The sequence below is a fragment of the Flavobacterium sp. genome (assembly GCF_965277525.1).
Lineage (GTDB): Bacteria > Bacteroidota > Bacteroidia > Flavobacteriales > Flavobacteriaceae > Flavobacterium.
In genome coordinates this window covers 57,672-115,342 of the sequence record NZ_CBDIDC010000005.1, presented here as the reverse complement: position 1 = coordinate 115,342, position 57,671 = coordinate 57,672, and the positions used below count along the sequence as shown (strand labels likewise).

The window sequence follows — 57,671 nt, the reverse complement described above, 5'->3', positions numbered from 1 at the left end:
GGCATTTTTTATGGCATCCCCTGCATTTTCAAATTCGTGAATTCCTTTTACCTTAATATTTATGGCAAAAAATGCTTGTGCTACTTTTTGGGTATAATCGTCATGCGAAATGCCGCTCGGCCGGGCATAAGGGATAAATAAAATGCTTTTGCAGTTCTTAAAATGGGATTGTAAAGTAGGTAATAAGTACTCTAGATAACTGCCTTCGTGCAGTGTAGAGGTGCTGGCAATGATAATGCTTTTCATATAATTTAAACTCATAATTATTTAATATAAAGGTATTAAAAACTCTCTTTTTTCAATTGAAAGACAGTTTTTAATTAACATATTTTTACCAAGTCCTTAATACTAAATTTGGAGTGCATTAAGATATTTTTACATTTTTAAGAACAATCCTAATTTTTTGCTATTTTGATTAATAAAGTGATATGTATTCTGGCAGTTATTTTGAGTCAGACCGGTTGGTCTCAGTCTCAGGATACTGTTATAAATGGGAGGATAACTTCAAATGCTTTTGATTTAGAAGGGGTGTATGTGGTCAATGCTCAAACTGAGGTCATGACGACAACAAATGCTTCCGGTGCTTTTTCTATTGCGGCAAAGCCTGGGGATGTTCTTGTTTTTTCATCAATACAATTCAAAGAAAGCAGAGTTTTGTTGACTCCTGAGAATTTTTCCGATATCAATTTTACAGTAAAATTAAACATGATAATGCATCAATTGCAGGAAGTTGTTGTGAGAAATTATAGTGGGATAAATGCAGTTTCTTTAGGAATTATTCCAAGTGGGCAAAAAACATATACTGAGGCTGAGAGAAAGTTGCGTACAGCCACCGACTTAAATGCTTCGGCAAATGCCGGAACTATGGCAGGTGGTTCAATTTCTGCGGATCCTTTATTAAATATTTTCTCGGGACGTACTGCAATGCTTAAAAAAGAGGTTGCCGTAGAGAAAAAAGAGTTTTTTATGAAGCTTTTAGAGCGCATGTTTACTCTGGAACATTTTATTGACCGACTAAAAATTCCTTCAGAATATGTAAAAGGATTTGAGTATTACGCAGTCGAAAATGATAAATTTACCGCAATTTTAAATTCCAAAAATAAAACTTCAACAGAGTTCTTGTTAGGAGAGTTGGCGGTGAAATATAAAGAAATAATTGCACGTGAAAATAAATAGCGCTTTACAAATAATCCTCTTTTTACTAGTTGCTCAAATTAGTTTTGGACAAAAAACAACCTCGAAAGAAATTACGGGGCAAATATTTGAGCAATCGAGTAATGTTGAAGGAGTAAATATCATCAACAATACTACTCAGATTACTACTGTTTCTGATGTTAATGGAATGTTTTCTATCGTTGCAAAAGAAGGTGATGTTCTGGTTTTTTCCGCAGTTAATCTGGATCCTGTAAAACGTCGAATCACAGTTGAAGATTTAAATGCAAGTTCAATGGTAATCAAAATGACTGCCAAAGAAGTAGAATTGAAAGAGGTCATCGTAAATGAAAATGCAAATATTAATGCTGAAAATTTAGGTATTATTCCTCCCGGACAAAAAAAATACACACCAGCTGAAAGAAAAGTATATACAGCAACTTCTACATCTATAGATAAGATACTTAATAAAATTTCCGGACGAACTGCAATGCTTAAAAAAGAGGTAAATGTCGAAAAAAAGGAGATGCTTTTTCATAAAATCGAATACCTTTTTGAAGAGAATTATTACACCGACAGATTGAAAATTCCGGTAGCTGATATTAAAGGATTTCAATTATATTGTGTAGATGATGCTGAATTTGCCGTATCTTTGGATACTAAGAACAAAACAATGAGTATGTTTTTAATAACCGAATTAGCAAGAAAATATCTAATCATTCTCGAAAATGAAAAATAAACTAGGAATACTCGTTGTATGCTTATTTTGTCAGATTGCGCTGGGGCAAAATAATTCAAGGAAGCCATTACATGGGCAGGCTGTAAATAATACTTTGGCGATCGAAAGCGGTTACGTGTTGAATATCAGTGCAAACGTTAGGACTTTTATAGGGACAAACGGATTGTTTGATATTATGGCAAAACCTAAAGATACTTTGGTTTTTACAGGATTAGCGTTTCAATCTAAAAAGATTGTTTTAACAGAGAAAGATTGTGCAGAAGTTCTTTTTGCAGTGTCTTTAAATTTGGTAAGCAATGAACTGAAAGAGGTCTTAGTTCATAAAGATCTTAAAGTAAAATCAGTTGTTAGTGGTGATTCGCAAAAATATGTTGATATGCAGTTTGAAGATGATAAACAGTCTACAGCCAAAAATATTGCAATGTATTCTGACCAGACTATTAAATACGGAACTGATTTTGTGAGAATTTTTAAAGACGTTAAGAAATTACTCTCTAAAAATGACGAAGTAAAGGAAGAGACGATATCTGACCTGGCTTTTATAGAATATTCAAGAGCAAATTTCAAACCGGATTTTTTTACCGGTACTTTGGGATTGAAAGAAGATGAAATCGAATTGTTTTTGATGTATTGCTCAAACGATCCGGAATCAAAAAAACATCTTGATCCAGATCAAAAATTTGAACTGATCGACTTTCTAATCAATAAAAATAAAGAATTTAAAAAAGTGAAGGCTTCGCAATAATGAAAAATAGATTAATTTATCCCTTAATCGGGATATTGTTTTTATCGCTTTCGTCTTTTGAATTCCATAAATTTTATATGGGAATTTTTCAGGTCAATTATACGGCTGAAAAAAAAATGATCCAGATCACTTCCCGAATCTTTATTGACGATTTGAATAATGGAATGGAAAAGAAATACCATCAAAAAACATTCGTTGGTACTGACAAGGAAACCGAGGCAGATCTGGATCTGTTGAAAAAATACCTTTCTGAAAATTTTATTATAAAAATAAACGGTCAGTCGAAACCTATTACTTTTTTATCTAAAGAGGTTGAGGCTGGCGATGTTTTAGTCTGTTATTCCAGAATAAAGGACGTTGACAAAATCAAAACAATCGAAATCTCAAATACTATTTTAATCGATTGGAATGCTGAACAACAAAATATTACACATATTTCAGTATTTGGTACTAAAAGGAGTGTGCTCTTTACAGAATCTTCAAGGAAAGAATTGTTAAAGTATTAAATAATCTGTTAAAATGTTATTTTAATTATTATTTTCACACCCTAGACAAAATTACCATTAAAATTTATGAAAAAACTTTCATTATTGTTGATTTTTCCTGCAATATTGCTTGCTCAGGAGAAAACTGTTGCCCCAAAACAACAAGGAAAATACGATACTAACAAATTCAGTCAGATGTATGATTTGTTAGCAACACCAAATATGTTTCGTACGGCATCCGGAGCTCCGGGACCTGCATATTATCAACAACAGGCAGATTATAAAATAGACATTGAATTAGATGATAAAAAATCAAAACTAAATGGTTCTGAAGTGATCACTTATTCAAACAATTCACCGGATAGTTTAGAGTATTTATGGATTCAGTTAGATCAAAATCAAGCAAAGGCAAAGACTCAGACATCATTAGCTGAAAGCGAAAAGATCAATCCCGTTTTGGCTCTTGAAGGTTTTTCGAGTAAATACCTGAAAAAAGATTTAGAGCGCGGTTTTAATATTGAATACGTCAAGGATTCAAAAGGGAATCCAATGTCTTATACCATCAACGAAACCATGATGCGTATTAATTTGGTTACACCATTAAAACCGGGTGAAAAAATAGCACTAGCCATAAAATGGTGGTACAATATTAATAATTACAGAAAAGAAGGCGGACGTTCTGGTTATGAATTGTTCGAGAAAGATGGAAATAAATTATATGTAATTGCTCAGTTTTACCCAAGAATGGCTGTTTACAACGATGTTGAAGGCTGGCAAAATATGCAATTTTGGGGAAGTGGAGAATTCGCATTGCCTTTTGGTAATTTTGATGTGAACATTACAGTTCCTGCAGATCACGTAATAGATGCTACGGGAGAATTGACAAACAGAAGTGAGGTTTTTACACCGGAACAAGTAAAACGTTACGAGCAGGCTCAAAAATCATTTGACAAACCTGTCGTAATTGTAACACAAGCCGAAGCAGAAGAGACTGAAAAGGGTTTCTCTGAAAAGAAAAAAACATGGAAATTTAGTGCTAAAAATGTACGTGATTTCGGAATTGCTTCTTCAAGAAAATTCATTTACGATGCTATGGCAGTAAAAATTGGAAACAGGGTAGTTATGGCAGAATCTGTTTATCCAAAAGAAGCAAACCCGCTTTGGGGCGAAACTTCAACGATGACTGTAGCACATACTCTAAAAAGTTATTCTTCTCATACATTCGACTATCCATATCCAAAAGCGGTATCTGTTTCTGCTGAAGATCAGGGGATGGAATACCCAATGATTTGTTGGAATTTTGGACGTCCTGATGAAAATGGAGTGACAAGTAAAGAAGTTAAAAACGGAATGATTGGCGTGGTAATTCATGAAGTAGGACATACTTTTTTCCCGATGATTGTAAACTCTGATGAACGTCAATGGACCTGGATGGATGAAGGTTTAAACTCGTTTTTAGAGTATTTGGCAGAACAGGAATTAGACCCCAATTTCCCTTCCAGACGCGGTCCTGCAAAAAACATAGTGCCTTATATGAGTGGGGACCAAAAGTTTTTAGAACCAATTATGTCGAACTCTGAAACGATTCACCAATTTGGAAACAATGCTTACGGAAAACCGGCTACGGGACTTAATATTTTAAGGGAAGTGGTAATGGGAAGAGAATTGTTTGATTATGCTTTTAAAACATATGCAAACAGATGGAAGTTCAAACACCCAACTCCCGAAGATTTCTTCAGAACTATGGAAGATGCTTCTGCCGTAGATTTAGATTGGTTCTTTAGAGGATGGTTTTATTCAACTGATTTTGTAGATATAGGAATCAAAGACGTAAAACAATATTATGTTTCTGAAACACCTACTACCGATATTAAAGATGTAAAAGTAAAAAAAGGCCGTTTTGGTTTTGAAAAAGGCCCATTCGTTTATTTAGTTGCCGGAGATAATGCTGAGGTAAGTGCATCAAGTAAAAAACCGTTAAAAGTGGAAGATGTAAAATCTTTGGCTGATTACATCAATCAAACTTTTACTGCAGAGGAAAAAGCAGAATTACAATCGCCTAAATATTTCTATGAAGTAGAATTCAATAAACCAGGCGGAATGATTATGCCAATTCTTGTTGAAATTACCTATGAAGACGGGACAAAAGATAATTATCAATACCCTGCTCAAATCTGGAGAAAGAATAATGATACTGCAAAGAAAGTTTATGCAACATCAAAAGCAATCAAAAGCATTCAGATAGATCCAAAATTAATGACGGCAGATATTGATGTAACCAATAACTCGTGGCCGAAAGCAGAAGTAAAATCGAAATTTGATTAACATAAAAATAAAAGACTCTGAAAAGGGTCTTTTATTTTTTTAAGTAAATTTTAAACTTGTCACTTGCAAAATTTAATATCTTTGTAACACACAAAAATAAAAGATATGTTTGGTATAGGAGGAGGAGAACTAGTTTTTATACTGTTTATAGTGCTAATGCTTTTTGGTTCAGACAAAGTGCCGGAAATCGCCCGTACAATGGGTAAAGCCATGGCGCAATTAAAAAATGCAACTAACGATATTAAAAGTGAAATTCAAAAAGGAGCAGAGTCTAATGGTCTTGATTCAAATGCATTGAATAGTATTACCGGAAATATCAATGCCCATATCAATGATGCCAAGGCTAACTTGTTGGGGGATAATACAAATTTAACTTCAAATTTGCTAGGCGATACAGCCACAGAAATAGATAAAGTAAAAGAAGATATTGATTCTATCTCAGGACCTGTAAAACGCCAACTATAATGCTCGAAAGAATACAAGAATTAGATACCAAGCTGTTTGTGTATCTTAATGGTTTAGGTTCTGAACCATATGATAAACTGTGGCTGATTATTACCAATCAATTATACTGGACCCCATTTTTTATACTCTTGTTTTATCTTATTTATAAAAAAATAGGAGGTAAACAAACCTTGTATGTATTGCTCTTTATAGCAGTTTTAATTGCTTTTACAGATCAGACAACCAATTTGTTTAAATATACTTTTCAGCGTTTGCGACCTTGCAACAATCCTGAAATCAATTCGTTTATTCGTATTGTTCAGGTTAGAAAATCATACAGTTTTTTCTCAGGACACGCCGCTAATACAATGGCTGTAGCTACTTTCTTGTTTTTGGTTTTAAAACGCTATTTCAAATATTTAGGATTCTTGTTTTTGTGGCCGTTAATTTTCGCGTATAGCCGAATTTATCTTGGATTGCATTATCCGGGAGACATCCTTACAGGGTATTTCTTTGGAGCACTTTTCGGATTCTTAATCTATTTGGTGTACCGAAAATTAAAACCTCAATATTTTCCGGGATAATTTTTGGCGCTATTTCTGTTTGCGCAGGGTTAGAAATTCGAATTAAAGAGAAGGCTGGCTTTAGCTAAAACATTCCTGTTTTGGCTAAAGCCTTTCTGATGTCATTTAGTTTTCTTCCAGCTAAAGCAGGAGGCAATCTAATCAAGATTTATTTATTTTTAAGACATAATTGTTATTTTCTGACAAGGTTCTGAATTATCTATGTTCTATGGATTGCTATTAAAAATTATAGACAATTAGTTCTGAAGAAGAGTTTGTTCGCTCCATTCCAGTCCTTCAGGAAGTTGTTGTTTGCTAAATTCTATATGAATAACCCTTCTTCTTTCGTTATTTGTAGTTTTGCTTGAAGCATGAAATAATAGAGGTTTCATAATCATTATGCCGCCTTTTTCAATTTCACAGATCGTTTCTTTTTCTTTCTCAAAATCCAGATTTTCAATTCTTAAAATTCCTTTTGAATGAGAATCGTTAATGACTTTCAAAGCACCATTATCTTGTGTGGTTTTATCAATATGAATCCGGATTGTAAAATTATCTTCTAAAATTTCCTTAGGAGGCTGAACGGCAAATTGATTTTGTTTTACAGTCCAGTTTTCAAAATTTGTAACTTCGATTTTTTTGTTAACTGAAATAGTTAGATCCTGATGATAAGCCACAAACCAGTTTGATTTTTCCGGTTTGTCAAAATAAATAGATTTCGTTATAAAATAACCCTCTCCAAAATTTGATTTTATTATATATTTTAAATTCTCATTGAAAATAAAAGGTAGTGTTTGTGGAATTTCTTTATAAAATTGCCTAATAGCAAATAAATCCTCAGATTTTCTAAAAGTAGCATTTTCAGTTTCGTTCTCGGTGATATTTTCAATTAATGAAATCAATTTTTCAATTTCATTTTCAGAATAAACATTATCAATAATGGTAAAACCCTTGGAATTTATTTCGTTTAAAGAATTCATTTTGAAATCAATTTTATATCATTATTGATGGTAATAAACTTAGCCTCTTAGTTTCTCAGAGACTTAGGATCTTTTTTAAAGCACCCTACTAACCGTCAAACCATCACGAATTGGTAATAAAACGGTTTCAACTCTTGGGTCGTTTTTTAAAAGTAAATTGTATTCTAAGAGTACTTTGGTGCTAATATCGTTTGGATGAACAGGTTCCAGTATTTTTCCACTCCACAAAACATTATCAGATAAAATGATTCCGCCTTTATTCATTTTTGGAACAATCATTTCCCAGTAATTAAGGTAGTTTTCTTTATCCGCATCGATAAAAACCAAATCAAATTTCACATCCAAATTTGGAATGATAGTAACGGCTTCTCCTAAATGTTGAAAAATTTGTTTTCCCCAAGGCGACGCATCAAAATATTTACGCTGAAAGTCAACTAATTCTTCTTTAATATCAATGGTATGTAATTGTCCGCTTTCCTGCATTCCTTCGCACAAGCACAAAGCTGCATAGCCGGTATAAGTGCCAATTTCAAGAATATTTACAGGACGAATTAGTTTAGACAACATGCTTAAAACGCGACCTTGAAAATGCCCGCTTAACATTCTTGGTAAAAGTATTTTCTGGTACGTTTCCTTGTTTAGTTTTGCCAATAATTCCGGTTCGTTTTCAGAATGTTGTTCGATATAATCTTCTAATTCCTGTGATATAAAATGCATGTTGTAATCTTCTAAATTTGAAGAGCAAAAATACAAAATATAGTATCACTTTTTTGCATAAAAAAAACCACTCGTTTTGGCGAGTGGTTTTAGTTCTGAATTCAATTTGAATTATTTTTTCAGGGCTTCGTTAACTTCTTTTGCTGTTTTTACAGTTCCGTCTTTTGCAGCTTTTGCAGCACCTTCTACTTTTTCAGCACCTTTTTTGGTAGCGTCTTTTACGTCGGTGGCTGTTTTTTTAGCAGCATTTTCAACATCATCGGCAGCTTTTTTGGTTGCATCTTTTACATCCTGAGCAGCATTTTGAGAAGCTTCTTTAGCGCTTGCAGCAGCATTTTCGGCTTTAATAACGGCACTGTCTTTTGCCTCTTTAATATCAGTTGTCAGAGTATCAACTTTGTTTCCAAGAGTTAATTCATCTTCTGCAGGTTTTGGTTCTTTCTTTTCGCAAGATTGAACAGCGAATGCTAATAAAGCGACAACAGCTAAGCTTAAAATTTGTTTTTTCATAATGAATAATTTTTTTAGGTTGATAAAATTTAAAGGTTATAAAGCTGAAAAATAAAGATACACATTTTAAAATGATTGAGCTCCTTGTAAGATTATTTTTCTTTTGAGAGCAAGACAATACTCGTGCCAGATTTTATAGTTTTTAAAAATTAGTTGTGATTTTTTCTAAAACAGAAAGGGCATCCCAAATGAGAGATCCCTTTCCAAATTGTAAATAAAAAAAACAGTAAGATATTTTAAAAAAGAATTTATTTTTTAGGTTATTTAGTTTTTATATAAACTAAAATTAATTACGATTTCATCTCTAACCTTTATTAGACCAGCCATTTTTACGGGGGCTTCTAACTCAATATCAGAAAAATTTAAGTGAAGCGATCCCTGAATTTTATTGTCAGAGCCATACAATATGAAATCTTTGTATCTAAGTGTTTTATTAGTAATTACGAAGGTAAGGTTGCATTTGTAATTTTTACCAAATGGTTTTACATCTGTGATCGTTACAGTACTGTTAGGGAATTGTTTAATTTTTACGGTTCCCTGTAAATCTTTAGTCATGATTTTGTTTCCACAATCAAAGTCAGACATTTTGATTTCAGTATTAAAATTATTTTTTTTGTTGGAATTCAAAAAGACGGTGTCTCTTTTCGAAAATGTATTCGAACAATTGTATTTGCCTACTGTAGATACTCCGGTAATTTCTATTTTAATTTTATTTATTACCAAGGTTGTATCTTCTGTTAAAAAAGTGGGTTTAGCACTTCCGAAAAAAAAGAAAATTGCTAAACCCATAGTTAAGATTGAAAATCTTGTGTTCATTTTTTTTAGAATGAAATTGTCGCTTCAAACATTAGTCCTTCAAACTTTCCTCCATAAAAATCATTTGGCATAGCAACTCCGCCTACGTTCCCAAATTGTTGATAGTTTTTGTAGTTCTGTTGTACGTATGATAGTTTTGCCAAGATATTTTTAGTCATAAACCAACCGGCTGCAGCTTCAAATCTGTTTACCTGAACAGCCTCAGCATCACTGTTTTTTAATTTACCGTCTACTAAATTGTATTTAGCCCCTACATATAAATTTTCATGGTTTCCAAAACGATATAGGATATCTCCAACATATTGATTGACATTACGCGTATCGTCCGTTCCTTTATAATCACCTCCGGACGCAAATTCTAAAGTACCAAAGAATTCCAAACCTTTATATTTTACGAACGGGTTTATCATGTATGATGTAGCCCAGTTTCCAAATCCGGGATTAAATCTACCAGTATCTTTATTGCTTTCAGAATCTAAAATATTTGAACTTGGGTAACCAATCGTTCCGGCGTGCGTCATAACACTATAAAAACGGCTTCCTGCTCTGTCTGAAGAATATAAGTTTCCGCTAGAATTTGCTGTGTGATATAAAGATCCGGTAAGTCTGATTCTTAAATCACTGTCAATTTGTTTGTCCCAACCTAATTTGGCTAAAATCGTAGGGCTAATAGTTGTATTTTGATCCGGAGTAACTGCAGTAGTAGGTCCAGGAATAACTTCTTGTACGTTTTGATTTAATTTAGAGTTCGTTACTCCAATCATACTTATAAAACTGCTTCTGTTATAGTATACTTCAGCTCCCATTTCGGTAGTAAAAGCGTCCATGATATTGTTTCCAACAAAAGGGTTTGTTATGGTATAGGCGTTGTTACTTCTTCTAAAATGCGCGTCACCATAATTATTTTCCATTTGACCTATTTTGATGGTGGTGTATTTCATAACATCTTCCAGAAGGCCTTTTTTAATAAAATCTAACTTGTCAATTTGTAAATATCCACCTTGTACCCAGGTTTCATGGTGGTGTCTTGAGGCAAGATAAAGGTCTAAGTTGACACGTACTCCATCTGCTAATTGTGCGCCTATTGTCATATTAGCATTGGGTAAATTAAAGTCATTCGTTAGATTGTTTAATCTGTAGTCAGCGTTTGCTCCGGTTAAATTTCTCTGGTCGTTGAAGGAATTTATAGCTTGAAATTGTAATGCAAATGCACCACCTAAATCAACACTAATACCTTTATATGCAGTTGTATCTTTTCGAACGTCGAACACATTAATAGCTCTTTGGTCACGAGGAACCTGGTTCTGTATGTGTCCGAAGCTAAGTTGTGCATTTACAGCAAACGTGCTTGTTAATGCTATAAATAAGAGATAGATTTTTTTCATGGCTTTTATAAATTAAAGTTTAAATTAAATTTTAAGGTCAAATCCTGACCTGTTTTAATGGTGCCTAACATAGCAGTTGGGGATTTCATCCCAAAATCAGTAAAAGTGATTTTATTTGATCCCTGCATATTAAGTCCATCTTTCGTTACAATTGTTTTTACAGTTGTTTTTAGCACTTTGCTAACACCTGCAATCGTATAAGTTCCGGTCAATTCCCAAGTAGTTTCATTTACTTTTTCTGCAGATTTAAGAACATATTTGATGTTTTTATTTTTATCTGTTTTTAAGGTTTCATAAGCTACTTTGTCCATGCTTTTTTTCTCACTTTTAATGCTTTCTGCCAAGAGTGTTATAGAGAGGGATTCAATGTCAGTCAGTTTAGCATTTGTGATTGTCAGGTTTGCTGTTCCTGTTCCGGAAGCTGATTTCATTTCCCAGTCATGTAATGTTGAGGTACCTGAAACGGAAAATGTTGATTTACTATCTAAGGTGTAATTTTTTTGTGCAGTTGCAAATGAAGTAATCCCTAAAAAGGAAACTACCAATGCTAATAATTTTATTCTTGTCGCTTTCATGTTGGTACTGTTTTGTGTCATGTTTGTTTAAAAAAAATATAAAATCTCAAGTTAATTTTACGTTAGTACTAATTGTTATCTTATTAACTTGAGACAAATTTATGCTGATCATTAAGAGGTTCTTATGATAAAAATCATTGTTAAATCTTTATTAAAATTTATATTTTATAACTACAACGTTTTAGTTTTTTGATGATTCTATAGTTTAAAAATCAACTTTATTTTGGAAGTATTTTTTAGCAAATGCTGGTAAAATCTGGAGCATTAGAAAGTAGCAACGTTGGATGATAATGTTTTAGAATTTCATTAAGATAAATTTTCTGGTATAAAATAAAATATGCCATCTCACAGCTGGTGAAATGGCATATTATTTCTGTTTTTTATTCGAACGTCTATAGGAACTTGATCCTGAGTATTCAATAGCCTGCTTTTAGTTTTGTGACTATCTTATAAAAAGCAAACCTCTGTATTTTGAAATACAGAGGTTTTTATGAAAATCGATCAGTTTTTTATTTTTAAACTTTCGTTAATTGCTGGTTAATCTTATAGAATCAGATACTGTGTCATTTAAAATAATATTGAAAATTAAAGTTAAGTCCTTTCCCGCTCTCACAACTCCAAGAGCTGCTGTTGGAGTGGACATTCCAAAATCGGCAAAAGTCATTTGATTTGATCCCATCAAAATAAAATTTCCACTATCTGCGGTTATATTAACCTGGGTTTTGTATTCTTTGCTGGTTCCTGCAATAGTATAAGTTCCGGTTAGGTTCCAGGTTGTCTCGTTTACTTTTTTTGCAGATTTTAAAACGTACGTAATATTTTTATATGTTTTTGTATCCAGTGTTTCGTAAGCCACATTATCCATACTTGTTTTATTGCTTTTTAGGCTCTCTGCTAATACTGTAATAGTTAAATTATTTATATGAGTAAGTTTAGAATCGATGACAGTTAAATTAGCAGTCCCGGTTCCTTCTGTGGATTTCATTACCCAATCGTGTACATTTGAAGTTCCTGAAACTTCAAAAGTCGATTTTTCCAAACCATAATTCCTTTGTGCGTTTACCTGTAATGACAATATTGTAAAAATTATTGCCAATAAAATTGATTTAATTGTTCCCATTTTGATATTGTAATAAGTTAATCATTTGAATGAAGAAGTTTATAATGCAATTGTTATTGAATTATAAGTTGAATTTGATCTCTTACATCAAATTTATTATGAAGACATTGAAAATGAAATGATAAAAATCATGTCGATGATTTTTATACTAAAAAGAGGAGTAATTTGTAAGTGGTATATTTTGTAGCAAATATATTACTTTTTATGTTTGTAAGATAGGTAATTCTGCTTTTTTTTGAAATTATTGCAGGTTTTTTATTACTTTTAAATTAAAGAAAGAATTGTAGACGGGTTTTTTTAATTCAATTTGAATTTAGATAGTAATTAGTTTTCTGTTCAAATTTTGCTGGTTTGACTAAGAAAGTATCTAAAAGTCAAAAAAAATGACAAAAGTGATTAACTTTGCACTATGCAAATTGAGAAAAAAGACATACGAGCCTTATCAAAAGATCAGTTACGCGATTTTTTTGTCGCAAATAATGACAAAGCTTTTCGTGGAAATCAAGTCTATGAATGGTTATGGAGCAAAGGAGCACATAGTTTTGAGGACATGACAAACGTTGCCAAAACAACTCGTTCTATGCTCGAAGATAATTTTGTAATCAATCATATAAAGGTTGATACAATGCAACGCAGCAGTGATGGTACAGTAAAAAATGCAGTAAGGCTGCACGATGGTTTGGTCATAGAATCTGTTTTGATTCCTACAGATACCAGAACAACGGCTTGTGTATCAAGTCAGGTGGGGTGTAGTTTAGATTGTAATTTTTGTGCAACTTCACGCCTAAAAAGAATGCGAAACCTGGAACCTGGGGAAATCTATGATCAGGTTATTGCAATTGACAAAGAAAGCAGATTATATCATAATCATCCGCTGTCGAATATTGTTTTTATGGGAATGGGTGAACCTTTAATGAATTATAACAATGTGATTAAAGCTATTGATATGATTACGTCGCCGGAAGGTCTGGGAATGTCGCCAAAACGTATTATGGTTTCGACTTCGGGAATACCGAAAATGATTAAAAAAATGGCTGATGACGATGTAAAATTCAAATTGGCAGTTTCTTTACATTCGGCTATTGATGAAATTCGCGCACGAATTATGCCTTTTAGTAAAAACTTCCCATTATCAGATTTGAGGGAATCATTAGAATACTGGTACAGAAAGACCAAAAATAAGATTTCATACGAATATGTAGTCTGGAAAGGAATCAATGATGATAAGGCTTCGATTGATGCCTTAGTGAAATTCTGTAAATATGTACCGTGCAAAGTCAATCTGATCGAGTACAATCCAATTGATGATGGCGAGTTTCAACAAGCATCAGAAGAATCTATTATGGCTTACATAAAAGCTTTAGAGAATATCGGAGTAGTGGTAAAAGTTCGCCGTAGTCGCGGAAAAGATATTGATGCCGCTTGCGGACAACTGGCAAATAAAGAGGGTTAATTTATAATTTCGATATAAATAAAAAAGCATTAAAAACAGGAGCGATCCTTGTTCTTAATGCTTTTTTTGGGCAAAAAAGGGGTATTATTTTTTCAGGTTAATTTCTTCAGTTACTCCATCTTTAGTTATTTTGGCAAGAGCATCACAATCCCCATTGCCATAATCAATAACAGCAGTAGCTCCATTTTTAGTAATAGCAACAACTCCCTTTAAGGCAAATGGTTTTTTGCAGGAGGCTTCGAATTCAAGAGGTGTTGTAATTTCTGCTGAGAAAGTATCTCCGTTAGGAAAAGTAGTCGATCCCTTTCCGGTTACTAAATAGGCATTGTCTTCCCAATTAAACCAAGTACCGTAACCTGCCACTGTTTCTTTTACCAAAGTACCTTTTCGGGTATAAACACTTCCGTCATCAAAAGTAATGGTCAAATCTATTACTGCAGTAGAAACAGGATGTGCCGTAGCAAATAAATTAGTTGTTTTTATCGTTCGAACGATACTTTTGCTTCCCTGAAGTTTTCTGCCATTATGATAAAATCCGTCAAAAGTGTAACTGATGGTTTGGCTGGAAGCAGAGAAATCATTAGCAAACGAAATTATCATTTTTCCTTTAACGGTATTTCCATTTTCCAATGTACAACCCTCAACACCAAAATCAATAGTTTTTGTCCAGGTATTATTATTCAGGGCTGTTGTTATGATAGCGCAGCCAGGGAGAAAACTTTTTATAGGTCCGCCAGGTTTGCTGGTACTATTTTGTTGTACGTTAAATTGATCGTCAGCAATATTGGTTACATCTTCAATAGAGGCATCAATTTTAGTAGTTGTAATAATTTCATCGTTAGAAATTGCTGTAGTTTTTTCAGTATTCGTTTTTTCATCAGAGTTGCAACTAATGAAAAAAGATAAAGTGACTAATGTTCCAATAAATAAAAATTTTGTTTTCATAATAATAGCGTAGACAGTTTTACTTTTAATTAATGAATTCAGATTAGGCTTTAAAAAAAGATATTTTGGTAGTTTCTTTTAATTAGTACTTAAATTATTGTTATACTAACCTAAAATACACAACGTTTTTTTATTTAAAATAGTATATTTGAAATCGAAATGAATATTACTTCTCAAATAAAACAGCCCATCTTTAACGAGATGGAACTTTTTGAACAAAAGTTCCATGAATCGATGACTTCGAAGGTGGCTTTACTGAACCGCATTACCTATTATATCGTAAACAGAAAAGGAAAACAAATGCGTCCGATGTTTGTTTTTTTAACGGCTAAAATGGTTTCCGGAGGTATTGTAAATGAGCGAACTTATAGAGGTGCTTCAGTAATTGAGCTTATTCATACTGCAACTTTAGTTCACGATGATGTGGTAGATGATAGTAATCGTCGTCGCGGATTTTTCTCAATCAATGCCCTTTGGAAAAATAAAATAGCTGTTTTAGTGGGAGATTATTTATTGTCTAAAGGATTATTGCTGTCTATAGATAATGGTGATTTTGATTTGCTTCGAATTATTTCAGTCGCTGTTCGTGAAATGAGCGAAGGGGAATTACTTCAGATTGAAAAAGCAAGAAGACTTGATATTGTCGAAGAGGTATATTATGAAATTATCCGAAAAAAAACAGCTACTCTTATTGCAGCATGTTGTGCCCTTGGAGCAAAATCAGTAATTGAAGATGATGCCAAGGTTGAAAATATGCGCAAATTTGGAGAATTGATCGGAATGGCTTTTCAAATTAAAGACGACTTATTCGATTATAGTGAAGAAGCTATTGGTAAACCTACCGGAATAGATATTAAGGAGCAAAAAATGACATTGCCTTTAATTCACGTTTTAAATACTTGTACTCCGCAGGAAAAAAAGTGGTTGATAAACTCCATCAAAAACCACAACAAAGACAAAAAACGCGTTAAAGAAGTAATTGCCTTTGTAAAAAACAATAATGGTTTGGCTTACGCCGAAAATAAAATGGTTGAATTCCAGCAGGAAGCACTTTCCTTACTTCAGAATTTTGAAGATTCTGAGTTCAAAGCTGCTTTGACTTTGATGGTCAACTACGTTATTGAGAGAAAAAAATAATCCCACAATCAATTCTTAATATTTTTATTGTTAAATTCGAATCTAATTTAATGATGAAATATGGTTGTCTTACTCATAATAATTTCGCTTCTGGTTGTTTTAGGTATTTATCTAATGATACTGTACAACAGTTTTGTGTCTAAACGCAACATGCTTGAAGAAGCTTTCAGCGGGATTGACGTTATCTTAAAAAAGAGATTTGATTTAATTCCGAATCTTGTAGAAACTGTCAAAGGATATTTGACCCACGAAAAAGAAACACTCGCCAATATTGTAAGTCTTCGTAACCAGGCACTGAATGCTGGTAGTGCAGACGAAAAATTGCAATTAGATAAGAAATTGGGCAATGCTGTGGGAACTATTTTTGCACTGGCAGAAAATTATCCGGATCTAAAAGCCAATACAAATTTTCTTAGTCTGCAGGAAGAATTGACTGAAATCGAAACAGAAGTCGAAAGATCAAAACGATATTATAATGCAACTGTCAGAGATTACAATATTGCTGTAGAATCTTTTCCGGGTAATATTGTGGCTAATTCTTTTGGTTTTCCTAAGAAAAACTTCCTTGAATTAGAAGATGAAAAACAGAGAGAAACACCTAAAGTTCAGTTTTAATTGTAGTATACTATGTTACTAAGAAAAATATTTTTTGTTTTGTTATCTGTTTTGTTTTATCAGGCCCAGGCCCAGGAAAGAATTCTGAGTTTTGATGTTAAAATTAAAATTGAAAAATCAGGGAAAATTAATGTTGTCGAAAAAATTTCGATATATGCAGAAGGCAATATTTTTAGACATGGACTTTTAAGAGTTTTGCCATTGACCAGAAAAGATAAAGATGGTCATGATATTGATGTGCAATACACTGTAAATTCCGTAAAAAAAGATGGCAAAAGGGAGCCATATTTTACAAAAGAAGAATCAGGTGACTGGAAAATTTATATAGGGAACAAAGATCTTGAATTAGAAAGTGGTATCTATGATTATGAAATTAGTTATACTGCTCCATTTCAGATTGGGTATTTCGATCAATATGACGAACTGTATTGGAATGTAACTGGAAATGGGTGGGATTTACCGATAGATAAAGTAACTTGCGAAATTTCCCTTCCGTCAGAAAGTAATAAATTCGAAAATTTTCATTGTTATACCGGATTATCAGGATCTACAGAATCAAATTGCATCAGTTCCTTAAATGATAATCATACTATTGCAACTTTTGGAACGGTACAACTGAAACCAAATGAAGGTTTGACAGTTGCAGCATCTTTTGCGAAAGGAATTGTTGATCCTCCTACTTTTCTTCAGGAATCAGCATCTTTTTATAAACAAATAAAAACCTATTTGTGGTCTGTTATTTACGGAATAGCAATGGCACTTTTTTTCTTTTTCAGTTGGAAAAAATACGGAAAAGATCCCGTCGAAAAAACATTGATGCCGGAATTCATGCCTCCTTTTGATTGGTCTCCTGCAATTACAGGATATGTATATCACAGAAAAATACTGGATAAAACCTATATGGCGTCATTTATAAATGCTTCAGTAAAAGGTGCGATCAGAATTTTGTCTACAACAGAAAATGGAGTTTTTAAAAACAAATCCTCTTATGAGATAGAAATATTGAATAAAGATTCAAAAAAACTAAGTACAGAAGAGTCTGATATTATTAGTGGTTTTGCGAAAAAGAATAAAATTAAGGTAGAAGATTCTAATTATAAGATTTTTGAAAAAGCATATTCTAAATGGCTTAATACGGTAACGAAACAAATTAATTTAGAAGAATTTTATCAAAACAATACCGAAAAGAAATGGTTTGGTTTTGCTGTTTTTTTGATTGTAGGATTGGCTTATGAGTTACTTTCCAACAATAAGGTATATATAAATTATGCTTTTTATATTGTTTTGATTATTGCGGTTTCTGCATTAACATACTGGTTTACAAAAAAAGAAAAAAGAATAGGTCTGTTAATTTTAAGAGGCATTTTAGCCTTTTTTGTTTTTGCACCGGCAGTAGCAGTCTTTTTTATAACAATCTTCTTCTTAAGCACGATACAAATTGTTGTTATTGGAGTTGTCTTTCTAATGTATATAATTTATGTAAAGACTTTAGGGAAGTTCACAGAGAAAGGTGCTGACGTGCTATATAGGTTAGAAGGATTCAAGCTCTATCTTAAAACCGCAGAGAAAGATAGAATGAATATGCTGAATCCTCCTGAACTTACCCCACAATTATTCGAAAAATTATTTCCGTACGCCATTGCACTGGGAGTCGAAATAGAGTGGGGGAAACAATTTGAAGAAGTTTTAGAGCTAGCCAAATATGATCCTGCATGGTATCAGGGCGATGATACATTTTATACACGACCTACGTTGTTTTTGTCGGGTTTTGGAAACTCTGTAAGTACGGCAGCAATCAATCCTAATCCTCCTGCATCATCAGGTTCCTCGTCCAGCAGTTCCAGCGGAAGCAGTGGAAGCTGGAGCAGCGGAAGTTCCGGTGGTGGAAGCTCAGGTGGCGGAGGCGGCGGCGGTGGAGGCGGCGGTTGGTAGCATTTAGAAATCAGCAGCAGCTTTAAAAGACCTACATAGAAAACCTTGTACTATTATAAACAGTACAAGGTTTTTTTATTTTCCGATTGAGTTTGATTTAGATTATCTTTCCAAAAATAATTAGAAAATTAGAAAAATTGTCAATTAGAAAATTATTTTTAGTTGCTTGTTTTATAGTGTGTTGGTGCAGTGTTTTGGGATTTTTATTTTTTTTATTGAATTTTTTTTACCCTCGGTGCAACCATTTTAGAACTTCACTCGTCTATGCTAATAGAAGACCACTACTAAACCAAAAACCAAACGCTTATTAATGAAAATTATTCATTTACATCAGGAAGAAACTGAAATTATAAAGTTGGCTGTCGAAAACAATCGACAAGCACAACAGCAAATATACAGTCGGTTTTCTTCAAAAATGCTGAGTGTTTGCCGTCAATATATAAAAGACATTCAGCTGGCAGAAGATGTAATGATAACAGCTTTTATGAAAGTGTTTACCAACCTGAATAAATTTGAACACAAAGGAAGTTTTGAAGGCTGGATTCGTAGAATTATGGTTAATGAATGTATCTCTTATTTAAGAGTTCAGAAAAAAGTAAAATTTGTTGAAGATGAAATTTATGTCGAAGAAAGTTTTAATGCCATCGACAGTCAGTTTTCAACAGATCAGATACAGTTTTTGATAGATGCTTTGCCGGACGGATATAAAATGATTTTTAATTTATACGCCATAGAAGGATACAAACACAATGAAATTGCCAAGATGTTAGGGATTAATGAAGGAACGTCGAAATCGCAATTATCGCACGCCAGAAAAATGCTGCAAACACAAATTAATATTCTAAAAAAACAAGATAATGGAACCGAATAATTTTGAAAAGGATTTCCGTGAAAAACTAAATCAACGCACAATAGAACCAAGCAACAAAGCCTGGGATCGATTAGATGCGATGTTAAGTGTTGCTGAGGAAAAGACAAAGCCTAAAAAGAAAAACAAATGGTTGTACGTAGCTGCAAGTATCGTTGGCTTTCTATTAGTGGGAACTTTCCTTTTTAATCAGAAGAAAAATGAAATTGAAATTCCAAAAAATACAATTGTTGTAAAAGAGAATGTAAAAAAAGATACTATTGTAAAAACAATTTTAGATATAATGGATGCTGATAAAACAGCAGTTACAATTTCAGAAAAAACGCCAACTCAGAATCCGGCAAAAGAAAAAAAGAATCTTAATTTAAAATCAAATAAAACCATTAAAAATGAATCGAATCAAATAGCGGAGTCTTCAGTCATCATCAAAAACAATCAGGAAAAACAATCAATCAGTAGTAAAACTTCAGTTGCCGAAACTGCTAAAAAAGAAACAGTAGATCAATTACTGGAATCGGCTGAAAAAAGCGTTGTAGCCGAAAATCAGGTTAAGCCAAAATCAAAAGTCAGAATCAATGCCAATGATTTACTGAATCAGGTTGATGGAGAATTGGAACTTTCTTTTAGGGAAAAAGTCATTACCAAAGTCAACAAAAATTATCAAACAGTAAAAGTGGCTTTGGCAAATCGAAATCAACAGGAGTAAAATTTCAATATCAATATCAATGTCACTGAGAATATCAATAATAATAAATACAATCATCAATCAATTTAAAAAATCAATCAATCATGAAAAATTTTACACTTTATCTCGTTATCCTGATTTTCTTATTTGTCAGTAAAGTTCTGGGACAAGAAACCTTTGAATCAAGAGCAAAGAAAATTGCCAATAAAATAGAGAAGGTTACTAAAGACGAAAAAGCAGCTTTGAAAGAAGAGGTCGAAGCCGTAAATGTGCAATTGTCTGAAGGAAAAATTACGCAGGAACAAGCAGATAAACGCAAAAAAGAGCTTGCAGAAGCCAGAGCGATAATCATCGAAGAAAAAGTGACTTTGGCTCAAAATGAACTTAATGACCTGGTGCAGCAAAAAGTAGATGGAAAAATTAAAGAACAAGATTCATCTCATATTTATGTTATTCGTTGGGATCCGAAAAGAGATAAAGATTCTATTCATGGCGAAAAAAGAACTACCTCGCAATTTGTATTTGCGATGGGATTGAATAATATGATGGTCGATGGCAAACTTCAGGATTCTAATTATAGTTTTATTGGTTCACATTTTTACGAATGGGGTTTTACCTATAACTCAAGATTAATGAAAAACGACAATTTATTGCATGCCAAATACGGGCTTTCGTTAATGTACAATAACATTCGTCCAACAGACAATAGAAATTTTGTGGTCAATGGTGATCAGACGGTGTTGCAAACAAATGCTATAAATCTTGATGAATCCCGTTTTAGAAATGTTTATATAGTACTGCCGTTGCATTTAGAATTTGATTTTTCTAAGCCTCAGATAAGTAACGGAAAAACCTATTTTAGAACACATAAAAGTTTCCGTTTTGGAATTGGAGGTTATGCAGGAATTAATGTAAAATCGAAGCAAATTCTAAAATACGATCAGGACGATTTAGATTATAAAACAACTATCAAAGGAGATTATAATGTAAATAATTTTATTTACGGATTGAGTTCTTATATAGGCTACAGGGCTTTGAGTTTGTATGCAAAATATGATTTGAATCCACTGTTTCAGGATAACCCAGTGAAGGAAAATAATATTTCTTTAGGATTGCGCCTTGATTTAAATTAAGAATACAGTTAATTAGTTAGTGAGGAAAGTGCTTCGGGAGAAGCACTTTTTTTATATAAAATCACCAAATTTCAAGATTGATTTGTGTACTTTTACAGGCTCTCAACTTTTAAAATATTTTACGTTTTGATTTCACAAAATACAATTGATACTGTTTTTGAAACCGCTCGTGTAGAGGAGGTTATTGGTGATTTTGTCAATTTAAAACGCGCCGGAAGTAACTTCAAAGGTTTAAGCCCGTTCTCAGATGAGCGCTCTCCGTCGTTTATGGTTTCGCCAGCAAAGGGCATTTGGAAAGATTTTAGTACAGGAAAAGGAGGGAACTCGGTTAAATTCCTGATGGAACACTCACAGTTTACCTATCCGGAAGCCATTCGATATCTGGCCAGAAAATACAATATTGAAATCGAAGAGACCGAGCAAACGGATGCTGAAAAAGCGATGACGGATGTTCGTGAAAGCATGTATTTAGTTTCAGAATTTGCAAAAGAGTATTTTCATAAGACACTTTTAAATTCAGAAGAAGGAAAAGCAATTGGACTTTCGTATTTTAAGGAAAGAGGCTTTACCAATGAAACCATCAAAAAATTTAGTTTAGGATATTCGCCGGAAACCTGGGACGCTCTTACGAAAGAAGCTTTGGGTAAAGGATATAAGCTGGAATTTCTGGAAAGTACTGGTTTGACAATTGCCAGAGAAGATCGACCTTTTGACCGTTTTAAGGGTCGTGTAATGTTTCCTATAGAAAGTATGTCGGGGCGTGTTTTAGGTTTTGGAGGACGTATTTTAACCAATGATAAAAAAGCGGCCAAATACTTAAACTCACCTGAAAGTGATATTTACCATAAAAGTAAAGTGCTTTACGGAATTTTTCAGGCCAAACAATCAATAGCAAAATTAAATAATTGTTATCTGGTTGAAGGTTATACAGATGTAATTCAGTTCAATCAGGCCGGAATAGAAAATGTTGTTGCATCATCAGGAACAGCTTTAACGCCGGATCAGATTCGTTTAATAAATCGTCTTACAAGAAATATTACAGTTCTTTTTGATGGAGATGCTGCAGGGTTACGTGCTTCTGTTCGGGGAATCGATTTGATTCTGGAAGAAGGAATGAATGTAAGGGTTTGTGCTTTTCCTGATGGAGAAGATCCTGACAGTTTTGCGCGAAAAACTTCGTATGAAGATCTTGTTGCTTATTTAGAAGAAAATAGTAAAGATTTTATTCAGTTTAAAGCCTCCCTCTTAATGAAAGAGGCCAAAAACGATCCTATAAAAAAAGCCGATTTGATTCGTGATATGGTGGTTAGTATCTCGAAAATTCCGGATCGTATTCAGCGTGAAATTTATACCCAGGAGTGTGCCCGAATTATGGATATTTCTGAGCAGGTATTAGTAAGTACTTTGGCTCAGTTGATTCAGAAAGATCTGGTTGAGGCAGGTAAAAAACAAAAGCAGGAACAAAAACCTTTTGAAGTTTTTAGAAACCAACCTCCAAAAAATACCGGGTATTCAGGAGGGGATCCTGAAGATCCAAGAAATGGACCACCGGAGGATTATCCGGGAGATTTTGGATATCCGGTAGCAACAGAACCGGCAGAAAAAGTGGATATTCTTTATCGTTTAGAACGAAAAGTAATTGAAATTTTATTGCTTTATGGAGATAAGACAGAAGAGTTTGAAGATGTACTCTTAAAAAATAATGAAGAAGGTGAAGTTATAATGGTCTCTGAAATGAGAAGTTATAAAGTGTACGAGCGTATTTATTTGAGTTTGCAGGAAGATGAGGTAGAGCTTTCAAATAATTTGTTTCGTGATATTTTTACAGACTTAATTGGTTTTTATAACCAACACGAAAAATTTAGTCTGGAACAATATTTAATGCGTTTACAGCCTGATTTTGCTCAGGAAGTTACTGATATTTTGATGGAAGATGAACGACTGACGCTTCACGATTGGGAAGGTCAGAACATTTTTTCAAAAATGAAACACGAAACGATTGCACAATACGTTACAGAAACGATTATGTCTATGCGTTGGTTTTTGGTGGGTAAAATCATCGAAGAATTAAAAAGCTCTATAAAACCTGATAATTCAGATAATACAGAGCTTTTGTCTATGGTTGTTGATTACTCAAAGTTAGTTACTTCATTTTCGAAAAAACTAGGAAGAGTAATGTCGCGTTACCATTAAATTAAATAATTTCTAAAGTCTTAGCCTTGTTTACTAAGTCAACTAAATTAGTAACATTTAATTTAGTCAATAATCTTAGTTTGTAAGTACTGATCGTTTTCTCGTTCAGATTTAAGATTTTAGAGATTTCATTGTTTTTCTTACCATCACTTAAGTAGCGTAAAACTTCAATCTCGCGATTCGAAAGTTTTCTGTACAAGCGTTCGCTTTTGCTTTGTTTAGCAATAAGAGCCATGTTTTTACGTACAGTTTCGTTGATGATAATTTTTCCTTCGTGTACTTTAATAATAGAAAGACCTAAAGTTTCAAGTTTTTCTGTTTTGTGCACATACCCGGAAACTCCTGCTTTAATCGCATTTGGAGCGTACATTTGTTCAGCGAGGTCACTAAAAATTACAATTTTTGTTTTTGGGAAATTTTTCAAAATCGACTTGACCTCGAAGATACTTGAGAGACCTTCCAGCTCCAGATCGAGAATTAGGATGTCGATCTCCTTCGTCTGAAGGATATCTCTAACCATTGAAAAATTGCCTACGTTGGCAACAATTGAAATTTGATCGTGGTCTTTAAAATAAGACTTAACGCCAAAGTGAGTCACAGGATGATTGTCTGCAAGACATACTTTAATCATAATTTTTACCTTTTTTAGAATTGTTCATGTTTTTGGAACTGTAAAATTAATAAATAAATTCTGTAATTAATTGCAGACAAATGTTAAAATGTTTTATTTTAACGTTTTTGGTATTATGCAGACCGGAATTGCATCCATTTTATGCTTGTTGCTGGTGTTTAAACGTTTATAAATTTCAAAGACAGATTTTTCTCTCCCGGTGAAGTCAGCTGGCGTATTTCCTGACTCCGCGGCTAACATTGCCCATTCAAGTTCGTCGTAACTTGCGCCTAATTGATCTTCATCGGTACGATTATCACCAAATAATCCATCTGTCGGTGCTGCTGTTAAAATTGATTCAGGAATTGTTAAAAATGTCCCCAGAGCATACACATCTGATTTCATTAAGTCGGCAATTGGACTTAAATCGACTCCGCCATCTCCGTATTTGGTATAAAATCCTACACCAAAATCTTCTACTTTGTTTCCGGTTCCGGCAACTAATAGTCCATGGATTCCTGCTAAATAATATAAAGAGGTCATTCGTAAACGGGCGCGAGTGTTTGCTAATGATAAACTTACTTTTGCTTCATCATCTATTTTTGGTACAGCGCTTTTAAAAGCTTCAAAAGTGGTCGTTAAATCCGTTTCTACATTCGAAACATTCGGGAAACGTTTTTTTAATTGTTCAATATGTTCTCTTCCTCTTGAAACTTGATTTTCAGCTTGGTGAATTGGCATTTCGACACATAAAACCTTCAAGCCGGTTTGGGCACACAAAGTAGAAGTTACTGCAGAGTCAACTCCACCGGAAATTCCGATTACAAAACCGTTTGCTTTTGCATTGTTAGCATAGTTTTTTAGCCACTCTACAATGTGGGTATTTACTTTTTCTGTCTGAATGGTGCTTTTTTTAGCCATAATAGTTCAAGTTTTAAGATGTAGGGATGTATATTTGCAGAATTATTTTTAAGTATTGATTTACTTAAAATCCAGCAACACAAATCTAATTAAAATAAAATGAAAATTTATCGCTTTGTAGTGGTTCTGTGCTTGTTTTTTTTGTCCTGTGAACAGAAAACTAAAGTAGAAAAAGAAGTTGAAGAAATTCCGGTTGATATTAAGGTAGAGCGTTTTGATAAAGTGTTTTTTGAAACTAAGCCGGAAGATTTGGATAAAGTAAAAAAGCAATATCCTTTCTTTTTTCCTGCAGGTAATGATGATGATGTTTGGTTGAAAAAAATGCAGGATCCGCTTTGGAAAGAAGTGTATACTGAAGTACAGAAGAAATACGCGAATTTTGAACCTGTACGTCAGGAATTCAATAAGTTGTTTCAGCATGTGAAATATTATTTTCCAAAAACGAAAACTCCTAAGGTAATTACTGTAATTGGAGAAATGGATTATAATGCTAAGGCCATTTATGCTGATAGTCTGGTAATTGTTGCTTTGGAGTTGTATTTAGGAAAAGAACATAAGTTTTATGAGTTTCCTAATTATTTGAAACAGAATTTTGAAGAAAAACAAATTATGCCGGATGTAGTTTCTAGTTTTATATATAGAAACGTTCCTGCTTTTCCGGATAAAAACTTAGTTGCTCAAATGATTTTTGAAGGAAAACAATTGTATGCAAAAGATTTGCTTTTGCCTGAATATACAGATGCTGAAAAAATGGGTTATACGCCCGAGCAAATAAAATGGTGTCAGGAAAATGAAGCGTATATGTGGCGCTTTTTTATTGAAAGTGAAATGTTGTATAGCGATGATCCAAAACTTACAACACGATTCATATCTCCTGCTCCGTTTTCTAAATTTTACTTAGAAATCGATAACGATTCTCCGGGACGAATTGGCGCTTGGCTCGGATGGCAAATAGTACGATCTTATATGAAGAATAATACGAATGCTACATTGTCGGAATTATTAAAAACAAATGCAAAAGAAATTTTTGAAAAATCAAAATATAAACCTAAGAAGTAATGTCAGATACAATAAACTCAGAAATTAGATTCAATATAGAATTAGATGAAAACCGTGTTCCGGAAAAATTAACGTGGAGCGCACAAGATGGCGGTGTGCAAGCTGAAGAAGCAAAAGCAATTATGTTATCTATTTGGGATAGTAAAGCCAAAGAAACCATGCGTATAGATCTCTGGACGAAAGATATGCCGGTTGATGAAATGAAAATTTTCTTTCACCAGACATTAGTAGCGATGTCAGATACTTTTAAACGTGCCACAGACGACGAAAAAATGTCGGATACTATGAAAGATTTCTGTGATTATTTTGCAGAGAAACTGGAACTAACAAAATAGTTAAATACCAATTTTTTAAATTTCAAATTCCAGACTCTGGAAATAAATTCCAATAATAAAAAAATCCCAAATTCTAATTTAGATCGGAATTTGGGATTTTTTATTATTTAGATTCTGATAAACCCCCGAAATTGGGTTTTGGATTTTTTTATTGGAATTTAAAATTGCGAGTTGTTTTTAAAAACTTCCTGATTAACTTCGTCAATATAATTTAAAACTTCGTCTTTTCCTGTTTGTTCTGTAGCGGAAGTCACGAAATAATGAGGCATTTCTTCCCAGTTGTTGGCAAACATTTGTTTTTTGTATGCTGCAATATGTGAGTCAATTTTTGTCTTGCTAATTTTGTCTGCTTTAGTAAAAATGATACAAAACGGAATTTCACTTTCTCCCATATACGACATAAATTCAATGTCTATGGCTTGTGCTTCATGGCGAATGTCAATCAAAACAAAAGCACAAACTAATTGCTCTCTGGTTTCAAAATAATCTGTGATGAATTGTTGAAAGACAGATTTTGTTTTCTTGGATACTTTGGCATAACCGTAACCAGGTAAATCGACTAAAAACCAATTGTTGTTAATCTTAAAATGATTAATTAATTGTGTTTTTCCGGGTCTTCCCGATGTTTTAGCTAAATTTTTATGATTGGTAAGCATATTGATCAAAGAGGACTTGCCTACATTTGATCTTCCGATAAAAGCATATTCTGGCAAAAAATCTTGCGGACATTTTGAAACTTCAGAATTACTGATTATAAATTCGGCGGTATTAATTTTCATGTTTTTTGTGTTTAAGACCTCCTTAAAGTCAAAAGTTAGGTGCTATAAATTCTTTTTAACGAGCCATTCTTCAAGAATTTGATTGAATTCTTCAGGATGTTCCATCATAGCAGCGTGTCCGCATTTGTCTATCCAATACAAAGTTGAATTAGGCAATAATTTATCAAATTCTTCAGCCACATTTGGTGGAGTTACAGCGTCATTTTTACCCCAAATAATACAGGTTTCAACAGTCATTTTTGGTAAATCCTTAGCCATGTTGTGACGGATAGCACTTTTTGCAATCGTTAAAGTTTTGATCAGTTTGATACGATCATTAACTGTTGCATATACTTCGTCAATAAGTTCCGGAGTTGCTATTTTTGGATCATAAAATACATCTTCGGCTTTCTTTTTGATGTATTCGTAATCACCTCTTTTGGGATAACTGTCTCCCATAGCGCTTTCGTAAAGACCAGAGCTTCCGGTGATTACTAAGCCGGCTACTTTTTCCGGATACAGCTTTGTGTGATAAAGAGCAATATGTCCTCCTAATGAGTTGCCTAGTAAAATAACCTGATCAAATCCTTTAAAAGTAATAAAGTCTTTTACGTATTTAGCAAAGCTTTTTACGTTGGTTTTTAAAATACTTTGGGTATATATTGGCAAATCCGGGATAACAACTTTGTATCCTTTCGTTGGGAAATATTCCGCTACAGCATCAAAGTTACTAAGGCCTCCCATTAAGCCATGTAAAATAACGATAGGAGTCCCTTCTCCAGCTTCATAATAGCTGTATTTGCCTTCTTTTTTGTAGTGTTTGTCCATTTAATTTAATGCCAATTTCAATTGGGACAAATATAGGGTTTAATAAATAAAAATGAATTTTTGCTACCGTTTTTTAACTAGATAATTTTAGTAGAATTTGTAAGTGTTTAAAAATCAGCTTTTATAGTTGTTTTTGCTATATTTTCTAAATGTTAAGAAATTGGCATAATACTTAGTTTTTTAAGAAAATTAGTGTGTATTTTTTTTGATCCTGAACTAGAAGTACGGATCGGCTAAATAATATCTAAAGTATTGATTGTCTATAAATTAAGGTGAGTGGTAAGAAAGTGGTTAAACTTATTAACAAAGTGGTACATAGTGGTAAAATGTGGTAATATTTTTTATATTTTTGCTGTATAACTTATTAATGTATTTTTCTTGAACACAATTGTCGGAACATATGAGTGTAAAGTCGATGCTAAAGGGAGGTTGATGATGCCTGCACCCTTAAAAAAGCAATTGGCTTCTTCTCTTCAAAACGGATTTGTTTTGAAGCGCTCTGTTTTTCAGCCGTGTTTAGAATTGTATCCGATGGAAGAGTGGGACTTGATGATGCAAAAAATCAACAAGCTGAATCGTTTTGTAAAAAAGAACAATGATTTCATCCGAAGATTTACTGCTGGTGTTAAAGTGGTAGAGATTGATGCATTAGGAAGGTTATTAGTGCCAAAAGATTTGGTGGCTTTTTCAAGTATTTCTAAAGATGTGGTTTTTTCATCTGCGGTTAATATTGTGGAGATTTGGGATAAAGATTTATACGAAAAATCAATAAGCGGCGAAGATATGGATTTTGCAGATCTGGCCGAAGAAGTAATGGGAAATATTAATGACGACGACAATGGAATATCATAATCCGGTTTTGCTTCATCCTACAGTTGATGGTTTAAATATTAAACCTGATGGTATATATGTAGATGTTACGTTTGGTGGCGGTGGTCATTCGAAAGAGATTTTGAAAAGATTAGGACCAAACGGAAAATTATTTGCTTTTGATCAGGATGAAGATGCATTGGCAAATGCGTTACCAGATGAACGGTTTACCTTAATTAATGAGAATTTTAGATTTATAAAAAGATTTCTGCGTTTTCATGGTGTTAAAAGTGTAGATGGAATTTTAGCTGATTTAGGTGTTTCATCGCATCAGTTTGATGTTCCTGAAAGAGGGTTCTCGACAAGATTTGATGCCGAACTCGATATGCGGATGAGTCAAAAAAATGATTTAAATGCTTACCGGGTGGTTAATGAATATGAAGAACAGGATTTACGTCGTGTTTTTTTTGATTATGGGGAATTGAAGAACGCTCCGGTTTTGGCAAGAACAATTGTAGAAGCCAGAGAACATCAGCCAATCAAAACAACAGATGAGCTGAAAGATGTTTTGGCAAAATATCTGCCGGAAAGAGTTCGAAATAAAATATTGGCTCAAATCTATCAGGCGATTCGTATTGAGGTAAACCAGGAAATGGATGTTTTGAAAGAATTTATAGAGCAGTCTTTAGAAATTTTGAATCCGGGCGGAAGATTTTCAGTAATCTCTTATCATTCATTAGAAGATAGATTAGTGAAAAGATTCATTAAAAACGGAATGTTTGAAGGAGAGCCCGAACGCGATTTTTTTGGAAATTTTTCGGTTCCGTTTAAAACGATAGGTAAGTTGATTGTTCCGGATGATGCAGAGATTAAAATCAACAACAGAGCAAGAAGTGCGAAATTGAGAATTGCTGAGAAGGTATAATATATATAGGTAGAAAATGAAAGGTGGAGTATTTGGCATATTAAAAGCAAGATTTCTGTTAAACGATGACGCGGTAAAAAACTGGCGTTTCATTGTTTTTATAATCTTGTTAGCAATTTTGATGATTGCCAATACACAACGATACGAACAAAAGGTTTTTGAAATAGCAAAACTAAACAATGAAGTAAAAGAATTGCGATCTGAATTTGTAGATCGCCGTTCAGAATTGCAAAAGCTAAAAATGGAGTCAACCGTAACAAGTGAAATGGAGAAAAAAGATATTCATCCTTCAACTGTTCCCCCGGTTAAAATAGAAGTTAAAAAAGAAGAAGAAAAAAGTTTCTTTAAAAGAATATGGCAGTAGACGATAAAAATATATCCTACAGAATTTACCTCGTAGCAGTTTTCATCTTTGTGATGGCAATTGCTATTGTTGTTAAGTTGACCAATATTCAATGGGTTGAAGGGGATTATTATAGAAAACTAGCGAAACAACGTACCGTTAGAAATTTTGTGATTCCGGCAAACAAAGGAAACATCTATTCTGCTGACGGAAGTTTACTGGCAACATCAATTCCTAATTATGAAATTCGATTTGATGCTAAAGCGCCAAAAACAGAAACTTTCGAGAAATATGTAAAGTCATTGTCAGATTCATTGGCGACAGTTTTGGATAAACCCGGAAGTTATTTCGAAAAAGAATTAAGAAAAGCCAGAGAAAATAAAAATCGTTACTATTTGATTGCCCGTAACCTGAGCTATACCGAATATGTAAAAATAAAAGGTTTTCCATTATTCAATTTAGGCGCTTTTAAGGGTGGGATTATTATCGAGCAGGAAACGGTTAGAAAACATCCAATAGGTAAAATTGCAGAAAGAACAATTGGTTACGATCGTATCGATCCTGCAACGGGAGTCGAAGTTGGAAAAGGAATCGAGTGGGCTTTTAAGAATTATCTAAACGGAAAAGACGGTAAGATTTTAAAACAAAAAATTGCCAAAGGACAGTGGAAACCTATTCGGGATGTTAATGAAGTGGATCCGCAGGATGGTTATGATGTCATCTCGACAATAGATGTTTTTATTCAGGATATTGCACACCATGCTTTGTTAAAGCAGTTAGAGGAATACGAAGCGGATCACGGTTGTGTAGTGGTGATGGAAACAGAAACAGGTCATGTAAAAGCGATTTCAAATTTAGGAAGAGAAGAAGACGGATCGTATTACGAAACTACAAATTATGCTGTGGCAGAGTCTCATGAACCGGGTTCTACTTTTAAATTAGTCGATTTAATGGCTCTTTTAGACGATAAAGTGGTAGATACAAGTGCTGTTTATGATACGCATGGAGGAATAGTTAAATATTACGGAAGATCTGTTCGTGATTCGCACAGAGGAGGTTATGGGAAAGTTTCGTTAGCACGCGGTTTCGAACTTTCATCCAATACAGTAATGGTTCAGGCGGTTTATGATAATTATAAGAGCAATCCATCCAAATTTGTGAATCACATTAATAGTTATGGATTAAATAAAACACTGGGATTACATTTTCAAGGAGAGGGTAGGCCTTATATACCACAACCTGGCGACAAACATTGGTCAGGAGTTTCATTGCCATGGATGGCTTTTGGTTACGGAGTTTCGGTAACGCCAATGCAAACGCTGGCATTTTATAATTCAGTTGCCAACAATGGAGTAATGGTGAAGCCTCAATTTGTTTCAGAAATTAAAGAATGGAACAAAACCATCAAGAAATTTGATGTTGAAGTGATTAATCCAAAAGTATGTTCGCAAGAAACGATCAATAAATTAAGAGCAGTATTGCTTAATGTGGTTAAAAAAGGAACGGGATCAAAGTTGTATTCGAAAGATTTTTCGATGGCTGGTAAAACAGGAACAGCACAGGTAAATTACGGAGGAAAAGAAGGGAAGTCGGGATTGTATTACGCTTCTTCTTTTGTAGGATATTTTCCGGCAGATCACCCTAAATATTCTTGTATTGTAGTAGTTCATAAACCCAATACATCTAAGAATAATTATTATGGGGCAGATGTTGCGGGGCCGGTTTTTAAACGAATTGCCCAAAAAATATTTACAGATGCACCTTCTACCAATAAAATAAAAAAACTGGATTCAAGAATTCCAAAACAAGAAGACAGCTATAATAAATATACGGCAGAGGCCAATAAGAAAACAAATCAGATTCCGGATTTAAAAGGGATGCCTGGAATGGATGCGATTGCTTTACTGGAAAATTTAGGTTTAAAAGTGAAAGTAAGTGGAGTAGGAAAAGTAAAAAAACAGTCTTTGCAGGCTGGAGAAAATATTAGTAAAAACGCAACAATAGTATTAGAATTATCGTGAAAATACTGAAAGACATATTATACAAAGTCGCTATTGAGTCTGTAACGGGTTCGACGGAAATCGATATACGTAAAATTGATTTTGATTCAAGAAAAATTGAAGAAAAAGATGTTTTTGTAGCGATTCGCGGATCACTTTCTGATGGTCATGATTATATAGAAAAAGCGATTCAATTAGGGGCGGTCGCAATTATTTGCGATACTTTGCCAGAGCATGTCGAAAAAGGAATCACTTATATAAAAGTAAAAGATACCAATGCCGCTTTGGCTTTTATGGCTGCTAATTATTTTGGGAATCCTTCTGAAAAATTAAAATTAGTTGGTGTTACGGGTACAAACGGAAAAACAACTATTGCTTCATTATTGTTTCAGTTGTTTCAAAAAGCAGGTTTTAAAGTTGGTTTGTTATCAACCGTAAAAATCATGGTGGATGAAACAGAGTATAAGGCAACGCATACAACACCGGATTCTATTACAATTAATCATTATCTGAATGAAATGATTGAAGCGGGTGTAACGCATTGTTTTATGGAGGTAAGTTCACACGGAATTCATCAAAAGCGTACAGAAGCATTGCATTTTGTTGGTGGGGTTTTTACGAATCTTTCCCACGATCATTTGGACTATCATCCAACGTTCGCAGAATATAGAGATGTAAAAAAGTCATTTTTTGATTCATTACCCAAAACCGCTTTTGCTTTGTCGAATATCGATGATAAAAACGGACCGGTAATGTTGCAAAATACAGTGGCCAGAAAATTTACATACGCCTTAAAGTCATATGCTGATTTTAAAGCCACAATATTAGAAAGTCAATTATCAGGTTTATTGTTAAAAGTAAATGACAATGAAGTGTGGGTGAAATTGATCGGGACTTTTAATGCTTATAACGTTTTGGCGATCTACGGAACCGCAGTAGAATTAGGAATGGATAGTCTTGAGGCACTAAGGTTATTGTCTGATTTAGAAAGTGTTTCAGGACGTTTTCAATATATCGTTTCTGAGGGAAATATTACTGCGATTGTAGATTATGCACATACACCAGACGCTCTTGATAATGTTTTAAAAACAATTAATGACATCCGCACCAGAAACGAACAGCTAATTACCGTTGTGGGTTGCGGTGGAAACAGGGATAAAACAAAAAGACCAATTATGGCTAAAATTGCTACAGATCTTAGTGATAAAGCAATTTTAACATCTGATAATCCAAGAAATGAAGATCCGGAAGTGATTTTGGATGAAATGGAAAAAGGTGTTGAAGCGCATAATTATAAAAAAATATTGAGAATTACCGATAGAAAACAAGCAATAAAAACAGCTTGTCAATTGGCTCAGCCAAATGATATTATTTTAATTGCCGGTAAAGGTCACGAAACCTATCAGGAAATAAATGGTGTTCGCCATCATTTTGATGATATGGAAACTGTAAAAGAAATTTTAGATCAATTAAATAAATAATAATAAATTTTCAAGTTCCCAATACCACAGAATATAGGGGAGTTGAAGTTTTCAAATTGAAATTTAAAATAAAAAGATATGCTATACTATTTATTTGAGTATTTAGACAAAACAATGGATGTCCCGGGGACTGGTGTCTTTCAGTACATCACCTTTAGGTCGGCTTTGGCATTGATGCTTTCTTTGCTTTTGTCAACGATTTACGGAAAAAGGATTATAAACTTTTTGCGTAAACAACAAGTAGGTGAAACTGTACGTGAATTAGGACTTGCTGGTCAAAATGAAAAAGCAGGAACTCCAACAATGGGAGGACTGATTATCATTTTTGCTACACTGGTTCCGGTTTTGTTATTTGCTCGTTTGCATAACATTTATATAGTATTGCTTATTGTAACGACTCTTTGGATGGGTACTATTGGTTTTGTAGACGATTATATTAAAATATTCAAAAAAGACAAACAAGGACTTAAGGGAATTTTTAAAGTTATAGGGCAAGTTGGTTTAGGGATTATTGTTGGAGCGGTTCTTTATTTCAATCCTGCAGTAACTGTAAGAACGGATACGGGCAGAACAGATGTCTTTAGAAATGTAACCAATGCAACAGTGGTTTTGCCAGCACCGGTTGAAGAAAAATCTACAGCAACAACGATTCCTTTTGTTAAAAATAATGAATTTGATTATGCTGAATTATTGGCCTGGACAGGTGAAGGATATGAAAAATGGGCTTGGTTGATTTTTATTCCGGTGGTTATTTTTATCATTACTGCTGTTTCAAACGGAGCTAATTTAACGGATGGAATTGACGGGCTCGCCGCAGGGACTTCTGCAGTTTCAGTCTTGGCACTCGGAATATTTACGTTTGTTTCCGGAAATATTATATTCTCTAATTATCTCAATATTATGTATATCCCTAATTCGGGGGAGATGACTGTTTTTATATCTGCATTTGTGGGCGCTTTAATTGGGTTTCTTTGGTACAACTCTTATCCTGCATCAGTTTTTATGGGAGATACGGGAAGTTTGACGATTGGCGGAATCATTGCGGTTTTGGCCATTGCGGTTCGTAAAGAACTACTGATTCCTTTATTGTGTGGAATCTTTTTGGTGGAGAATTTCTCAGTGGTTTTGCAAGTGAGCTATTTTAAATATACGAAAAAGCGTTTTGGTGAAGGCCGAAGAATTTTTCTGATGTCGCCGCTGCACCATCATTATCAAAAGAAAGGGTACCATGAGAGTAAAATTGTAACCCGATTTTGGATTGTTGCGATCATGTTAGCCATATTGTCAATTGTTACCCTAAAATTAAGATAGATGAGGCTTGTAGTATTAGGTGGAGGAGAAAGTGGTGTAGGAACCGCTATTCTGGGAAAGAAAAAAGGATATGATGTTTTTGTATCTGATTTTGGAAAAATAAAAGAGAGCTATAAAGAAGTTCTTATCATTAATAAAATTGCTTGGGAAGAAGAAAAACATACTGAAGACCTGATTCTTAACGCCGATGTGGTGATGAAAAGTCCTGGAATTCCTGAGAAATCTCCCATAGTACAGAAACTTGTTGCTGCCGGAATCAAAGTGATCTCGGAAATTGAGTTTGCGAAGCCTTTTACAGAAGCATTAACAATTGGAATCACAGGTAGTAACGGTAAAACGACTACAACAATGTTAACGCATCATTTGTTAAAATCAGCAGGTTTGAATGTTGGTTTAGGAGGGAACATCGGAAAAAGTTTTGCCTGGCAGGTAGCCGAAAATAAATTTGATGCCTATGTGCTTGAACTAAGCAGTTTTCAGCTTGACGGGATTATAGATTACAGGCCGGATATTGCCATTATTACGAATATTAGTCCGGATCATTTAGACCGGTACGAATATAAATATCAAAAGTACATTGATTCAAAGTTTCGAATAACAATGAATCAGACCGAAAGCGATTATCTTATTTACGATGCAGATGATGAGGCAATTGCTGAATGGTTAAACAATAATACGACAAAAGCAAAATTAATTCCTTTTTCATTGACGAAACAATTCGATGAAGGGGCTTCTATAAATAACAACAAAATGGAAATAAAGATCAACCAAGAAGAGTTTACAATGGAAACAGAACACATTGCGTTAGAAGGAAAACATAACATGAAAAACGCAATGGCAGCAAGCTCTGTAGCAAAATTGATGCAAATTAGAAATGCAACAATTCGCGAAAGTTTATCTAATTTTCAAGGTGTAGAACACCGTTTAGAAAAAGTATTAAAAATTCAGAATGTTCAATATATCAACGATTCAAAAGCAACAAATGTAAATGCTACTTTTTTTGCTTTAGACAGTATGAATGTTCCAACTGTTTGGATTGTCGGCGGAGTTGATAAAGGAAACGATTATAATGAATTGATGTCATTAGTTCGTGAAAAAGTAAAAGCAATTATTTGCCTTGGAGTTGATAATCATAAGATTATTAATGCTTTTGGAAATGTTGTTGATATAATGGTCGAGGTAAATAACATGAACGATGCTGTTAAAACGGCACAACGTTTAACAGAAAAAGGTGATGCTGTATTGTTATCTCCGGCTTGCGCAAGTTTCGATTTATTCGAAAACTACGAAGACAGAGGAAAGCAGTTTAAGCAAGCGGTTCATAACTTGTAAAAATAGTTTCGGGTTTCAGGTTTCACGTTATGTGGGAATCTGAAACCTGAAACAAGAAAAACCAGAAACTAAAAACATGAAGGAATTAGTAAACAAATTAAAAGGAGATAAGGTAATATGGTCATTCGTGGCTTTATTGGCGCTGTTTTCGTTTATGCCTGTTTTTAGTGCGAGTAGCAATCTGGCTTATATAGGTCACGGAACCGGTAATACGCTGGGTTATTTAGTAAAGCATCTGGCGCACATTTGTATTGGTTTCCTGATTATATATTGGGTACACAGGATTCCGTATCATTATTTTAGAGCAATTTCAAAAGTGGCATTGCCTGTTGTTTGGTTCTTGTTGTTGTATACATTGCTAAAAGGAACTGTAATTGCCGGAGCAAATGCAAGTCGTTGGATTCAGGTACCGTTTATTGGTATTACATTTCAAACGTCGACTTTGGCGGCTAGTATATTGTTTATTTACGTTGCACGCTATTTGTCGAAAACCAGAGATGAAAACGAACCGTTTCAGGCTTCGTTAATACAACTTTGGTTGCCTGTTTTTATAACGCTCTCATTGATATTACCGGCTAACTTTTCGACCACAGCGTTGATATTTTCGATGGTAATTATGTTGACATTTATTGGTGGATATCCGCTTAAATATATTGGTTTTATCATTGGCTCAGGAATCGGAATGTTGTTGTTTTTCCTTTTGGTAGCAAAAGCTTTTCCGGATTCAAGATTCTTCAGCAGGGTATCAACCTGGGAAAGTCGTATTATGAACTTTACTACAGATAAGCCTGACGAAGATGATTATCAAATTGAGAAAGCAAAAATCGCGATAGCATCAGGGCAGTTTGGTGGAGTTGGACCAGGGAAAAGTGTTCAGAAAAACTTTTTACCACAATCGTCTTCCGATTTTATTTATGCGATTATTGTCGAAGAATATGGTCTGGTAGGCGGAGTAGCAATTTTGGTCTTGTATTTATTGTTGTTGTTCAGATTTGTAATTGCGTCACATAAAGCGAATACGCTATTTGGGAAGTTAGTCGTCGTCGGGCTCGGATTTCCGATGATATTTCAGGCGATGATTAATATGGCAGTTGCAGTCGAATTGTTGCCGGTAACGGGACAAACGCTTCCGCTGATTAGTAGTGGTGGTAGTTCGATCTGGATGACTTGTTTTTCTCTTGGAATTATCATTAGTGTGACGAAAAAGGATGAGGAAATAGCAGAAGAACAAGAAGAGAAAGAAAGAAGGAGAGAAGCGCTTCAGCGATTAATAGATAAAGAATTGGCGGAGGAAGATTTGACCGGTGATGAAAAAGAATCCGTTTATGAAGAAGAAGGAATGTATTCTATTGAAGATAATTCCAGAAATCCGATGCATGCAGTTTTGAATAAATAAAATAGTAAGAACAGAATAGTTTTTAAAGCGAATAACTTTTAAAAAAGATGACAAATTATAAATTCATATTAAGTGGTGGTGGTACAGGAGGACATATTTATCCTGCAATTGCTATTGCTAATGAATTAAAATCACAATTTCCTGATGCAGAATTTCTTTTTGTTGGCGCTCAGGATAAAATGGAAATGCAAAAAGTGCCTCAGGCAGGTTACGAAATAAAAGGTCTTTGGATTGCAGGTTTACAGAGAAAATTGACGTTGCAAAATTTGATGTTTCCGCTAAAATTGGCAACAAGTTTGCTAGAGTCAAGACGAATCATCAAACAGTTCAAACCTAATGTAGTGATAGGAACAGGTGGTTTTGCAAGTGGTCCGCTATTGCAGGCAGCTGGAGGAGCAGGAATACCAACGGTTATTCAGGAGCAAAATTCGTTTCCCGGAATTACCAATAAATTGTTGAGCAAAAAAGCAAATGCAATTTGTGTGGCATATCAAAATTTAGAAAGATTTTTTCCTAAAGAGAAAATTATTGTTACAGGAAATCCGGTTCGTCAGGATTTAATCGATATCGAAAGCAAACGTGATGAAGCAATCGCTTTTTACGGATTAGATCCTAATAAAAAAACATTGTTGATCCTGGGGGGAAGTTTAGGTGCCAGAAGAGTCAATCAATTAATAGAGAAAGAATTACATAGTATACTTTTACAAGATGTTCAGGTAATCTGGCAATGCGGAAAATTATATTTTGAAGAATATAAAAAACACAATCAGCAAAACGTAAGAGTAGTTGATTTTATTGAAAGAATGGATTTTGTATATGCTGCGGCAGACGTGATTATTTCACGCGCAGGAGCATCATCAGTTTCAGAATTGTGCATTGTTGGAAAGCCGGTTATTTTTATTCCGTCACCAAATGTAGCTGAAGATCATCAGACTAAAAATGCTCAGGCAATAGTAGATGCAAAAGGGGCAATTTTATTAAAGGAGCCAGAATTAGATAGTCAGTTTAGTATTGTTTTTGAAGCACTGTTGAAAGATGAAGGCAAGCAAAAACAATTAAGCGACAACATCAAAAAGCTGGCAATGCCAAATGCGACAAAAGTTATTGTAGATCAGATTAAAAAGTTGTTATAATATAACTTTTTCTGATAATTATAGAACATAATAAAAAAATTAGAACGCTATTTTTAAGCGTTTTGAGTTATTAAAGTAAGAAAAATACAAAGGCTTAATTACTAGTTTCTTAGAAAATAAAGTAACCTGTAAATAGCTCAAAAACAAATAGAAATGAATTTAGATCAAATACGTAACGTTTATTTTATAGGCATTGGAGGCATCGGAATGAGTGCTCTGGCCCGCTATTTTAAAAATATCGGGAAACAGGTTTCAGGTTACGATAAAACGCCATCAATGTTAACGACTGAATTGATCGAAAGTGGTATTGATATTCATTTTGAAGATAATATTAATCTAATTCCGAGTGATTATTTTGTAGAAAATACATTGATAATCTTTACTCCTGCGGTACCAAAAACACATTCAGAATGGAATTATTTTATAGAAAGAAATTACGTAATTAAAAAACGTGCCGAAGTTTTAGGAATTATTACTAAAGATACTTTTAGTTTCGCGGTTGCCGGAACACACGGAAAAACAACAACATCAAGTATTTTAGGTCACATTTTGTACGAAAGTGGTGCTGATGTTACTGCTTTTGTAGGTGGTATTGTAGAGAATTACAACTCTAACCTAATTGGAAGCGGAAAGACAGTAACTGTAGTAGAAGCTGATGAGTTTGATCGTTCGTTTTTACATTTACATCCTAATATTGCTTGTATCACATCAATGGATGCTGACCATTTGGATATTTATGGAACAAGTGAGGCAATTGAAGCTTCGTTTGTAGAGTTTGCTTCAAAAGTAACTGATAAGAATAAATTGTTTATAACAAAAGAATTACCTCTTGAAGGAGTGCAATGTGCTATAAATGAAGATGCTGTATATAAAGCTTTCAATGTTCGTATAGAAAGCGGAAGTTATGTTTTTGATGTGCAAACGCCATCAGAAATCATGAAAGATTTACGTTTTGGATTGCCTGGAAAACACAATTTAATGAATGGGTTGATGGCTATTGCGATGGCAAATACTTTTGGCACCCCGACCGACTTGATTGCAAAAGCCATTGCTTCATTCAACGGAATAAGAAGGCGTTTTTCGTATCAGATTAAAAGCGAAAAATTAGTTTATATAGATGATTATGCACATCATCCAACGGAGATAAATGCAGTACATCAGGCTGTTACGGAGTTGTATCCCGGATGTAAAGTATTAGCAGTTTTTCAGCCTCATTTGTTTAGCAGAACAAGAGATTTTGCTGATGGTTTTGCCGAAAGTTTGTCTGCTTTTGATGAAGTTTTTTTAATGGATATTTATCCGGCACGTGAATTACCGATGGAAGGAATTACATCAGATTGGTTGTTGGGGAAAATGACAAATTCGAACAAAAAAATTGTTGCAAAAAGTGATTTATTAGCGGAAATCAAAGCCAGTGATGCGCCAATAATTGTAACAATAGGAGCTGGTGATATTGGTGAAATGGTTCCATCAATTAAAAAAATGCTAAATGAAAATATTTAATTGGACAAATGTTAGATTAATTCTCATTTTAGGGCTTGTTTTATTTTTATATTCTTTTGCTCAACATCGAAATGGGGATAGAAAACTGAAGAAATCTATGGTTGTTTTTGTAGGAGAAAATACGCTTTTTGTGAAGCCTGAAACGGTTAATAAATTGTTGATAGAAAATAAAAAAGACGCTTCCAGTATCCGAAAAGATGAGTTAGATTTGAATAAGATTGAGAAAACCCTTAATACACAAGAGATGATTGAGAAGTCAAATGTTTTTGTAAGTATTGATGGTGTTCTAAAAGCAGTAGTAAAACAGAAGACACCAATAGCGCGAGTTTATGATGGTGTTGCCTCTTTTTATATTGACTATGAGGGTAATAAAATGCCTTTGTCGGACAATCATACTGCCAGAGTTCCTCTTGTTTCCGGGGCAATAAATGAAAAAAATAACGAAGATTTAGCGGCGCTATTTCGCACAATTTATGACGATGCGTTTTTGAGAAAAAACATCATTGCAATTCAAATTATGCCTAATGGTAGCTTAAAATTGTTTAATAGAAATTATAATTACTTCATCGATTTTGGCAGAACGATGAATGTAGATAAGAAATTTAATAACTATAAAGCCTTTTTTCAGAAAGCGGTTTTGGATAGTTCGTTATATAAATACAAAAAGATTGACCTTAGGTTTACGGAACAAGTAGTTTGCACAAAATAATAGAAAATGGAAAAAGATAACATTGCAGTAGGTCTAGATATTGGAACGACAAAGATAGTTGCCATGATCGGCAAGAAGAACGAGTATGGTAAGTTGGAAATTTTGGGTATTGGTAAATCCAAAAGTTTGGGAGTTGCGAGAGGAGTTGTAAACAACATTACGCAAACTATTCAGTCTATCCAGCAAGCAATACTGGAAGCAGAAAATAATTCAGGTTACAAAATAAAAGATGTTGTTGTAGGTATCGCAGGACAACACATCAGAAGTATTCAGCATACAGATTACATCAGCCGTAATAATCCGGAAGAAGTAATTGGCGAAAAAGACATTCAGCTTTTGATTGACCAGGTAAATAAACTGGCAATGTTACCTGGAGAAGAAATTATTCATGTTCTGCCACAAGAATTTAAAATAGACGGGCAGTCTGAAATAAAAGAACCAATCGGAATGTACGGTGGAAGATTAGAATCTAGTTTTCACGTAGTGGTTGGGCAGGCATCATCTATCAGAAATGTGGGAAGATGTATTCAGAGTTCGGGAATCGAATTGTCAGGATTGACATTAGAGCCGTTGGCTTCTGCAGATGCAGTATTAAGTCAGGAAGAAAAAGAAGCAGGTGTAGCCTTAATTGATATTGGTGGCGGAACAACAGATTTAGCCATTTTTAAAGATGGTATTATCCGCCATACTGCAGTAATTCCTTTTGGAGGAAATGTGATCACAGATGATATTAAAGAAGGTTGTTCGATTATCGAAAAACAAGCAGAGCTTTTAAAAATAAAATTCGGATCAGCCTGGCCGGGAGAAAATAAAGACAACGAAATTGTTTCTATTCCGGGGTTAAGAGGCAGGGAGCCAAAAGAGATTTCGCTTAAAAACTTATCTAAAATTATTCATGCCCGTGTGGTAGAAATTGTAGAGCAGGTTTTTGCAGAAATTAAAGCGTATGGTCACGAAGATCCACGTAAAAAATTAATTGCAGGAATTGTTCTTACAGGTGGTGGAGCCCAACTAAAACACATCAAACAATTAGTAGAGTACATTACTGGTATGGATACCAGAATTGGATATCCAAATGAGCATTTAGCAGGGAATTCAAGTGAAGAAATTTCCAGTCCGTTATTTGCTACAGCTGTTGGTTTAGTAATGAACAGTATCGAAAATAGTACGCAAAGTGCTGTAAGGATGGAAATTGTAAACGAACAGCCAAAAGTAGTTTACAGAAATGTTCCTCCTCCGGTACAACAACCGGTACAGCAGCGATACGAAGTAGAAGAAAACTACGTTGAAAGAGTAGAAACAATTGAAGAATCGAGGAATGTTAGGAATAATGCAACTAAGGAAGAATCTACGGAAACTAAAATTAGAAGGTCATTTTTTGATAGATATGTCGATAAAATCAAAGATTTTTTAGACAACGCAGAATAGAATAATAAGAGAAAAGGAATTACTTTTTGCCCCAAGTCAAGAAGTAAAAAATGTATTAAATAAGAATTTCAAAAACCAAAAAGATGATGAGCAACTCAGAATTTGGAAGTATTTCATTTGATTTACCAAAAAACCAATCAAATGTTATCAAAGTAATAGGTGTAGGTGGAGGTGGTAGTAATGCTATCAACCATATGTTTAAACAAGGTATTAAAGGCGTTGATTTCATCGTCTGTAACACCGATTCACAGGCACTACAAAATAGTTCTGTACCTAATAAAATTCAATTAGGTATGAATCTGACAGAAGGTCTTGGAGCAGGAGCAAATCCTGATGTAGGACAACAATCTGCTATTGAGAGTATCGCTGATATCGAAAAAATGTTAGACCGTGGTACTAAGATGGTATTTATTACCGCTGGTATGGGTGGTGGAACAGGTACTGGTGCAGCTCCGGTAATTGCTCAGTTGGCAAAAGAAAGAGAGATCCTGACTGTTGGTATCGTGACGATTCCTTTTCAGTTTGAAGGAAAGGTGCGTCAGGAACAAGCGCTTTTAGGTATCGAAAAATTGCGTAAGCAAGTAGATTCACTAATTGTAATTAATAATAACAAGTTAAGAGAAGTGTACGGAAATCTTGGTTTTAAAGCCGGATTTTCTAAAGCGGATGAAGTTTTGGCAACAGCCTCAAGAGGTATTGCTGAAGTAATTACGCACCACTATACTCAAAATATCGATTTACGTGATGCTAAAACTGTTTTATCAAACAGTGGAACGGCTATCATGGGATCTTCTGTTGCTGAGGGTGAAAACAGAGCAAAAGATGCTATCGTTTCAGCATTGGATTCTCCGTTGTTAAACGATAACAAAATTACAGGAGCCAAAAACGTATTGTTGCTTATCGTTTCTGGATCAAACGAAATCACATTGGATGAGATCGGAGAAATCAATGATCACATTCAGGTAGAAGCAGGTCATAATGCTAATATTATCATGGGAGTTGGTGAAGACGAAACTCTTGGCGATGCTATTGCTGTGACTATTATTGCAACAGGTTTTGATGTTGAACAACAAAATGAAATTGTAAATACTGAGCCTAAAAAAATTATTCATACATTAGAAGATGAGCAAAGAAGTGTTCATAATTTAACGAATAAATCGGTTACTTCTTTTGATGTAAATGCTGAAACACCTACTGCTAAATCAGAAGAGAAAATTGTTTTTGATTTAATGGAAGATGAAGATATCGTGACTCCGTTTGAACCGACGCCAGTTGCTCCTAAAGTTGAAGTTGCTCCAATTGAAGTTGCTCCGGTTGCAGTCAATCCATCAATGAATCAGGATGAATTGGTAGTGATGTCAGAGTTTATTAAAAACCTTGATGTAACTTTCGAAATTGTTTCGCCTATTACAGATATCGATTTTACTATTTCATCACCGGAAGCGCAAGGTTTTCAGGAAGTAAAACCTATTCAGCAAGTTCAGCAAAGAATTTTTGAAAGAGAAGAACAAACAACTTTCTCTTTTGATTTGCCGCTTTTCAGATCAGAGCCGGAAGTAAAAAAAGAACCAGCTGCTCAGCAGGAATCCAAAGTTTTATTCGAATTATCGAATGAGACCCGTAATATAAAAGTAAATGATCCAGTACAATTTGTACCGGTGACAGAACTTTCAGATAAAGGAATCATCAAATATTCGTTAGAAGAGTATATGGAGGTTGAAAATGATTTAGTGGCATCAAAACCTGTTGATAAAGTGGTAGAAGAAGTAATTCCTGCGGAATTGAACATCACCATGAAATCAAAAAGTGATTTTGCCAGTGAAGCTAATTTTACAACAACTTCAGAAGTTTCTCCGATGGAATTGACAATTGAAGAAACTTTACGTTTAAGAGCGGAAGAAAGAAGAAAGAAACTAAAAGAATTTAATTATAAATTTCACAATAATGTTTCCAGAATTGATGAACTTGAGAAAGAGCCTGCTTACAAAAGATTAGGTATCGATTTGTCAAATTCTCAATCTAATAATAACAATTCGAGAATATCAGTTGGAACAGATAGTAACAACGATTTGCAATTGCGTTCAAATAATTCATTTTTGCACGACAACGTAGATTAATTTTACAATCCTAATAATACAGATAACCCGAAAATTGGATTTAATTTTCGGGTTATTTTTTTTATCTTCGCACAGAATTTAAAATTTGACTTCTATATTTAACTTTTAAAGTTAATCTTGTTGTCAGTTCGAGCGATGTCGGGAACACGCTTTCAAATATTATATCAATTATAGGTATTACCTATTTAAATAAAAAAATAAGATGAGTTTACAAACATTAATCATGGACGAGATTAAAACCGCCATGAGAGCAAAAGATACAGTAGCATTAGAAGCATTAAGAGCAATTAAATCTGAAATGTTATTAGCGTCTACTGCATCAGGTTCTAAAGAAGAATTGACAGAAGACGATGAAGTTAAATTGCTTCAGAGATTAGTTAAAACCCGTAAAGAAAGTGCTCGTATTTTTACAGAACAAAATCGTCCTGATTTAGCAGAGCCGGAATTGGCTCAGGTTGCTGTAATCGAGAAATTTTTGCCTGCACAATTAAGTGAAGAGGAAGTAGAAGCTGTAGTTGCAAAAATTATCGCTGAAACAGGAGCTTCAGGAATTGCATCTATGGGTAAAGTTATGGGATTAGCTTCTGCTCAATTAGGCGGAACTGCTGAAGGAAAAACCATTTCTGCAATCGTTAAGAAACTGTTAGTTTAAATTCCAAAACTGGAAACTTCAAATTCCAATTGGAAATACCAATAAAATTCCAAATTCCAATTGTAAAGTTGGGATTTGGGATTTAGAAAATTTAAATTTAATTTTTTTGACCACGTAGTTCAACTGGATAGAATATCAGATTTCGGCTCTGAGGGTTGGGGGTTCGAACCCCTCCGTGGTCACTATAAAAACAAAAGCCTGCAAAAGATTAATTTTGCAGGCTTTTTTAGTTCAACATCGGGTTATATTTTGATTAGTTACTAATCTCTTATGTTTATTGCATTTAACATTTCGAATCCTTTAATGTTAGACTTTAAAAACACATTCGTTTTATCATATCAATATATCTTTACTTTTCATAGTCGTTTTATTTGCATATTCAGTGTTCACATGTAAAATAGAGTATCTTTACCCGCGATTGTAAATAAAGAATGTGTAGATGATCGACCAGATTTCCTTTTAATATATCAGAATTCTTGTTTCAAACATCAAATTATAAGAAGCAAAATTTTCTTAATAAATAATAATCATTACTAGTGCCAATTCCTTTTAGGGTTTTTATTAGTTTTTATATTCAACCTTAATAGTACTAACATATGACATTAATATCCAAAGAAAAATTTTCTGAAGCTGCAGGCCTTTCTAAAATTCCTATCCCCGGATTATCTTCTTACTTAATGAAAGTAATGAAAATTAATAATTTAAATACCATTGTAAAAGAGGGGGGTGATCTTGAGGGGGCAGATTTTGCTAACTATGTCTTAACGAAAATTGGGGTGAAAGTTGAATTTGATCCTATAGAATTACTAAATATTCCTGCTGAAGGAGCTTTTATCGTTATTGCAAATCATCCTTATGGAGGTATCGAATCTTTGGCTTTATTAAGTACAATTGCCAAAAGACGTCCTGATACGATGTATATGGGGAATTTTTTATTAAAAGAAATCCCAAATCTTGAAAAGTGCATTATTGCAGTAAATCCATTTGAGAACATACAAAATTCGGCGAGTATTACGGGATTAAAAATGACGCTGAAATTGCTGAGCGAAGGAACTCCTGTTGCCATATTTCCTGCCGGAGAAGTTTCATCTTACGATTTTAAGACGAGTAAAATTACAGACCCTGAGTGGCATCCTGTAGTAGGGAAAATTATCTGCAAAGCAAATGTGCCTGTTTTACCTATATATTTTCATGGGAACAATGGCTTTTTCTTTAGTATGCTAAAATCAATTCATCCCATGTTACAAACCTCAAAACTGATCTCAGAGCTTTTTAACAAACAAGGGCATATTTTAAAGGTGACTATCGGTGAAGCTATTCTATTAGCAGGGGCAAGAGGTAAAGCTTTTGATCTGTTGATATTAAAAAATTTACGAAGTAAACTGTATGCTCTCAAAAATCAATCACATAATTAATTGCAAAGTATTTACAGTTTGCACTGAGGTTCAGGTTGTAAATTAAGCAGATTTGATACAGTCTGTTTAACTCATAATAAAAAACCTACTTCGTTCCGAAATAGGTTTTTTATCATTCTTATAGTTTGAAAATCTATCCTGATGTCTTTAAAGGATGTTATGAATACTAATTCAGTTAAAAAAATAACCAACGGTTACCTGAAAAACTCTATTTTTCATATCATTGTTGATGAAATGATTTGCATCTCCTTCTTTGAAAACATTAGAATAAGAAATGTTATATCTTACATCTGTATAAAATTTATCTTTAAATTGATAACCTAATCCAAGATTTACAGAAGTATCGATACCGGCTGAATAATCCTTTAAATTAAAAGTTTCCTGATTTTCATAGCCCAAAAAGTTATCCTGATATTTATTATTGGCTTTTAAGAGTATTCCTATTTGAGGCCCGGCTTGTACACTTAATCCTTTTACAACGAAATATTTTAGCATTACAGGAATGTTTAAGTAGTTCAGGTCTATAGTACTTTTATAGTTCGAATTTGTTACGTCCTGATCAGAAAAGGAAGTTTTTGTTCCTTGCTGACTGTATAACAATTCCGGCTGAATCGAAAATTTTTTGGCTAAAGGAACTTCGACCATGATCCCTGCAGTAAATCCCGTTTTGTTTGATGAATTCAATTCACTATCATCAAAAGTAAGGTTTGAAATATTCAGACCGGCTTTTACGCCCAATTTTACTTTTTGAGTTTGAGCCATAACAGTCAAACCTACAAAGAGTGCGCATAGAATTAGCATAGATTTTTTCATGTGTAGATAATATTTGTTTTTAAGAATGGTAACTCTCAAAGAAGAGAGTTACCTTATTCTATCTTTAATTTTGTTATTTCTTGATGATTTTGGCGGTATATTTTTTGCCTTGTATACTACAATCTAAAACATAAACTCCGGGACTTAATCCGCTTACATTTATATTTGATGGCATACTGGTATAAGTTTTATTCCATACTGTCTTCCCATCCATTGCGTAAATCTGAATTTGTGTTTCTCCTTCAATTTTATGTGCTAAAAAGATATTTAAGTTATCAACAGCCGGGTTGGGTAAAACTCTAAAAGGGTTTGTTATTTTTCCAATAAGCATGCCTTTTGAATCAAATGGCGCTGACATACTATTGCATCCATTAGTATTAGTGGTCTGAAGACTATAATTTCCTTCCCAAATTGTAATTATTGATTTTTCGGTTGCATTTGGTATTGGTCTTTCGTTTAAAAACCATTGATATGAAGCTGCATCTACTGAAGCATTTAACTTTTTATCTCCTGTAACCACAATTTCCGGTACAATATCATTTTCAAGAATGGAAACAGTAGTATTAAATGTTTTACCAATTCCATTTTCATTATAAACAGTTACATAATAATCTCCACTTTCTGTTATTATGTTAGTTGGTTCTGTCGAGCCATCAAACCATTCGTATGATTTATAGTTTCCGGGATTTAAAACAACTTCAGGACCACAAAGATTTCCACTTGCCAGTTCAGATTCAAAAGTGTCGAATGTAGCTGTTATTTTTTCTGTAAGTGTACAACCGTTTTTTAGGACGGCTGTTACGGTATAATCTCCGGCCTTACTTATTTCTATAGCATTAGAAATTTCACCTGTACTCCATGTATACGAAGTAACTTGTAATTTTTTAGCTGTAATATTAGTTTGAGCATCAACGTATAAAGTTTTACCTGAATATCCATGAACTACCGGATAGTCAAATATTTTAAAATGTGATGGTACTCCCTGATAGATATAGTTTTTTATTTCATTGTTTTGCGGAATAGCATCATTCTCTAATTTTGCAACAATATTAAAAACATGAGAATCACCACTTTCATCAAGTTTAGGTTGTTTTTTCAAAATATATTCTATGCTTTCACCAACGGGAATTGCTGTATCAACAGACTCTGAAATAGTTTCATTTGTGTTAATATATTCTAGATTTAATTGAATTGTGTTTGCTGCTATGGCAATTTGTCCTTCGTTACTAAGTTTAACTTTAACTTCAGATCCTCCGCAGACATCTTTTGGTGAAAGCAGTTCTACTGATACATCTGTAATAGGATCAGTAATTACTTTTAAATCATCAAACACGATATAAGAATAGCCATCTGTCAAGGAATGTCTCAATCGGATCATTATAGATTTTCCTTTATATTTATTTAAATTTGCTACTCCTTTTTGCCATTCTTTGTCTGCATAATTTCCTTGTTTAGTGGTTTTCCATACTTCATTCCATTCACCTCCTACCGTTTTTACATCTACAATAAAATCATTAGTACTATTGCTATCGATTGCATAATAAAATTCCATTGCAGTAGCACTTTCAGGTAACTTATATAGAGGTAAGATTAATTCTCCATAATTAGAACCATTTTCAAGCGGATGGTAAAGCATCGTTGCAGCAATATCTCCTGTATGATCTTTTACGGGAATAGATAAATATTTATTATCAGGTTTAACTACTGCAGTCCATGGAAAAGTTCTATCACTTTGGCTTGAAACAAATCCTTTTGAACCAAATAATGAGCCCTGAGGTGTATTTGAAAAAGTCTCAATATCTAGTTGTGGTGCCTTCGCAATAACCTGAAAAGTTCCTGTAAGGCTTTCTGCCTCAGATTTTGGCTGTCCGTTTGTCATTATTTTTACAGTAATATCATAATTTCCTGCCGGCAACTGCGGAATACCGTCTATTGTATAAACAATAGTCTGATACTGAAGTATCTGATTATTTCTTTCCAACACAATGGGTTCGCCCACAGCTTTACCATTTTGGGTAATTTGATATTCTATCGCAGCTTTAGTAACTGTATTATAATATAAATTCTTTGCACTTATAAAAAATTGATGTGAAGGTGCGTCTTCATAAACATTTTCTGCTACACTTAAATGAGATAATTGTATATAATCAGCTTTATCTTTGATCTTAATATTATCTACTCCAAAACCACTGGCAAATAATCCATTATCATCATGCTGAAACGCTACAAGAACACAAGGTTTGCCTGCATAAGGGCTTAAATCTACATGATATTCGTACCAACTACTTATATAAGGCATTTTAAATACCGTTTTCCAGCTTTTACCTCCATCTGTACTTACTTTTACATATCCATCTGAAAGTCGGTTTTTATCTCCAAAACCATCAAATGATAAGTGTGCTTCTTTATAATTACTCAAATCAAATACAGGAGAGATTAACATATCATTTGAAGAGTCACAACCACATTTATCATCGTTACTCGCCATAAAATGAGTATGATCTGTTACAAACCATCCCGGTGAACGTAAATCAGTATTTACGCCATGTTGCCAGCCTGTAGCGTCTTTGTTTTCAGATGTTCTCCATCCTTTATATTTGGTCGCATCTTCAAAATCAATTGTATACGGCAGTACAGCTACTTTCATATCTTCATTGTTCCAACTATCATAACCCAATGTGAAGGAATTATTTTGTGGTTTAATTTCCTTAGTTACATCTTCAGGGAAAACAGAAACTACAATTGTATTTGCACCAATGCTTGTTAAATTAATATTTGGGATAGAATACGCTATGGTATCTCTATATTTAGTAAACACCAATTCTATTTTTTCATTTTTTGAAAAAACTTCATTTTGAGCATTATCAAGAATTTTGACAGAAACATTAACCTGTTCTCCAGCTGTTGAGAAATTGTTTATAATCTGCGTCTTTATTGTAGCATTGTTATTGTTAATAATGCAGGTTCCGGCATCTAATTTTGCATCTGCAACTTCCAGATCATAAGGCGCATTACTTACACTGATATTGTCTATAAAGGCTCCTAAATACCTACTGCTATTATTATCTGCAAGCACACGAAAACGAATAGCACATTTTTTACCTGCCAGTTCATTTAGATGCATTCCGTATGGCTGTTTTTTTAAATCATTGTTAATTCCACTAAACCATGGTCCCGAAACTAAATCATTGTAATGTACAGTATCAGGATAACCGATATCTGTAACTTTTTTCCAGTTTTTATTGTCTTCAGAGTATTCAACAATTAACCCGTGATATCCTCTGTAAAATAAATAGATCAAATCAAACTCAACATATGGAGAGGTAACATTGCTAAAATCAAATATTGGCGATTGTAATGTAACATCAGCATTCGGCTGCAATACCTCAGAACTGCCAATATTTACAGTTGCCCACAAATATTTAGAATTGGTATCTCTAAATGAATAAGTAGTGGGCTGCCATATAAATTTTTGATTGGTAACTAATGATTCTGAAAACCAGCCTCCCGGTGTTCTTTCAAAATTCTGATAATATGGAAACTGATTTACAATACCGCTATAAACAGAATTAATAGTGCTGTTATTTGTTGCTACCGGATCTTGACTATACGATACAAAAGCTTCATAAGTATACAAACCACTTGTAGATAAATCGATAGTAGCATCGAAAGGAATTGTCATTTCTGAGTTCCCTTTAAATGCAGTATCTAGTGTGATTTCTTTCCATATGGTTTGATTTCCCGGAAGCGTATTTGCATATCCTATTTTTAACTGAGATCCCGCCGGGATATCCTGACAGCCCAAATTGTAGATCGTAACCGCTAATGGATGACTAGCGGACAATGCTGCACCTGAATATGCCGGAAGATTTAATCCTACCAGTTTTAAGTCAAAATCTTTTTGCTCTGGAGGAACAACTAAACCAGAAACCAAGGAAACTCCGTCTTTTGCACCAAATGCTTCAATAGGTTTGAAATCAAATTTAACTTCTACATAATTTACAAGAGTTGTACTTATTTCATAAGGAAGTTTGTCCTGAATTCTGATAATCGTTTCTTCGCCTAACGCCAGATCTTTAGCAAAACTGATATTTCCTGTGTTATCGTAAATAGTAGTAAACTTACCACCAAATCCCGGTATCATTAACCTTAATTTGTAATTTAAGTTTTCATTTGCCTTAATTACAGTAGATCCTGTGTTTTTAATTTTTACATAAAAAGGTTCATCACCTTTTAAAGGACCACAGGTAACGGATGGTTTTTCAACGGAAACAATGGCTATTTGTTTATCTGCATAAGCAGCTCCAATACCAATCGCATACCAGGCATTTGAAACTTGTTTGTATTCTTCAGAGGCTAATCCGTACAGATCTTCTGTAACCATTAAACTTGCCTGACGCATATCGCTAAAGTTTGAAGAAGGAGATAAATACTCCGTAAGCGTTATATAAGCGATTTTCTCTGCCTTAGCAAGACCAATAGCTTTAACATCGTAACTGTTATTAAGGTCATTTATACCCTGACCACCTTCGCTTAAAAGGTAAAACCAATAATTTGTAATTCCACTGTTAATATGTACACCTCCATTATCGTAAGTAACGGCTAATGGATTTACCCAATTTACCCCTCCGTAGGTGCTGGGTTGACCCTGAGCTTTCGGATTAGACATATTTCTCATGCTGCCATGGGTATACAATTCATTACCCAGCATCCAAATAGCTTCTTTTTTATCTTTTCCAACATAAAATTCAACGGCTACACCAAAGATATCACTGAAAGATTCATTCATCGCACCTGATTCACCCTGGTAGATTAAACCGGCTGTGAAACGTGTTACGCCATGAGTTAGTTCATGCGCTGTAATTCCCAAACCAACATAAGGACTATCATAACCATCTCCAAATTGTGCCCATCCACCAGTCCATGAAGCATTTTCGACGTTAGTGCCTAAATGTGCCAGACCAATAATGGTCATTCCTTTGTCATCGATACTATTTCGATTAAATTTTTCGCCATAATATTCTATGGTTTTTTGCATCCCCCAATGAATATCCAGAGCGACCTCATCATGATCTTTATTATGCAGTTCATTCCAGATATTGTCCTCATCAATAAATTCTGTGATTACTTCATCTGAAGCATTATCGGCATGATTCATATTCCAGGTATACATTGGTACATTGTATTTGCCTTGTAGTCCTTCTAATCTGTATCCGTCAGCATATTGCTTCGTATTAAATTCTATTTCTCCTGCATATCTTGACTTCCCTTTACCCAGGCTTTGACCTGCAAAAGCAGCATCCCGACTTAAATCGAGGGTAAGAACTGTCTTTCCTGTATTTGCATCTACATAAATAGTATGGCTGGATTGCGGATTGGTTGCATAAATATCAAATTTCCATGCCAGGTAATATTCTTTTAATTCAGAAGAAAAATCAGGTCCCACATAAACGAGTTCTCCTTCTGGTTTTGTGCTTATATTTTTATCCAATAAAGAAGCTAATTTTTTACTCTCCCAAATATATTGTTTCGCATTTACGGTTTTAAGTGCATTCTCTAAAGCTGTGGCTGCGTTTATTTTATAAGTACTGCTTACCGACAATTTCTTAGCCGTAGAACCAAATGCATCAATCTTAGTTTTATTTTCTCTAACCTTATAAATGGCTCCTTCTACCGGAACCGAATTATGCATTTGCTGATAAGTAGCCAACGTTCTGCCATGATTATCAGAAATTGATTTTAATTGCATTTTATCAGATGCAGACAAATCAAAATCTCCTTTTTTAACTTCAAAGATGTTTTTTGCGGTTAAACTGGATGATTTGGCAAAAGATCTGACTTTTGTACTGACAGAATCCTGCGAAGTTGCTTTTTCGCTTGTTGTTGTTAGATTTTGCCCAAATAATTTTTGGCTTTCTTGTATTTGTTTTTTTACTGCTTCACTTTCTTCCTGAGAAAGTTCTTTACCATTTATCCTCTCTTGTTTTTGAGTGAAAAGAGGATTAGGATCATTACTGAAATTTGGATCATTAGTTTTATTAGAAACCTGATCTTTCGTCTGGTTTGTGATCGTAGCTTCTACTAATGTTTTCGGATCACCCATTTTTTTGTTTGGCAAAGGTGACTGTGCCATACCAATTGAGCAGGCAAAGAGGCTTAGCAAAACAAACAAATACCTGGTTTTGAAGTAAATTTGATTCATTCTTTTAAATTTTAAATTAATAATACAGTTTAGCTTGGTTCATAATCATTATACTTCAATGGTCAATAGCAAACCATAGGAGCAGTTTCCGGAAATTAATTTTGTGGTTGATCTTTAGAATTTTCTTTTGTTATTTTTTTCAGAATTTTTAACAGGGTTTCTTTTTTTGTTTTTGCTTCTTCTAAAAGTTGTTCTAAACTTTTAGAAGGTTCACTTTTTTTCTTTGCAGTCATTTCAGCTTATTTACATCGGTTGGGTAAATGTAAAATGGACGTATAATTTTTGAAAAAAAAGAACTATAACAAAAACACTCTCAGATGAAAAAGGGTCACCTGAAAAACACTCAAAATAATATAAGTTAAACTAAATCAGTGAATTAATTTTAATTCTAGATTCTTCTAGTTGGTGTTTAATCAAGTTAAAATGTATTCAAATAAGTAGAGAGATTTACTTTTTCATTGGTTAAATCAAACTTTCTGCGAAGTCTTGTTCGGGCATTTTCAATCGATTTAAAAGATTGCCCTGTAATTTGAGAAATTTCTTTTGTGGTTAAATCCAGATATAAAAGTGCACATAATCTGCGGTCTTTTGGAGTAAGAGAAGGATAATCAACCGTTAATTTATCAAAGAAAGATTTATGAACCTGCTCAAAACTGATTTCAAATTCTTTCCAGATATCAGTATTCAAATTCTTTTCCAGACGCTTTAAGACTATATCTATAGCGTGCTGCATTTCTTTATTAGCAGTTTTAAGTTTGATTTGTTTAAGATCAGTCAGGATTTCATTAATACTGTCCGTACGATGTATTTCTGCCATTGCCTTTCCTATGAGCACCTTTTTTTTAGCTTCAAGGCTTTCATTTAAGGCCTTCATATTCGATTTTAATTTCTCTTGTTCGAGTTGGTTTTTAATATTCCTGTTTCGGTATTTTATGAGTAAAATAATCAGAATCAATATACCTACAACTAGTATTAATCCAACTACAAAATATTTGAATAATTTTTTTTGCTCTACAAGTGTTTTTATTTGGGTACGTACTTTATAATCCTGCTCCAGTTTTATTCGTTCTATGTTTAGTGCTTTTTCTTCGACATGTATACTATCGTTGATGGCATTATATTTCTGAAAATAATAAATAGCCTTTTTATAATCTTCTTTATTTATATATACCTGATAAAGTATTTTGTTCAGGTTTAAACCGGAATAACTGTATAGATTTTCTTTGTATAATTCTAATGCCTTTTTTGCATTAACAATTACCTCTTCGTATTTTTTTTCTTTTAGCTTATATTCTGAAAAAGACTCATACACAAAAGCCTGTCCTAAATCATCAACCTGATTGTTTAATAAAGAAAAAGCTTTCTCAAAATAATAATCAGTATTTGTTTTGTCTTTTTTTAAAGCATATGCCCGTGCTAAATTAGTACAAACATTGACTTTTAAAGTATTGTTTTTTATACTCTTATTTATTAGATAAGCCTTCTGATAGTAATACAAAGAAGAATCTAAATTTTTATTGAGATACAGGGTTCCAATGTTATTTAAAATTTTTACAAGCTTAACAGAATCATTTTTAGACTTTTGATAGCGATAAACATTCAGGAAATATTTTAATGCTTTTTCTTTATTATTTCCTACTGCATAAATAATTGCCAGATTGTTTTCTAATTTGGCTGCTTCCTCAAGATTACCCTGATTTTTATAAATATCATACGCTTTTAAATAATAGGGTAAGGCAATATCTAAAACGTCTTTTGATGCATACATTTTACCTGCCGTAATGTAAACATTAGCCAAAGTGACATCTGATTCTTCTGTTTTTTTTGCTTCAGCTTCCGCTAATTCGATGTATTTTATAGCTCTGTCCCAATCAGATTTTTGCAGGCTTAATGCTATTTTTCGACACAATTCTACTTTTTTCTGATGATCGTCAATAGTATTCAAACGATCAATCATTTCTTTTGTTGACTGCGAGTGAATGTTATACGAAAGAAAAAGAAAGAAAAGTGAAAATAATCGTGTCATCATATTTAAAAAATTCTAAAGGATATTTTCAAATTTAAAGAAAACAAATAGGATTAGTATTACGTAAAATGATAAATGTCATTTAGGCTTACTATTGAAATTATTAGTATTTTTAAAGAAATATTTTTATTTCAATCCAAAGAATTATAATAAAAAGATCATTTCGCTTTATTTTATTTTTTAACAGGATGTGTCAGGAGGTTGAGTATTGCCTCTGATAATGCTAAAACTTTTGAAAAATTAAAGCAAAATATCCCTGAAAGCTCTAAAATTATTTTATAAATATCAAAAACCCTAATTTTTAAAAAGTGAATACACTAAAGTTACTGCGATACTTCTTTGCCCTCATTATGATTGGCGTAATGGTTGGTGCTTCAGAATGGCTCGGTCAGAAAGAAATACTGTTTCCTGAAATGGCTGCATTGGTGCTTGGTTTATGGGTGATCGATAAAAAGATATGGACAGTCAGTAGGCCAATGCTGGTCGTTCTGATGACAGTTTGTGCCTTTTTCGGAATTTTTTTAGTTCGTTATTCTCCATTTCCTGTTTTAATCAATATTGCGATTTCATTTGCATTTACCTCGCTCTGTCTCATTGTTTCGCAGAGCACATTGATTCCGATTACGTCAGCTGCAATGTTGCCGGTTTTATTAGGAACGGACTCACTGGTTTACCCTGCTTCTGTTTTTACAATGAGCCTTTTAGTGGTTTCCGGACAATGGCTTTTGGAGAAAAACAAATTGCGTCACATTATTACTTCGGATAAGAAAAAAGGGAGTTTCAGACACAATCCAAAACATTGGGCCAGATTGTTTTTTTGGTTGGTGATTATAGCGGCAATTCCGGCATCTACAGGAAATTTATACTTTATAGTACCTCCGTTGGTGGTTATGTTTATAGAAGTTAGTTCATCCTCATCGGGGGTTCGTAATCGCCCCTTACAGGTGTACACGGTAGTGATTATGTCTGCAATTTTAGGAACACTCTTTCAGTATTATTTGCATACCATACTCGGATTACCTGAAGTGTATACTGCACTGCTATTGTTTTTGTGTATTTTTCTTCTTTTTGAGATGGCAGGTAAACCATTTGCTCCGGCTTGCGCAATTGCGCTTGTACCAATGATAATTCCTCAGGAGAAGGTACCTTATTATCCCTTTCAGGTAGCTGTGGGGGCCGGTATATTCCTCTTTACAGCGATGTTCTTTTTCCTAAAATGTTACCGTTGGAAACGGGAACATCTTCTGGTTTGTTTTGTCCCTCAATTTATCAGATCGAGAATGGAACGTCCAAAGCGAAAAGAGAGAAAACCAGAGTAGGAGTAGGCAGCAGGTTTACAAATATTTCTATAACAGCTTCTGAAGTTCTAATTCGGCAATAATCTGTTTTTTCATTGTAGTATGCATATAATCTTTGGCTTCTGCATAAGAAATACGATACTTTCGGGGAAAGTCTTGTAAATGAAGAGGAAATACGGCCAGGAGTTTATTATAATAAATATCCAATTCGGTTTCGTTTGGCATTTCGAATTGTAAACATATCTGAAACCTTCTTAGCAAGGCAGTATCAATAGTATGATAATGATTGGTAGCGCAAATAAGCAGGCTGTCAGTAGGGAAATAATCAATTAATTGAATGATGGTGTTGACGAGGCGTCTCATTTCTCCAACATCTTTATCGTCGCTGTCACGACTTTTGCCAATCTGGTCAAATTCGTCCAGAAACAAAACGGCTTTTTCTCTAATGGCTTTGTCGAATATTGCTTTTACATTTCTGGATGTTTCACCTATTCGGGCGTTTATTAAAGTGCTTAGATTTATAATTACGATATTTTTGTTCAAAGCCGTAGCAATAGCTTTTGCCGTGGTAGTTTTACCGCAACCTGAATGACCGTGCAGTAATATTTTGTTATCTGCTTTAAGATTGTACTTTTTTAACTCTTCCAGATATTGATGCTCCTTAATGGTTTGCGTTAGGGCAGCTTTGTTTTCATCACTAAAAAGCAAGTCGGCTAATACTATTTTTTCGGTATCGTTTACGGTAAGCT

General features: G+C 33.9%; 51 protein-coding genes and 1 tRNA gene (2 of these 52 cut by a window edge). 34 read left to right on the top strand and 18 right to left on the bottom strand.

Going from position 1 to position 57,671, the window contains the following annotated elements; all coding sequences use genetic code 11:
* Positions 1-246: the 5' portion of a dipeptidase PepE gene (pepE, locus tag ACQY44_RS08880; protein ID WP_428230023.1), read on the bottom strand. Its footprint begins 462 nt before the window's first position; only the first 246 of its 708 coding nucleotides appear in the window; its start codon is at positions 244-246; its stop codon lies beyond the left edge, outside the window.
* Between the two features lie 165 nt (positions 247-411).
* Between pepE and ACQY44_RS08875 the strand changes: the two genes are divergently transcribed.
* From ACQY44_RS08875 to ACQY44_RS08845, 7 genes are all read left to right on the top strand, one after another.
* Positions 412-1,176 (top strand): carboxypeptidase-like regulatory domain-containing protein, encoded by a 765-nt coding sequence (locus ACQY44_RS08875; protein ID WP_428230022.1) that lies wholly within the window; start codon positions 412-414, stop codon positions 1,174-1,176.
* Complete coding sequence (locus ACQY44_RS08870; RefSeq protein ID WP_428230021.1) at positions 1,163-1,891, top strand: carboxypeptidase-like regulatory domain-containing protein; 729 nt, start codon at positions 1,163-1,165, stop codon at positions 1,889-1,891. The genes ACQY44_RS08875 and ACQY44_RS08870 overlap by 14 nt, the downstream gene beginning before the upstream one ends.
* Positions 1,881-2,636, top strand: coding sequence for a hypothetical protein (locus ACQY44_RS08865; protein WP_428230020.1), 756 nt, complete (start codon positions 1,881-1,883; stop codon positions 2,634-2,636). Before ACQY44_RS08870 ends, ACQY44_RS08865 begins: the two co-directional genes overlap by 11 nt.
* The gene (locus ACQY44_RS08860) at positions 2,636-3,142 is read left to right on the top strand and encodes a DUF6702 family protein (RefSeq protein ID WP_428230019.1); all 507 of its coding nucleotides are present in this window, start codon (positions 2,636-2,638) and stop codon (positions 3,140-3,142) included. The genes ACQY44_RS08865 and ACQY44_RS08860 overlap by 1 nt, the downstream gene beginning before the upstream one ends.
* A 66-nt stretch (positions 3,143-3,208) precedes the next feature.
* Positions 3,209-5,446: a M1 family metallopeptidase gene (locus tag ACQY44_RS08855; RefSeq protein ID WP_428230018.1), complete on the top strand. Its 2,238-nt coding sequence runs from the start codon at positions 3,209-3,211 to the stop codon at positions 5,444-5,446.
* A gap of 105 nt (positions 5,447-5,551) precedes the next feature.
* Positions 5,552-5,911, top strand: coding sequence for a Sec-independent protein translocase subunit TatA/TatB (locus tag ACQY44_RS08850; protein ID WP_428230017.1), 360 nt, complete (start codon positions 5,552-5,554; stop codon positions 5,909-5,911).
* A complete protein-coding gene (locus ACQY44_RS08845; RefSeq protein WP_428230016.1) occupies positions 5,911-6,474 on the top strand; it encodes a phosphatase PAP2 family protein in 564 nt (187 codons plus the stop codon). Before ACQY44_RS08850 ends, ACQY44_RS08845 begins: the two co-directional genes overlap by 1 nt.
* A 236-nt stretch (positions 6,475-6,710) precedes the next feature.
* On the opposite strand, the gene ACQY44_RS08840 is transcribed toward ACQY44_RS08845, so the two are convergent.
* The 7 genes from ACQY44_RS08840 to ACQY44_RS08810 all read right to left on the bottom strand — a co-directional run bounded on the left by ACQY44_RS08840 (position 6,711) and on the right by ACQY44_RS08810 (position 12,556).
* Positions 6,711-7,433, bottom strand: coding sequence for a phytanoyl-CoA dioxygenase family protein (locus ACQY44_RS08840; protein ID WP_428230015.1), 723 nt, complete (start codon positions 7,431-7,433; stop codon positions 6,711-6,713).
* 75 nt (positions 7,434-7,508) lie between these two features.
* On the bottom strand, positions 7,509-8,150 hold the full coding sequence (locus ACQY44_RS08835; RefSeq protein WP_428230014.1) for an O-methyltransferase: 642 nt from the start codon (positions 8,148-8,150) through the stop codon (positions 7,509-7,511).
* A gap of 111 nt (positions 8,151-8,261) precedes the next feature.
* Positions 8,262-8,660, bottom strand: coding sequence for a hypothetical protein (locus tag ACQY44_RS08830; protein WP_428230013.1), 399 nt, complete (start codon positions 8,658-8,660; stop codon positions 8,262-8,264).
* 264 nt (positions 8,661-8,924) lie between these two features.
* Positions 8,925-9,476, bottom strand: coding sequence for a hypothetical protein (locus ACQY44_RS08825; RefSeq protein WP_428230012.1), 552 nt, complete (start codon positions 9,474-9,476; stop codon positions 8,925-8,927).
* Between the two features lie 5 nt (positions 9,477-9,481).
* Positions 9,482-10,861, bottom strand: coding sequence for a hypothetical protein (locus ACQY44_RS08820; RefSeq protein WP_428230011.1), 1,380 nt, complete (start codon positions 10,859-10,861; stop codon positions 9,482-9,484).
* Between the two features lie 5 nt (positions 10,862-10,866).
* Positions 10,867-11,457, bottom strand: coding sequence for a YceI family protein (locus ACQY44_RS08815; RefSeq protein ID WP_428230010.1), 591 nt, complete (start codon positions 11,455-11,457; stop codon positions 10,867-10,869).
* Positions 11,458-11,962: 505 nt separating this feature from the next.
* Positions 11,963-12,556: a YceI family protein gene (locus tag ACQY44_RS08810; protein ID WP_428230009.1), complete on the bottom strand. Its 594-nt coding sequence runs from the start codon at positions 12,554-12,556 to the stop codon at positions 11,963-11,965.
* Positions 12,557-12,965: 409 nt separating this feature from the next.
* On the opposite strand from ACQY44_RS08810, the gene rlmN reads away from it, so the two are divergent.
* Positions 12,966-14,009 carry a 23S rRNA (adenine(2503)-C(2))-methyltransferase RlmN gene (gene rlmN / locus ACQY44_RS08805; protein ID WP_428230008.1) on the top strand — a complete coding sequence of 348 codons (1,044 nt, stop codon included), beginning with the start codon at positions 12,966-12,968 and terminating at the stop codon, positions 14,007-14,009.
* An 84-nt stretch (positions 14,010-14,093) separates the two neighbouring features.
* Here rlmN and ACQY44_RS08800 read toward each other — a convergent pair whose 3' ends face one another.
* Positions 14,094-14,954: a hypothetical protein gene (locus ACQY44_RS08800; RefSeq protein ID WP_428230007.1), complete on the bottom strand. Its 861-nt coding sequence runs from the start codon at positions 14,952-14,954 to the stop codon at positions 14,094-14,096.
* A 159-nt stretch (positions 14,955-15,113) separates the two neighbouring features.
* On the opposite strand from ACQY44_RS08800, the gene ACQY44_RS08795 reads away from it, so the two are divergent.
* The 7 genes from ACQY44_RS08795 (at position 15,114) to dnaG (ending at position 23,517) form a co-directional block, all read left to right on the top strand.
* Positions 15,114-16,091 carry a polyprenyl synthetase family protein gene (locus ACQY44_RS08795; RefSeq protein WP_428230006.1) on the top strand — a complete coding sequence of 326 codons (978 nt, stop codon included), beginning with the start codon at positions 15,114-15,116 and terminating at the stop codon, positions 16,089-16,091.
* A 150-nt stretch (positions 16,092-16,241) separates the two neighbouring features.
* On the top strand, positions 16,242-16,706 hold the full coding sequence (locus tag ACQY44_RS08790; protein WP_428230005.1) for a LemA family protein: 465 nt from the start codon (positions 16,242-16,244) through the stop codon (positions 16,704-16,706).
* 12 nt (positions 16,707-16,718) lie between these two features.
* Positions 16,719-18,638 carry a DUF2207 domain-containing protein gene (locus ACQY44_RS08785; protein WP_428230004.1) on the top strand — a complete coding sequence of 640 codons (1,920 nt, stop codon included), beginning with the start codon at positions 16,719-16,721 and terminating at the stop codon, positions 18,636-18,638.
* Between the two features lie 310 nt (positions 18,639-18,948).
* A complete protein-coding gene (locus tag ACQY44_RS08780) occupies positions 18,949-19,509 on the top strand; it encodes an RNA polymerase sigma factor (protein ID WP_428230003.1) in 561 nt (186 codons plus the stop codon).
* Positions 19,496-20,212, top strand: coding sequence for a hypothetical protein (locus ACQY44_RS08775; protein WP_428230002.1), 717 nt, complete (start codon positions 19,496-19,498; stop codon positions 20,210-20,212). Before ACQY44_RS08780 ends, ACQY44_RS08775 begins: the two co-directional genes overlap by 14 nt.
* A gap of 83 nt (positions 20,213-20,295) precedes the next feature.
* Positions 20,296-21,324 (top strand): hypothetical protein, encoded by a 1,029-nt coding sequence (locus ACQY44_RS08770; protein ID WP_428230001.1) that lies wholly within the window; start codon positions 20,296-20,298, stop codon positions 21,322-21,324.
* A gap of 126 nt (positions 21,325-21,450) precedes the next feature.
* Positions 21,451-23,517 (top strand): DNA primase, encoded by a 2,067-nt coding sequence (gene dnaG, locus ACQY44_RS08765; protein WP_428230000.1) that lies wholly within the window; start codon positions 21,451-21,453, stop codon positions 23,515-23,517.
* Between the two features lies 1 nt (position 23,518).
* Here dnaG and ACQY44_RS08760 read toward each other — a convergent pair whose 3' ends face one another.
* Positions 23,519-24,148 (bottom strand): response regulator transcription factor, encoded by a 630-nt coding sequence (locus ACQY44_RS08760; RefSeq protein WP_026730588.1) that lies wholly within the window; start codon positions 24,146-24,148, stop codon positions 23,519-23,521.
* A gap of 93 nt (positions 24,149-24,241) precedes the next feature.
* Complete coding sequence (gene nadE / locus ACQY44_RS08755) at positions 24,242-25,048, bottom strand: NAD(+) synthase (protein WP_428229999.1); 807 nt, start codon at positions 25,046-25,048, stop codon at positions 24,242-24,244.
* A 99-nt stretch (positions 25,049-25,147) separates the two neighbouring features.
* On the opposite strand from nadE, the gene gldB reads away from it, so the two are divergent.
* The gene (gene gldB, locus ACQY44_RS08750) at positions 25,148-26,107 is read left to right on the top strand and encodes a gliding motility lipoprotein GldB (protein ID WP_428229998.1); all 960 of its coding nucleotides are present in this window, start codon (positions 25,148-25,150) and stop codon (positions 26,105-26,107) included.
* The gene (gldC, locus tag ACQY44_RS08745; protein ID WP_029273283.1) at positions 26,107-26,442 is read left to right on the top strand and encodes a gliding motility protein GldC; all 336 of its coding nucleotides are present in this window, start codon (positions 26,107-26,109) and stop codon (positions 26,440-26,442) included. The genes gldB and gldC overlap by 1 nt, the downstream gene beginning before the upstream one ends.
* Before the next feature lie 158 nt (positions 26,443-26,600).
* Here the strand turns inward: gldC and yihA are convergent, their stop codons facing one another.
* Together yihA and ACQY44_RS08735 are read right to left on the bottom strand one after the other, a co-directional pair.
* Positions 26,601-27,221: a ribosome biogenesis GTP-binding protein YihA/YsxC gene (gene yihA, locus ACQY44_RS08740; protein ID WP_428229997.1), complete on the bottom strand. Its 621-nt coding sequence runs from the start codon at positions 27,219-27,221 to the stop codon at positions 26,601-26,603.
* A 42-nt stretch (positions 27,222-27,263) separates the two neighbouring features.
* Entirely contained in the window at positions 27,264-28,028 is a 765-nt protein-coding gene (locus tag ACQY44_RS08735) for an alpha/beta fold hydrolase (RefSeq protein ID WP_428229996.1), read from the bottom strand.
* A 378-nt stretch (positions 28,029-28,406) separates the two neighbouring features.
* Here ACQY44_RS08735 and ACQY44_RS08730 point away from each other — a divergent pair, with 378 nt between their 5' ends.
* The 16 genes from ACQY44_RS08730 (at position 28,407) to ACQY44_RS08655 (ending at position 46,583) form a co-directional block, all read left to right on the top strand.
* Positions 28,407-28,880, top strand: a complete 474-nt coding sequence (locus tag ACQY44_RS08730) for a division/cell wall cluster transcriptional repressor MraZ (protein ID WP_029273286.1) — start codon at positions 28,407-28,409, stop codon at positions 28,878-28,880.
* Positions 28,855-29,763, top strand: coding sequence for a 16S rRNA (cytosine(1402)-N(4))-methyltransferase RsmH (rsmH, locus tag ACQY44_RS08725; protein ID WP_428229995.1), 909 nt, complete (start codon positions 28,855-28,857; stop codon positions 29,761-29,763). Before ACQY44_RS08730 ends, rsmH begins: the two co-directional genes overlap by 26 nt.
* A gap of 16 nt (positions 29,764-29,779) precedes the next feature.
* A complete protein-coding gene (locus tag ACQY44_RS08720) occupies positions 29,780-30,127 on the top strand; it encodes an FtsL-like putative cell division protein (RefSeq protein ID WP_428229994.1) in 348 nt (115 codons plus the stop codon).
* Positions 30,118-32,127 (top strand): penicillin-binding protein, encoded by a 2,010-nt coding sequence (locus tag ACQY44_RS08715; RefSeq protein WP_428229993.1) that lies wholly within the window; start codon positions 30,118-30,120, stop codon positions 32,125-32,127. The genes ACQY44_RS08720 and ACQY44_RS08715 overlap by 10 nt, the downstream gene beginning before the upstream one ends.
* Entirely contained in the window at positions 32,124-33,587 is a 1,464-nt protein-coding gene (locus ACQY44_RS08710; protein WP_428229992.1) for a UDP-N-acetylmuramoyl-L-alanyl-D-glutamate--2,6-diaminopimelate ligase, read from the top strand. Before ACQY44_RS08715 ends, ACQY44_RS08710 begins: the two co-directional genes overlap by 4 nt.
* 78 nt (positions 33,588-33,665) lie before the next feature.
* Positions 33,666-34,898, top strand: coding sequence for a phospho-N-acetylmuramoyl-pentapeptide-transferase (mraY, locus tag ACQY44_RS08705; RefSeq protein ID WP_428229991.1), 1,233 nt, complete (start codon positions 33,666-33,668; stop codon positions 34,896-34,898).
* On the top strand, positions 34,899-36,230 hold the full coding sequence (gene murD, locus ACQY44_RS08700; RefSeq protein ID WP_428229990.1) for a UDP-N-acetylmuramoyl-L-alanine--D-glutamate ligase: 1,332 nt from the start codon (positions 34,899-34,901) through the stop codon (positions 36,228-36,230).
* 76 nt (positions 36,231-36,306) lie between these two features.
* Entirely contained in the window at positions 36,307-37,626 is a 1,320-nt protein-coding gene (locus ACQY44_RS08695; protein WP_428229989.1) for an FtsW/RodA/SpoVE family cell cycle protein, read from the top strand.
* A gap of 47 nt (positions 37,627-37,673) precedes the next feature.
* The gene (gene murG / locus ACQY44_RS08690; RefSeq protein WP_428229988.1) at positions 37,674-38,759 is read left to right on the top strand and encodes an undecaprenyldiphospho-muramoylpentapeptide beta-N-acetylglucosaminyltransferase; all 1,086 of its coding nucleotides are present in this window, start codon (positions 37,674-37,676) and stop codon (positions 38,757-38,759) included.
* Between the two features lie 153 nt (positions 38,760-38,912).
* Entirely contained in the window at positions 38,913-40,262 is a 1,350-nt protein-coding gene (gene murC / locus ACQY44_RS08685) for a UDP-N-acetylmuramate--L-alanine ligase (protein WP_428229987.1), read from the top strand.
* A complete protein-coding gene (locus ACQY44_RS08680; RefSeq protein WP_428229986.1) occupies positions 40,249-40,971 on the top strand; it encodes a cell division protein FtsQ/DivIB in 723 nt (240 codons plus the stop codon). Before murC ends, ACQY44_RS08680 begins: the two co-directional genes overlap by 14 nt.
* A 6-nt stretch (positions 40,972-40,977) precedes the next feature.
* Entirely contained in the window at positions 40,978-42,399 is a 1,422-nt protein-coding gene (gene ftsA / locus ACQY44_RS08675; protein WP_428229985.1) for a cell division protein FtsA, read from the top strand.
* 83 nt (positions 42,400-42,482) lie between these two features.
* Entirely contained in the window at positions 42,483-44,516 is a 2,034-nt protein-coding gene (gene ftsZ / locus ACQY44_RS08670) for a cell division protein FtsZ (RefSeq protein ID WP_428229984.1), read from the top strand.
* Positions 44,517-44,718: 202 nt separating this feature from the next.
* A complete protein-coding gene (locus ACQY44_RS08665) occupies positions 44,719-45,168 on the top strand; it encodes a GatB/YqeY domain-containing protein (protein ID WP_072960944.1) in 450 nt (149 codons plus the stop codon).
* 108 nt (positions 45,169-45,276) lie between these two features.
* Positions 45,277-45,350 (top strand) — tRNA-Arg (locus ACQY44_RS08660).
* Positions 45,351-45,764: 414 nt separating this feature from the next.
* On the top strand, positions 45,765-46,583 hold the full coding sequence (locus ACQY44_RS08655; protein ID WP_428229983.1) for a hypothetical protein: 819 nt from the start codon (positions 45,765-45,767) through the stop codon (positions 46,581-46,583).
* Between the two features lie 171 nt (positions 46,584-46,754).
* Here ACQY44_RS08655 and ACQY44_RS08650 read toward each other — a convergent pair whose 3' ends face one another.
* The 4 genes from ACQY44_RS08650 to ACQY44_RS08635 all read right to left on the bottom strand — a co-directional run bounded on the left by ACQY44_RS08650 (position 46,755) and on the right by ACQY44_RS08635 (position 55,627).
* Positions 46,755-47,396, bottom strand: coding sequence for a porin family protein (locus tag ACQY44_RS08650; protein ID WP_428229982.1), 642 nt, complete (start codon positions 47,394-47,396; stop codon positions 46,755-46,757).
* Positions 47,397-47,469: 73 nt separating this feature from the next.
* The gene (locus ACQY44_RS08645) at positions 47,470-53,598 is read right to left on the bottom strand and encodes a M4 family metallopeptidase (RefSeq protein ID WP_428229981.1); all 6,129 of its coding nucleotides are present in this window, start codon (positions 53,596-53,598) and stop codon (positions 47,470-47,472) included.
* Positions 53,599-53,693: 95 nt separating this feature from the next.
* Positions 53,694-53,831 carry a hypothetical protein gene (locus tag ACQY44_RS08640; protein ID WP_428229980.1) on the bottom strand — a complete coding sequence of 46 codons (138 nt, stop codon included), beginning with the start codon at positions 53,829-53,831 and terminating at the stop codon, positions 53,694-53,696.
* A 185-nt stretch (positions 53,832-54,016) separates the two neighbouring features.
* The gene (locus ACQY44_RS08635; RefSeq protein ID WP_428229979.1) at positions 54,017-55,627 is read right to left on the bottom strand and encodes a hypothetical protein; all 1,611 of its coding nucleotides are present in this window, start codon (positions 55,625-55,627) and stop codon (positions 54,017-54,019) included.
* Between the two features lie 305 nt (positions 55,628-55,932).
* Between ACQY44_RS08635 and ACQY44_RS08630 the strand changes: the two genes are divergently transcribed.
* Complete coding sequence (locus ACQY44_RS08630; RefSeq protein WP_428229978.1) at positions 55,933-56,943, top strand: hypothetical protein; 1,011 nt, start codon at positions 55,933-55,935, stop codon at positions 56,941-56,943.
* 27 nt (positions 56,944-56,970) lie between these two features.
* Here ACQY44_RS08630 and ACQY44_RS08625 read toward each other — a convergent pair whose 3' ends face one another.
* Positions 56,971-57,671, bottom strand: partial view of an AAA family ATPase gene (locus ACQY44_RS08625; protein ID WP_428229977.1) — the 3' portion only. The gene runs 13 nt beyond the window's last position; 701 of the gene's 714 nt are visible here — the last part of the coding sequence; its start codon lies off the right edge, out of view; it ends in the stop codon at positions 56,971-56,973.

What these genes read in the sequence shown, in the direction of transcription:
- ACQY44_RS08860 (WP_428230019.1), top strand. Translation starts at nt 2,636, where the DNA reads ATGAAAAATAGATTAATTTATCCCTTAATCGGGATATTGTTTTTATCG.
- ACQY44_RS08790 (WP_428230005.1), top strand. Translation starts at nt 16,242, where the DNA reads ATGCTTGAAGAAGCTTTCAGCGGGATTGACGTTATCTTAAAAAAGAGA.
- gldB (WP_428229998.1), top strand. Translation starts at nt 25,148, where the DNA reads ATGAAAATTTATCGCTTTGTAGTGGTTCTGTGCTTGTTTTTTTTGTCC.
- ACQY44_RS08680 (WP_428229986.1), top strand. Translation starts at nt 40,249, where the DNA reads ATGAAAATATTTAATTGGACAAATGTTAGATTAATTCTCATTTTAGGG.
- ACQY44_RS08720 (WP_428229994.1), top strand. Translation starts at nt 29,780, where the DNA reads ATGAAAGGTGGAGTATTTGGCATATTAAAAGCAAGATTTCTGTTAAAC.
- ftsA (WP_428229985.1), top strand. Translation starts at nt 40,978, where the DNA reads ATGGAAAAAGATAACATTGCAGTAGGTCTAGATATTGGAACGACAAAG.
- ACQY44_RS08835 (WP_428230014.1), bottom strand. Translation starts at nt 8,150, where the DNA reads ATGCATTTTATATCACAGGAATTAGAAGATTATATCGAACAACATTCT.
- nadE (WP_428229999.1), bottom strand. Translation starts at nt 25,048, where the DNA reads ATGGCTAAAAAAAGCACCATTCAGACAGAAAAAGTAAATACCCACATT.
- ACQY44_RS08830 (WP_428230013.1), bottom strand. Translation starts at nt 8,660, where the DNA reads ATGAAAAAACAAATTTTAAGCTTAGCTGTTGTCGCTTTATTAGCATTC.
- mraY (WP_428229991.1), top strand. Translation starts at nt 33,666, where the DNA reads ATGCTATACTATTTATTTGAGTATTTAGACAAAACAATGGATGTCCCG.
- ACQY44_RS08825 (WP_428230012.1), bottom strand. Translation starts at nt 9,476, where the DNA reads ATGAACACAAGATTTTCAATCTTAACTATGGGTTTAGCAATTTTCTTT.
- ACQY44_RS08785 (WP_428230004.1), top strand. Translation starts at nt 16,719, where the DNA reads ATGTTACTAAGAAAAATATTTTTTGTTTTGTTATCTGTTTTGTTTTAT.
- ACQY44_RS08695 (WP_428229989.1), top strand. Translation starts at nt 36,307, where the DNA reads ATGAAGGAATTAGTAAACAAATTAAAAGGAGATAAGGTAATATGGTCA.
- ACQY44_RS08665 (WP_072960944.1), top strand. Translation starts at nt 44,719, where the DNA reads ATGAGTTTACAAACATTAATCATGGACGAGATTAAAACCGCCATGAGA.
- ACQY44_RS08820 (WP_428230011.1), bottom strand. Translation starts at nt 10,861, where the DNA reads ATGAAAAAAATCTATCTCTTATTTATAGCATTAACAAGCACGTTTGCT.
- ACQY44_RS08640 (WP_428229980.1), bottom strand. Translation starts at nt 53,831, where the DNA reads ATGACTGCAAAGAAAAAAAGTGAACCTTCTAAAAGTTTAGAACAACTT.
- yihA (WP_428229997.1), bottom strand. Translation starts at nt 27,221, where the DNA reads ATGAAAATTAATACCGCCGAATTTATAATCAGTAATTCTGAAGTTTCA.
- ACQY44_RS08650 (WP_428229982.1), bottom strand. Translation starts at nt 47,396, where the DNA reads ATGAAAAAATCTATGCTAATTCTATGCGCACTCTTTGTAGGTTTGACT.
- murD (WP_428229990.1), top strand. Translation starts at nt 34,899, where the DNA reads ATGAGGCTTGTAGTATTAGGTGGAGGAGAAAGTGGTGTAGGAACCGCT.
- murC (WP_428229987.1), top strand. Translation starts at nt 38,913, where the DNA reads ATGAATTTAGATCAAATACGTAACGTTTATTTTATAGGCATTGGAGGC.
- murG (WP_428229988.1), top strand. Translation starts at nt 37,674, where the DNA reads ATGACAAATTATAAATTCATATTAAGTGGTGGTGGTACAGGAGGACAT.
- rsmH (WP_428229995.1), top strand. Translation starts at nt 28,855, where the DNA reads ATGACGACGACAATGGAATATCATAATCCGGTTTTGCTTCATCCTACA.
- ACQY44_RS08645 (WP_428229981.1), bottom strand. Translation starts at nt 53,598, where the DNA reads ATGAATCAAATTTACTTCAAAACCAGGTATTTGTTTGTTTTGCTAAGC.
- gldC (WP_029273283.1), top strand. Translation starts at nt 26,107, where the DNA reads ATGTCAGATACAATAAACTCAGAAATTAGATTCAATATAGAATTAGAT.
- ACQY44_RS08635 (WP_428229979.1), bottom strand. Translation starts at nt 55,627, where the DNA reads ATGATGACACGATTATTTTCACTTTTCTTTCTTTTTCTTTCGTATAAC.
- ACQY44_RS08850 (WP_428230017.1), top strand. Translation starts at nt 5,552, where the DNA reads ATGTTTGGTATAGGAGGAGGAGAACTAGTTTTTATACTGTTTATAGTG.
- ACQY44_RS08865 (WP_428230020.1), top strand. Translation starts at nt 1,881, where the DNA reads ATGAAAAATAAACTAGGAATACTCGTTGTATGCTTATTTTGTCAGATT.
- ACQY44_RS08780 (WP_428230003.1), top strand. Translation starts at nt 18,949, where the DNA reads ATGAAAATTATTCATTTACATCAGGAAGAAACTGAAATTATAAAGTTG.
- rlmN (WP_428230008.1), top strand. Translation starts at nt 12,966, where the DNA reads ATGCAAATTGAGAAAAAAGACATACGAGCCTTATCAAAAGATCAGTTA.
- ACQY44_RS08735 (WP_428229996.1), bottom strand. Translation starts at nt 28,028, where the DNA reads ATGGACAAACACTACAAAAAAGAAGGCAAATACAGCTATTATGAAGCT.
- ftsZ (WP_428229984.1), top strand. Translation starts at nt 42,483, where the DNA reads ATGATGAGCAACTCAGAATTTGGAAGTATTTCATTTGATTTACCAAAA.
- ACQY44_RS08855 (WP_428230018.1), top strand. Translation starts at nt 3,209, where the DNA reads ATGAAAAAACTTTCATTATTGTTGATTTTTCCTGCAATATTGCTTGCT.
- ACQY44_RS08760 (WP_026730588.1), bottom strand. Translation starts at nt 24,148, where the DNA reads ATGATTAAAGTATGTCTTGCAGACAATCATCCTGTGACTCACTTTGGC.
- ACQY44_RS08800 (WP_428230007.1), bottom strand. Translation starts at nt 14,954, where the DNA reads ATGAAAACAAAATTTTTATTTATTGGAACATTAGTCACTTTATCTTTT.
- ACQY44_RS08810 (WP_428230009.1), bottom strand. Translation starts at nt 12,556, where the DNA reads ATGGGAACAATTAAATCAATTTTATTGGCAATAATTTTTACAATATTG.
- ACQY44_RS08770 (WP_428230001.1), top strand. Translation starts at nt 20,296, where the DNA reads ATGAAAAATTTTACACTTTATCTCGTTATCCTGATTTTCTTATTTGTC.
- ACQY44_RS08815 (WP_428230010.1), bottom strand. Translation starts at nt 11,457, where the DNA reads ATGACACAAAACAGTACCAACATGAAAGCGACAAGAATAAAATTATTA.
- ACQY44_RS08845 (WP_428230016.1), top strand. Translation starts at nt 5,911, where the DNA reads ATGCTCGAAAGAATACAAGAATTAGATACCAAGCTGTTTGTGTATCTT.
- ACQY44_RS08840 (WP_428230015.1), bottom strand. Translation starts at nt 7,433, where the DNA reads ATGAATTCTTTAAACGAAATAAATTCCAAGGGTTTTACCATTATTGAT.
- ACQY44_RS08795 (WP_428230006.1), top strand. Translation starts at nt 15,114, where the DNA reads ATGAATATTACTTCTCAAATAAAACAGCCCATCTTTAACGAGATGGAA.
- ACQY44_RS08775 (WP_428230002.1), top strand. Translation starts at nt 19,496, where the DNA reads ATGGAACCGAATAATTTTGAAAAGGATTTCCGTGAAAAACTAAATCAA.
- ACQY44_RS08715 (WP_428229993.1), top strand. Translation starts at nt 30,118, where the DNA reads ATGGCAGTAGACGATAAAAATATATCCTACAGAATTTACCTCGTAGCA.
- ACQY44_RS08655 (WP_428229983.1), top strand. Translation starts at nt 45,765, where the DNA reads ATGACATTAATATCCAAAGAAAAATTTTCTGAAGCTGCAGGCCTTTCT.